Annotated in this window: 49 protein-coding genes and 1 tRNA gene (2 of these 50 only partly in view); 21 read left to right on the top strand and 29 right to left on the bottom strand. The window is 73.9% G+C overall.

Annotated elements, in window-relative coordinates; translation table 11 throughout:
- From AC6CH9_RS15230 to AC6CH9_RS15180, 11 genes are all read left to right on the top strand, one after another.
- Positions 1–1,019, top strand: partial view of a LuxR C-terminal-related transcriptional regulator gene (locus AC6CH9_RS15230; RefSeq protein WP_498155645.1) — the end only. Its footprint begins 1,537 nt before the window's first position; 1,019 of the gene's 2,556 nt are visible here — the last part of the coding sequence; its start codon lies beyond the left edge, outside the window; it ends in the stop codon at positions 1,017–1,019.
- A 209-nt stretch (positions 1,020–1,228) separates the two neighbouring features.
- Complete coding sequence (locus AC6CH9_RS15225; protein ID WP_498155644.1) at positions 1,229–1,903, top strand: hypothetical protein; 675 nt, start codon at positions 1,229–1,231, stop codon at positions 1,901–1,903.
- A 95-nt stretch (positions 1,904–1,998) separates the two neighbouring features.
- Positions 1,999–3,183, top strand: a complete 1,185-nt coding sequence (gene wecB / locus AC6CH9_RS15220) for a non-hydrolyzing UDP-N-acetylglucosamine 2-epimerase (protein ID WP_498155643.1) — start codon at positions 1,999–2,001, stop codon at positions 3,181–3,183.
- Between the two features lie 118 nt (positions 3,184–3,301).
- Positions 3,302–3,988: a hypothetical protein gene (locus AC6CH9_RS15215; protein WP_498155642.1), complete on the top strand. Its 687-nt coding sequence runs from the start codon at positions 3,302–3,304 to the stop codon at positions 3,986–3,988.
- A gap of 117 nt (positions 3,989–4,105) precedes the next feature.
- The gene (locus AC6CH9_RS15210; RefSeq protein ID WP_498155641.1) at positions 4,106–5,083 is read left to right on the top strand and encodes an ABC transporter ATP-binding protein; all 978 of its coding nucleotides are present in this window, start codon (positions 4,106–4,108) and stop codon (positions 5,081–5,083) included.
- Positions 5,080–6,288, top strand: coding sequence for an ABC transporter permease (locus AC6CH9_RS15205; RefSeq protein ID WP_498155640.1), 1,209 nt, complete (start codon positions 5,080–5,082; stop codon positions 6,286–6,288). The genes AC6CH9_RS15210 and AC6CH9_RS15205 overlap by 4 nt, the downstream gene beginning before the upstream one ends.
- A gap of 529 nt (positions 6,289–6,817) precedes the next feature.
- Positions 6,818–7,318: a MarR family winged helix-turn-helix transcriptional regulator gene (locus AC6CH9_RS15200; RefSeq protein ID WP_170227314.1), complete on the top strand. Its 501-nt coding sequence runs from the start codon at positions 6,818–6,820 to the stop codon at positions 7,316–7,318.
- Positions 7,319–7,380: 62 nt separating this feature from the next.
- Positions 7,381–8,748 carry an MFS transporter gene (locus AC6CH9_RS15195; RefSeq protein ID WP_498155639.1) on the top strand — a complete coding sequence of 456 codons (1,368 nt, stop codon included), beginning with the start codon at positions 7,381–7,383 and terminating at the stop codon, positions 8,746–8,748.
- A 239-nt stretch (positions 8,749–8,987) separates the two neighbouring features.
- Positions 8,988–9,935 (top strand): ATP-binding cassette domain-containing protein, encoded by a 948-nt coding sequence (locus tag AC6CH9_RS15190; protein WP_498155638.1) that lies wholly within the window; start codon positions 8,988–8,990, stop codon positions 9,933–9,935.
- Positions 9,932–10,753 carry an ABC transporter permease gene (locus AC6CH9_RS15185; RefSeq protein WP_498155637.1) on the top strand — a complete coding sequence of 274 codons (822 nt, stop codon included), beginning with the start codon at positions 9,932–9,934 and terminating at the stop codon, positions 10,751–10,753. The genes AC6CH9_RS15190 and AC6CH9_RS15185 overlap by 4 nt, the downstream gene beginning before the upstream one ends.
- A gap of 148 nt (positions 10,754–10,901) precedes the next feature.
- Positions 10,902–11,936, top strand: coding sequence for a TetR/AcrR family transcriptional regulator (locus tag AC6CH9_RS15180; RefSeq protein ID WP_498155636.1), 1,035 nt, complete (start codon positions 10,902–10,904; stop codon positions 11,934–11,936).
- Between the two features lie 71 nt (positions 11,937–12,007).
- Here AC6CH9_RS15180 and AC6CH9_RS15175 read toward each other — a convergent pair whose 3' ends face one another.
- Positions 12,008–12,610, bottom strand: a complete 603-nt coding sequence (locus tag AC6CH9_RS15175; protein ID WP_498155635.1) for an NADPH-dependent F420 reductase — start codon at positions 12,608–12,610, stop codon at positions 12,008–12,010.
- A gap of 119 nt (positions 12,611–12,729) precedes the next feature.
- Here AC6CH9_RS15175 and AC6CH9_RS15170 point away from each other — a divergent pair, with 119 nt between their 5' ends.
- Positions 12,730–13,215, top strand: a complete 486-nt coding sequence (locus AC6CH9_RS15170) for a MarR family winged helix-turn-helix transcriptional regulator (protein WP_498155634.1) — start codon at positions 12,730–12,732, stop codon at positions 13,213–13,215.
- A gap of 22 nt (positions 13,216–13,237) precedes the next feature.
- Here the strand turns inward: AC6CH9_RS15170 and AC6CH9_RS15165 are convergent, their stop codons facing one another.
- The 7 genes from AC6CH9_RS15165 to AC6CH9_RS15135 form a co-directional block, all read right to left on the bottom strand.
- On the bottom strand, positions 13,238–15,112 hold the full coding sequence (locus AC6CH9_RS15165; RefSeq protein ID WP_498155633.1) for an ABC-F family ATP-binding cassette domain-containing protein: 1,875 nt from the start codon (positions 15,110–15,112) through the stop codon (positions 13,238–13,240).
- A gap of 151 nt (positions 15,113–15,263) precedes the next feature.
- Positions 15,264–16,235, bottom strand: a complete 972-nt coding sequence (locus tag AC6CH9_RS15160) for a carbohydrate ABC transporter permease (RefSeq protein ID WP_498155632.1) — start codon at positions 16,233–16,235, stop codon at positions 15,264–15,266.
- On the bottom strand, positions 16,225–17,112 hold the full coding sequence (locus tag AC6CH9_RS15155; protein WP_498155631.1) for a carbohydrate ABC transporter permease: 888 nt from the start codon (positions 17,110–17,112) through the stop codon (positions 16,225–16,227). Before AC6CH9_RS15155 ends, AC6CH9_RS15160 begins: the two co-directional genes overlap by 11 nt.
- 2 nt (positions 17,113–17,114) lie before the next feature.
- Positions 17,115–18,440: an ABC transporter substrate-binding protein gene (locus AC6CH9_RS15150; protein ID WP_498155630.1), complete on the bottom strand. Its 1,326-nt coding sequence runs from the start codon at positions 18,438–18,440 to the stop codon at positions 17,115–17,117.
- A 53-nt stretch (positions 18,441–18,493) separates the two neighbouring features.
- Positions 18,494–20,125, bottom strand: coding sequence for an FAD-dependent oxidoreductase (locus tag AC6CH9_RS15145; protein ID WP_498155629.1), 1,632 nt, complete (start codon positions 20,123–20,125; stop codon positions 18,494–18,496).
- Positions 20,122–21,264 (bottom strand): LacI family DNA-binding transcriptional regulator, encoded by a 1,143-nt coding sequence (locus tag AC6CH9_RS15140; RefSeq protein WP_498155628.1) that lies wholly within the window; start codon positions 21,262–21,264, stop codon positions 20,122–20,124. The genes AC6CH9_RS15145 and AC6CH9_RS15140 overlap by 4 nt, the downstream gene beginning before the upstream one ends.
- A gap of 260 nt (positions 21,265–21,524) precedes the next feature.
- Positions 21,525–23,540: a beta-xylosidase family glycoside hydrolase gene (locus AC6CH9_RS15135; RefSeq protein WP_498155627.1), complete on the bottom strand. Its 2,016-nt coding sequence runs from the start codon at positions 23,538–23,540 to the stop codon at positions 21,525–21,527.
- Between the two features lie 223 nt (positions 23,541–23,763).
- On the opposite strand from AC6CH9_RS15135, the gene AC6CH9_RS15130 reads away from it, so the two are divergent.
- On the top strand, positions 23,764–24,789 hold the full coding sequence (locus AC6CH9_RS15130; RefSeq protein ID WP_498155626.1) for an acetylxylan esterase: 1,026 nt from the start codon (positions 23,764–23,766) through the stop codon (positions 24,787–24,789).
- 686 nt (positions 24,790–25,475) lie between these two features.
- On the opposite strand, the gene AC6CH9_RS15125 is transcribed toward AC6CH9_RS15130, so the two are convergent.
- The 4 genes from AC6CH9_RS15125 to AC6CH9_RS15110 form a co-directional block, all read right to left on the bottom strand.
- Positions 25,476–26,426 (bottom strand): 4-(cytidine 5'-diphospho)-2-C-methyl-D-erythritol kinase, encoded by a 951-nt coding sequence (locus AC6CH9_RS15125; protein WP_498155625.1) that lies wholly within the window; start codon positions 26,424–26,426, stop codon positions 25,476–25,478.
- Positions 26,423–27,361, bottom strand: coding sequence for a 16S rRNA (adenine(1518)-N(6)/adenine(1519)-N(6))-dimethyltransferase RsmA (rsmA, locus tag AC6CH9_RS15120; protein WP_498155624.1), 939 nt, complete (start codon positions 27,359–27,361; stop codon positions 26,423–26,425). The genes AC6CH9_RS15125 and rsmA overlap by 4 nt, the downstream gene beginning before the upstream one ends.
- Before the next feature lie 126 nt (positions 27,362–27,487).
- Positions 27,488–28,903 (bottom strand): resuscitation-promoting factor, encoded by a 1,416-nt coding sequence (locus AC6CH9_RS15115; protein WP_498155623.1) that lies wholly within the window; start codon positions 28,901–28,903, stop codon positions 27,488–27,490.
- Positions 28,904–29,207: 304 nt separating this feature from the next.
- Complete coding sequence (locus AC6CH9_RS15110; protein ID WP_498155622.1) at positions 29,208–30,245, bottom strand: helix-turn-helix transcriptional regulator; 1,038 nt, start codon at positions 30,243–30,245, stop codon at positions 29,208–29,210.
- Positions 30,246–30,377: 132 nt separating this feature from the next.
- On the opposite strand from AC6CH9_RS15110, the gene AC6CH9_RS15105 reads away from it, so the two are divergent.
- A complete protein-coding gene (locus AC6CH9_RS15105; RefSeq protein WP_498155621.1) occupies positions 30,378–30,776 on the top strand; it encodes a VOC family protein in 399 nt (132 codons plus the stop codon).
- A 64-nt stretch (positions 30,777–30,840) separates the two neighbouring features.
- Here the strand turns inward: AC6CH9_RS15105 and AC6CH9_RS15100 are convergent, their stop codons facing one another.
- From AC6CH9_RS15100 to AC6CH9_RS15080, 5 genes are all read right to left on the bottom strand, one after another.
- Positions 30,841–32,007 (bottom strand): resuscitation-promoting factor, encoded by a 1,167-nt coding sequence (locus tag AC6CH9_RS15100; protein WP_498155620.1) that lies wholly within the window; start codon positions 32,005–32,007, stop codon positions 30,841–30,843.
- A gap of 177 nt (positions 32,008–32,184) precedes the next feature.
- Positions 32,185–33,189, bottom strand: coding sequence for a TatD family hydrolase (locus AC6CH9_RS15095; RefSeq protein ID WP_498155619.1), 1,005 nt, complete (start codon positions 33,187–33,189; stop codon positions 32,185–32,187).
- Positions 33,190–33,191: 2 nt separating this feature from the next.
- Positions 33,192–34,985, bottom strand: a complete 1,794-nt coding sequence (gene metG, locus AC6CH9_RS15090; protein WP_498155618.1) for a methionine--tRNA ligase — start codon at positions 34,983–34,985, stop codon at positions 33,192–33,194.
- A gap of 127 nt (positions 34,986–35,112) precedes the next feature.
- Complete coding sequence (locus AC6CH9_RS15085) at positions 35,113–36,390, bottom strand: resuscitation-promoting factor (protein ID WP_498155617.1); 1,278 nt, start codon at positions 36,388–36,390, stop codon at positions 35,113–35,115.
- A 249-nt stretch (positions 36,391–36,639) separates the two neighbouring features.
- Entirely contained in the window at positions 36,640–37,893 is a 1,254-nt protein-coding gene (locus tag AC6CH9_RS15080; protein ID WP_498155616.1) for a PQQ-dependent sugar dehydrogenase, read from the bottom strand.
- Between the two features lie 250 nt (positions 37,894–38,143).
- Between AC6CH9_RS15080 and AC6CH9_RS15075 the strand changes: the two genes are divergently transcribed.
- On the top strand, positions 38,144–38,953 hold the full coding sequence (locus AC6CH9_RS15075; RefSeq protein ID WP_498155615.1) for an SDR family oxidoreductase: 810 nt from the start codon (positions 38,144–38,146) through the stop codon (positions 38,951–38,953).
- Here the strand turns inward: AC6CH9_RS15075 and AC6CH9_RS15070 are convergent.
- Together AC6CH9_RS15070 and AC6CH9_RS15065 are read right to left on the bottom strand one after the other, a co-directional pair.
- Positions 38,937–40,121, bottom strand: coding sequence for an aminotransferase class I/II-fold pyridoxal phosphate-dependent enzyme (locus AC6CH9_RS15070; protein ID WP_498155614.1), 1,185 nt, complete (start codon positions 40,119–40,121; stop codon positions 38,937–38,939). The genes AC6CH9_RS15075 and AC6CH9_RS15070 overlap by 17 nt on opposite strands.
- A gap of 127 nt (positions 40,122–40,248) precedes the next feature.
- Positions 40,249–40,725, bottom strand: coding sequence for a MarR family winged helix-turn-helix transcriptional regulator (locus AC6CH9_RS15065; protein ID WP_498155613.1), 477 nt, complete (start codon positions 40,723–40,725; stop codon positions 40,249–40,251).
- A 138-nt stretch (positions 40,726–40,863) separates the two neighbouring features.
- On the opposite strand from AC6CH9_RS15065, the gene AC6CH9_RS15060 reads away from it, so the two are divergent.
- Positions 40,864–41,463, top strand: a complete 600-nt coding sequence (locus tag AC6CH9_RS15060) for an isochorismatase family protein (protein ID WP_498155612.1) — start codon at positions 40,864–40,866, stop codon at positions 41,461–41,463.
- A 19-nt stretch (positions 41,464–41,482) separates the two neighbouring features.
- On the opposite strand, the gene rsmI is transcribed toward AC6CH9_RS15060, so the two are convergent.
- Positions 41,483–42,436, bottom strand: a complete 954-nt coding sequence (rsmI, locus tag AC6CH9_RS15055) for a 16S rRNA (cytidine(1402)-2'-O)-methyltransferase (protein ID WP_498155611.1) — start codon at positions 42,434–42,436, stop codon at positions 41,483–41,485.
- Between the two features lie 34 nt (positions 42,437–42,470).
- Here rsmI and AC6CH9_RS15050 point away from each other — a divergent pair, with 34 nt between their 5' ends.
- On the top strand, positions 42,471–44,225 hold the full coding sequence (locus tag AC6CH9_RS15050; protein ID WP_498155610.1) for a dolichyl-phosphate-mannose--protein mannosyltransferase: 1,755 nt from the start codon (positions 42,471–42,473) through the stop codon (positions 44,223–44,225).
- Between the two features lie 4 nt (positions 44,226–44,229).
- Here AC6CH9_RS15050 and AC6CH9_RS15045 read toward each other — a convergent pair whose 3' ends face one another.
- Both AC6CH9_RS15045 and AC6CH9_RS15040 read right to left on the bottom strand, forming a co-directional pair.
- Positions 44,230–45,732 (bottom strand): beta-N-acetylhexosaminidase, encoded by a 1,503-nt coding sequence (locus tag AC6CH9_RS15045; protein WP_498155609.1) that lies wholly within the window; start codon positions 45,730–45,732, stop codon positions 44,230–44,232.
- Between the two features lie 96 nt (positions 45,733–45,828).
- Positions 45,829–47,457 (bottom strand): hypothetical protein, encoded by a 1,629-nt coding sequence (locus AC6CH9_RS15040; protein ID WP_498155608.1) that lies wholly within the window; start codon positions 47,455–47,457, stop codon positions 45,829–45,831.
- Between the two features lie 189 nt (positions 47,458–47,646).
- Here AC6CH9_RS15040 and AC6CH9_RS15035 point away from each other — a divergent pair, with 189 nt between their 5' ends.
- Entirely contained in the window at positions 47,647–48,120 is a 474-nt protein-coding gene (locus tag AC6CH9_RS15035; protein ID WP_498155607.1) for a DUF4190 domain-containing protein, read from the top strand.
- Between the two features lie 83 nt (positions 48,121–48,203).
- Here the strand turns inward: AC6CH9_RS15035 and AC6CH9_RS15030 are convergent, their stop codons facing one another.
- Together AC6CH9_RS15030 and AC6CH9_RS15025 are read right to left on the bottom strand one after the other, a co-directional pair.
- On the bottom strand, positions 48,204–49,061 hold the full coding sequence (locus AC6CH9_RS15030; RefSeq protein ID WP_498155711.1) for a formylglycine-generating enzyme family protein: 858 nt from the start codon (positions 49,059–49,061) through the stop codon (positions 48,204–48,206).
- Between the two features lie 113 nt (positions 49,062–49,174).
- On the bottom strand, positions 49,175–49,393 hold the full coding sequence (locus AC6CH9_RS15025; protein WP_498155606.1) for an ABC-2 family transporter protein: 219 nt from the start codon (positions 49,391–49,393) through the stop codon (positions 49,175–49,177).
- 69 nt (positions 49,394–49,462) lie between these two features.
- Here AC6CH9_RS15025 and AC6CH9_RS15020 point away from each other — a divergent pair, with 69 nt between their 5' ends.
- Positions 49,463–50,002: an ATP-binding protein gene (locus AC6CH9_RS15020; protein ID WP_498155605.1), complete on the top strand. Its 540-nt coding sequence runs from the start codon at positions 49,463–49,465 to the stop codon at positions 50,000–50,002.
- Here AC6CH9_RS15020 and AC6CH9_RS15015 read toward each other — a convergent pair.
- Positions 49,999–50,733: a 4'-phosphopantetheinyl transferase family protein gene (locus tag AC6CH9_RS15015; RefSeq protein WP_498155604.1), complete on the bottom strand. Its 735-nt coding sequence runs from the start codon at positions 50,731–50,733 to the stop codon at positions 49,999–50,001. The two genes, AC6CH9_RS15020 and AC6CH9_RS15015, sit on opposite strands and share 4 nt — an antisense overlap.
- Positions 50,734–50,895: 162 nt before the next feature.
- On the opposite strand from AC6CH9_RS15015, the gene AC6CH9_RS15010 reads away from it, so the two are divergent.
- Both AC6CH9_RS15010 and AC6CH9_RS15005 read left to right on the top strand, forming a co-directional pair.
- Positions 50,896–51,594, top strand: coding sequence for a tRNA ligase subunit PheS family protein (locus tag AC6CH9_RS15010; protein ID WP_498155603.1), 699 nt, complete (start codon positions 50,896–50,898; stop codon positions 51,592–51,594).
- Between the two features lie 7 nt (positions 51,595–51,601).
- On the top strand, positions 51,602–53,800 hold the full coding sequence (locus tag AC6CH9_RS15005) for a phenylalanine--tRNA ligase subunit beta-related protein (RefSeq protein WP_498155602.1): 2,199 nt from the start codon (positions 51,602–51,604) through the stop codon (positions 53,798–53,800).
- A gap of 214 nt (positions 53,801–54,014) precedes the next feature.
- Here AC6CH9_RS15005 and AC6CH9_RS15000 read toward each other — a convergent pair.
- From AC6CH9_RS15000 to AC6CH9_RS14985, 4 genes are all read right to left on the bottom strand, one after another.
- Positions 54,015–54,087 (bottom strand) — tRNA-Ala (locus tag AC6CH9_RS15000).
- Positions 54,088–54,161: 74 nt separating this feature from the next.
- A complete protein-coding gene (locus tag AC6CH9_RS14995; RefSeq protein WP_498155601.1) occupies positions 54,162–55,430 on the bottom strand; it encodes a hypothetical protein in 1,269 nt (422 codons plus the stop codon).
- Between the two features lie 61 nt (positions 55,431–55,491).
- Positions 55,492–56,142: a GNAT family N-acetyltransferase gene (locus AC6CH9_RS14990; protein WP_047232450.1), complete on the bottom strand. Its 651-nt coding sequence runs from the start codon at positions 56,140–56,142 to the stop codon at positions 55,492–55,494.
- 144 nt (positions 56,143–56,286) lie between these two features.
- On the bottom strand, positions 56,287–56,668 hold the 3' end of the coding sequence (locus AC6CH9_RS14985) for a glycoside hydrolase family 94 protein (protein WP_498155600.1). 2,075 nt of this gene lie beyond the right edge of the window; 382 of the gene's 2,457 nt are visible here — the last part of the coding sequence; the start codon falls outside the window, past its right edge — the gene reads right to left on this strand; it ends in the stop codon at positions 56,287–56,289.

Here is a 56,668-nt window from a genome sequence, read left to right as displayed (position 1 = left end):
TGGCCACGCTCGCACTCCCGCGCGACGACACGCGCACCCTCCAGGCCCGCGTCCATCTCGCCGGAATCCTCGCCACCGCAGGTGAGATCGACCGCGCCGCGGAGATCGTCGACACCCTGCCGCCCGACCCGGAGCTCGCCCGTGCATTCGGCGTCTACTACGCGGCCATGGCCACGGTCGCCCGCACGTACGTCGCCCTCGAGCGAGGCCACCTGGGCGCGGCACGCGACTTCCTGCGAGACGCCGAGCAGGAGATGCGCACGAACGAGTACTGGCCCCTGCACGCGCTGGCCAGGTTCGACCTCGATCTGGTGAGCGGTCGAGCCGGGGCTCCCGTCGCCCAGGACCGTCTCGACCCGGCACGGTTGCGTGCACCGGCCTCGGCGTTCTGGAAGGGCCGCCTCGCGATCGCACGCTCCCATCTCGCCCTGACGCAGGGCCGGGGCGACGAGGTGACAGGTGAGCTGCGCCGGCTGCGGCCGAGCGACCCGGCGGTCCGGACCGCCCGTGCCCGCGTGCACCACGCGCGCGGGGACGACGTGCTCGCGCTGAAAGAGCTCGGTGAGCCGCCAGGCCCCACCTTCGGGACACGGACCGAGATCGAGCATCACGTCGTCAGGGGTCTGTGCCTCGTGGGAACGGGCGACCTAGCGGCCGCCGCGCGAGAGCTCGAGCGCGCGCTCGCGCTGTCGCACGCCACGGGATGCCGATTGCCATGGCTGCTGACGAGCGAAGCGGACCGAGCGCTCGTCGAGGAAGTCACGAGAGACGTCGGCGACGTGTTCCGCGGGCTACCCCTCGTCGTCCCGTCGAGGCTCGGAGTCACGACCCTCTCCGAACGTGAGCTCGTCGTGCTCGAGCAGCTCGCGAGCGGGCAGGGGATCACCGAGGTCGCCCGCTCGCTCCACGTCTCGCCGAACACCGTCAAGACCCAGCTACGAAACGTGTATCGCAAGCTCGGCGTCGGGGGACGGCATGACGCCGTGCTCGAGGCTCGGCGGCGCGGGATCCTGCGGTGAGCTCTCTCGCGGTGCCCTGATCGCGCCGCCGTCGTCCACCCGAGCGCTTCCGGCCGCCGCGCTTCCTCGGCCGCACTGCTGCGGCTGTCGCCGGGCGGGAGGGTGGTGCACGTTCCTGTCTGCGGCAGTGGGGATCGCGCGTGGTCTGCGCCCGTCATCGGCTCCGACGTGCGACGTCTGTCACCTCACGACGACTCACGGAGGTCACCATGCGCACGGACCTGCTGTCTCGACGCCGCGCCCGGGCCGACGTGCGCCCGACCGTCTGGGGGTATGCCACGTCCCGCTCCACGAGCTGCCTGATCGGCCAGGTCCCCGGCCTGCCGTCCCGCCGCGCGAGCTGGACCGACGTCGTCGTTCCCGGACTCACCCCACAGGAGCTCGAGCGCGCCCAGCGGTACGTCCGGTGGCGCGCGACGGCGCGACCCGTCCGTCTCGTCGTCACGGCCTCGCTGGTGTCCGCGCTCGCGGCGCTCGCCGGGACCTCGCTGGCGGCAGGCCGGCCACTGCCGCTCGCCGCTCTCGTCGCCGGGGTCGTGGTGGGGGCAGGCGTCCTCGCCCTCCTGCGGCTCCTGGGTCCCCGACCGAGTGCGCCGGAGCGCCATGCCCTGCGCCGCGCGGTCGAGATCCGTCGTTCGCGCACCGTGGACGGGTCGTCGGCGGGCGTGCCCGTGCTCATCGCGATGAGCGCGGTGGAGGGGGCCGCGGACGCCCTGGCGGTGACCGACCGCGCGCTCGCGCGCGAGTTGCTGTGGTCGGCGCTCGACGCAGTCCGGCGCCAGGACCACGACGGCGCCCGCCACGCGACGACGGCGATGCTCCGGCTCGCGGTCCGGGCCGCCCAGAGCGCGCGTCCCGGCGTCACCGAGGAGCCCCTCGCCTGACGGCGATCCTCACCCGTCATCGCCCCGTGCGACCGACGTCCGTCCGGGTGTCATCGCGCTCGACGAGCGCACCGGCATCGAACGAAGGACTTCCCATGGAGCTGGACGACCGTCGCCGTCGCGTCGCCGTGCTGTACGGCACGCGGCCCGAGGCAGTGAAGCTCGCCCCCGTCGTGCACGCGCTGGACCGCCGGGACGGCGTGGTGCCGGTCGTCGTGTCGTCCGGCCAGCACCGCGAGATGCTCGACCAGGTCAACTCCCTGTTCGGCATCATCCCCGACCACGACCTCGACCTCCTGCGCCAGGGCCAGTCGCTCGACGACGTGCTCGCCGGGGCACTGCGCGGGTTCGGCGCGTTCCTCGACGAGCACCCCGTCGACGCCGTCGTCGTCCAGGGCGACACGACGAGCGCGTTCGCGGGCGCGCTCGCGGCGTTCCACCGGCGCGTGCCGGTCGTGCACGTCGAGGCGGGCCTGCGCACGGGCGACCTCTACTCGCCCTTCCCCGAGGAGGCCAACCGGCGCTTCGTCTCCGCGGTCGCCGCGCGCCACTGCGCCCCGACCGACGCCGCCGCGCGCAACCTCTACGTGGAGAACGTGCCGCGCGCCGACGTCGTCGTCACGGGCAACACGGTTATCGACGCACTCCTGCACGTCGCGCCGCTGCGCACCGAGACGGGCGACCCCGTGCTCGACGAGGCGATGCGCTCGGGCCGCCGGATCATCCTCGCCACGGCGCACCGCCGCGAGTCGTGGGACACGGGGATCGCCGACGTCGCGTCCGCGCTCGTACGCGTCGCGAACCTCTTCCCGGACGTCCTCGTCGTCCTCCCGATGCACCGCAACCCGCTCGTGCGCGCCACGATCCTGCCCGCGGTGCGCGGGGTCCCGAACATCCACCTCACCGAGCCGCTCGACTACGGCGCGTTCTCGCACGTGCTGTCGTGTGCGACCGTCGCGCTCACCGACTCGGGCGGCGTCCAGGAGGAGGCGCCCGCGCTCGACGTCCCCGTCGTGGTGACCCGGGACACCACGGAGCGGCCCGAGGTCGTCGCGGCGGGCGGCGCCGTCCTGGTCGGGACCGACCCGTCGCGCATCGTCCGGACGCTGCGCGAGCTCCTGACCGACGAGGAGTTCCACCGCCGGATGGCGAAGGCGCGCAACCCGTTCGGAGACGGGCACGCCGCCGCGCGCGTGGTGGATGCCGTCGAGGACGTGCTCGGTGGCGCGGGTACTGCGCGCCACGACGACGCGCGGCGCATGCCCGTCGCCGTGCCCTGACGACCGTGGGAGGCTGGGTCGAGCACGCGAGAGAACTCCGACGAAGTCGCGTCATGGCAGGCGCCCGGGACCGTCTCTCTCCCGGGAAGCACCGGACCGACGAAGATGGGGCACGTCAATGCACGCGCGCGACCAGCGGGACAACGGCACGCACGAGGAATGCCGGGACGAGATCCGTCCCACGGTCTGGGGGTACTCGACCTGGACGACGGCGCGCTGCCTCCAGGGCGCCGTCGCCGGAGCGCAGGACCGCATCGTCCAGCGCACCGACGTGCTGGTCCCCGGCCTGACGCCGCGCGAGCTGGACCGGGTGCAGCGGCACGCCGAGTGGCGCGCGTCGGTCGACGGCGTGCGGCTGGGGATCGTCGCGGGCGCGGCGACCGTGATCGCCGCGGTCCTCGTCGGCCGCGACCTGGCCCCCGTCGTCCTCGTCCTCGTCGCCGCGCTCCTGGGCGTCGCGGCCGCGCTCCTCACCCCGACGCTCCTGCGGGTGGCCGGCCCCCGGCTCTCGCGCGTCGAGCGCCGGGCCCTGCGCGACGCCGTCGAGATCCGGCGTGTGCGCCTCGCGCCCCCGACGTCCGCAGGCATGCGCGTGCTCGTCGCGATGAGCGCCGTCGAGTCGATCGCCAGCCGCCTCGACGAGCAGGATGCGGCTCTCGCGCGCGAGCTCCTGTGGGTCGCGCTCGACGCGGTCCGGCGCGACGACGTCGCGGGCGTCGACGACGCGACCGCCGCGATGCTGCGCCTCACGGTGCGCGCCGCGCGCTCGCCGCTGCCGCCCGTGCGTGACGAGCACCGGGGCTGAGCCCTCGGTCGGACGTCGGCCCCCGACCCGGGCGACGCCCCCTCCCCCGTCGCCGGGGGGGCAGGACGTGACATCTGTCCCGTGCCCTGCGCACCCACGCGTGGTTGTCTGGGGCGCATGGCGACACTCGAGATCGACGCGCTGACCAAGTCCTACGGCGACGTGCGCGCCCTGCGCGGGACGTCGTTCGACGTGCGCGCCGGGGAGATCTTCGGCTTCGTCGGGTCCAACGGGGCCGGCAAGACCACGACCATGCGCATCGTCCTCGGCGTGCTCGCCGCCGAAGGCGGCGAGGTGCGCTGGGACGGGCGTCCGATCGACCTCGCGGCGCGGCGGCGCATCGGCTACATGCCCGAGGAGCGCGGGCTGTACCCCCGCATGAAGGTGGGCGAGCAGCTCGTCTACCTCGCCCGGCTGCACGGGCTGTCCGCCGCCGACGCGAAGGACGCGATGGAGCGCTGGACCACGACCCTCGGCGTCGACGCCCGCCGCGGCGACGAGGTGCAGAAGCTCTCGCTCGGCAACCAGCAGCGTGTCCAGCTCGCGGCGGCGCTCACGCACGACCCCGAGCTGCTCGTCCTCGACGAGCCGTTCAGCGGCCTCGACCCCGTCGCCGTCGACGTCATGAGCGGTGTCCTGCGCGACCGCGCCGAGGCGGGCGTCCCCGTCGTCTTCTCCTCGCACCAGCTCGACCTCGTGGAGCGCCTGTGCGACCGGGTCGGGATCATCAAGGACGGCGCGATGGTCGAGGTCGGCACGATCGACGAGCTCCGCCGGACCGAGACGGAGCGATGGGTCGTGGACGGGCCACCCGGAGCGGGCTGGATCGGCGCCGTGCCCGACGCGCGGGCCGTCAGCCTCGAGGGGTCGCGCACGGTCGTGGAGCTCACGCCGGGCGCCGGGACCACCGGTGACGGAGCCGTCGACGGGACCGGCGGGCGCGAGCAGGCCGTGCTGCGCGCCGCGCTCGCCGCGGGGCCGGTGCACGAGTTCTCGCTCGTGCGGCCGTCGCTCACCGAGCTGTACCGCGACGTCGTGAGCGCCGAGGAGAGGCCCGCCGCCGCGGCCGCCGAGACCGTGGAGGTGGGGGCATGAGCACGGGGACCTCGTTGACGTCCTGGGGCGCGATCCGACTCGTCGCGAGCCGCGAGATCATGACGCGGCTCCGCTCGAAGTCGTTCGTCTGGCTGACCGTGATCCTCGTCGGCGCGGTCGTGCTCGGCGGGTTCGTGCTCAACGCCGCGAGCTCGTCCGGCCCGACCGCCGAGCGCGTCGGCGTCACGCCGCAGACCGCGGCGCTCGCCGAGTCGATCGAGGCCACCGGCAGGACGCTCGGGACCGAGGTCGAGACCGTCGACGTCGCGGACGACGCCACGGGCGAGGGCCAGGTGCGCGACGGCGACCTCGACGCCGTCGTCACCGGGACGGCCGACTCGCCCACCGTCGTCGTGGACACCGAGCTCTCCCCCGGCCTCACGGCCGTCTTCACGACCCTCGCCCAGCAGACCGCGCTGTCCGACGCCGTCGCGGACCTCGGCGGCGACCCCGCGCAGGTCGCGGGCGACATCGCGACCGCCGAGCCGACCGTCCGCACGATCGGCGAGCCCAGCGAGTTCGACCCGACGCGCTACGTCACCGGCCTCGTCACCGGGATCCTGCTCTTCATGGCCATCATGATCAGCGGCCAGCTCATCGCGCAGGGCGTCGTCGAGGAGAAGACGAGCCGCGTCGTCGAGCTCCTGCTCTCGACCGTCCGCCCGTGGCAGCTCATGGCGGGCAAGGTGCTCGGCATCGGCCTCGTCGGGCTGGGACAGGTCGCGCTCGTCGTGCTCGCCGGCGTCGGGACCGCGCTCGGCCTCGGCCTGGTCGACACGTCGACGATCGACCTCGGCACCGCGGCCGTCTGGGCCCTCGTCTGGTTCGTCGTCGGGTTCGTCAGCTATGCCCTGCTCATGGCGGGGCTCGGAGCGCTCGTCTCGCGCCAGGAGGACGTCGGCGCCGTCACGACCCCCGTCACGTTCCTCATGATCGTGCCGTACATCGTGGGCGTCTCCGTCGCGCCGTGGGCCCCGGACAACCCGCTCGTCGTGTGGCTGTCGTACGTCCCGCTGTGCTCGCCGCTCCTCATGCCCGTGCGTATCGCGCTCGGCAGCGCCGAGACCTGGGAGGCGCTCCTCGCTCTCGGCCTCTCGCTCGCCGTCATCCCGGTGCTCGTCTGGCTCGCGGCGAAGATCTACTCCAACGCGGTCCTGCGCACCGGCGCCCGCGTCAAGCTCAAGGACGCCCTGCGCACCGCCTGACCGAGGCCCCGCGCGGCAGAGCCGTGGTCACGCGAGGTAGAGCCCTGGTCGGCCGAGGTAGAGCCGTGGTCACGCGAGGTAGAGCCCTGGTCGGCCGAGGTAGAGCCGTGGTCACGCGAGGTAGAGCCGTGGTCACGCGAGGTAGAGCCGTAGTTGCGTGAGGTAGAGCCGTGGTTCTTGTGCCCGACGGCGCGTGGTTGCGTTGGGTGGTCGGGGTGGGTGGTGGTGCCGCGTCTACCATCCGCCGCTCGTTCCTCGCGGCTCCCGCCAAGCCCGCCACGACGCGGCACCACCACCCACCCCGCCCTACGTCGTCTCGCCCTGGTCGGCGCTGACCCGGGCAACCCCGCGGTGACAGGTTCGCGACGATGGTCCACCCGCAGCGACCACCATGTGGTTCTGCCTCGGCCGACCAGGGCTCTACCTCGGCCGACCAGGGCTCTACCTCGGCCGACCGTGGTTGTCTCGGCCGGATGTGCGGCGGGCGTCAAGAGTCTTGATGTCGAGACACGTCGAGTACCCTCGCGTCATGGACCAGCAGCACGAGGACGAGGTCGACCGCATCGTCGCGGCGTGGCAGCGCGAGCGGCCCGACCTCGACGTCGAGCCGCTCACCGTCTTCTCGCGCGTCGACCGCCTGGCGCGGCACCTCGACCGCGCACGCCGCACGGCGTTCGCGCGGGGGCACCTCGAGACGTGGGAGTTCGACGTCCTGTCCGCGCTGCGGCGAGCCGGCGAGCCGTACCGCCTCTCCCCCGGTGCGCTCGTGACGCAGACGCTCGTGACGAGCGGGACCATGACGAACCGCATCGACCGGCTGGAGGAGCGGGGGCTCGTCGTGCGCCGGCGATCCCCCGACGACCGTCGCGGCGTGCTCGTCGAGCTCACGGCCGAGGGCCTGGAGCGCGTCGACACGGCGATGACCGACCTGCTCGCGGTGGAGGCCCGCATCCTCGACGCGCTGGAGCCGGGCGGCCGACCTGCGCTCGCAGCGCTCCTGCGTACAGTCGTAGGACAGTTCGACGACTGACCGACGGCCCGGCTGACCGGGCTGCGGCGTCGCACGCGCCCGCACCCGGAGGTCACCACCCGATGCCGCCGCCCCGGCCGCCCCGCCCGAGCACCTTTCGGGGCGGGATCGACGGCGTGCTGCTCGTCGCGGTGCTGCTCGTCGCGGTCAACCTGCGCGCGCCGCTCACGGCGCTGCCGCCGGTCGTCGCGGACGTCGCGGCGGACCTGCACCTCACCGCGGCGGCCGCGGGCCTGCTCACGGGCATCCCCGTGCTCTGCTTCGCCGTGGCGACGCCCGCGGTCGCGGGGCTGCTGGGGCGGTCGTCGCTGCGCACGGCGATCGCCGTCGCCCTCGCGCTGATCCTCGCCGGCACCCTGCTGCGCTCGGCCGACGTCGCCGCCCTCGGCGCCGCGGGCACGTTCGCCGGCACGGTGCTGCTCGGGCTCGGCATCACGACCGCCAACCTCGCGGTCCCGATGATCGCGCAGCGCGACTTCCCCGGGCACGTGGCGACGGTGACCGGCCTGTACACGGCCGCGATCAACGTGGGAACCGTCGCGACCACGGCGCTCACCGCGCCCCTGGCCGACGCCGTCGGATGGCGCTGGGCGCTCGCGTCCTGGTCCGTCCTCGCCGTGGTCGCGCTCGTGTGGTGGCTCCGCGCCGTCCCGCGCGACGCGAGCGGACCGGCACGGGCGGTGACCGACCGGAAGGGCGGGACGACGTCGGACACGACGGCGCCCACCGACGGGCCAGGGCACGCGCCGGCCGACGCCGGCGGCTCGGACGAGGACGCCTCCCCCGTCCCCGGCGACCTCGCCGCCGCGGCGGCGGAGGGCGTCACGGGCACCGACCCCGCCGCCGCCCGCGAGCGCCACGTGCTCGCCACGCCGTTCACGTGGTGGCTGTGCGCGATGTTCGCGCTCCAGTCGTCGAGCTTCTACGCGCTCACGGCGTGGCTGCCGCTCATCCTCGAGGACCTGGCCGGGATCCCGCGGTCCGCGTCGGGCGGGGCGGCGTCGCTGTTCCAGGGCTTCGCGATCGTCGGCGGGCTCGCGGTGCCGCTCGCTGCGCGCCGGTTCTCGATGCGCCAGAGCTTCGTGGGCATCGCCGTCCTGTGGCTCACGCTGCCCGTCGGGCTGCTCGTCGCGCCTGACCTGTGGGCGGTCTGGGCATCGGCGGCCGGCATCGCGCAGGCGGCGAACTTCGTCGTCATCTTCACGCTCGTCGCGCAGCGCTTCCCGACCGTCCGCCGCGGCCGCCAGGCGTCGGCGACCGTGCAGTCCGTGGGGTACTGCCTCGCGGCGGTCGCACCGACCGTCGCCGGCGCGCTCCAGACGGCGACGGGCACGTGGACGACACCGGTCGCCGTCGTGCTCGGGGCCCTCGTCGTGATGACCGCGATCGGGCTCGCTCTCACCGGCCCTGCCCGCCACCGCACGGGATAGCGGACCCGGCCTCGACCACGCCTCTACCTCGCGGGACCACGGCTCTACCTCGCGGGACCACGCCTCTACCTCGCGGGACCTCGGCTCTACCTCGCGGGACCACGCCTCTACCTCGCGGGACCTCGGCTCTACCTCGACCCTTGACCGCCCTCGCCTGGCTGTTTATGGTGTACACATCGTTTACGTCATACACGCTCGTGTGCGCCGCACACGGCACGGAACCCACGAAGGAGAAGGCGATGACCGAACCGATGATCGCCGTGCAGGGGCTCGAGAAGTCCTACGGCGACCACGCCGTGCTGCGCGGCGTCGACCTGACCGTGCGCCGCGGCGAGATCTTCGCGCTGCTCGGGCCCAACGGCGCCGGCAAGACCACGACCGTCAACATCCTCACGACGCTCGTGCGGCCCGACGGCGGCACGGCCCGCGTCGCGGGGGCCGACGTCGTGCACGACGCGGCGCGGGTGCGCGAGACGATCGCGCTCACGGGCCAGTACGCGTCGGTGGACGAGTTCCAGTCGGGGCGCGAGAACCTCGTCATGATGGGCGAGCTCGCCCACCTGCCCCGGCGCGCAGTACGTCGACGCGCGGACGAGCTCCTCGCGCGCTTCGACCTCACCGACGCCGCCGACCGCCGCGTCGGGACCTACTCGGGCGGCATGCGCCGCCGCCTCGACCTCGCGATCAGCCTCGTCGCCGACCCTGAGGTCCTCGTCCTCGACGAGCCGACGACGGGGCTCGACCCGGCGTCACGCGCCCAGCTCTGGGACGTGGTGCGGGGCCTGGCCGCCGACGGGACGACGGTCCTGCTGACGACCCAGTACCTGGAGGAGGCCGACCGCCTCGCCGACACGATCGCCGTCCTGCACGACGGCCGCGTCGCCGCGCGCGGCACGGCCGCCGAGCTCAAGGCGCTCGTCGCGGGCGACCACGTGCGCGTCGCGTTCGACGACCCCGCGAGCCTCGCGGCCGCCGTCGGGCTCGCGCCGACGCTGGGGCTCGCCCGTACGACCACGGACGAGAAGGACCTGTCCCTCACCGCGCCGAGCGACGACCCCGTCCGCACGATCCGCGACGTGCTCGCAGCCGCCGACTCCCACGACCTCGCCGTCGTCGGGGTCAGCGTCGTCAAGCCCACGCTCGACGACGTCTTCCTCGCGCTGACCCGGAAGGAGGGCGCCCGATGAGCGCCACCACGCCCACGCTCACCCCGGCGCTGCCACCGCGCACCGCCGTGCGGGCCCGGCAGACGCCCGCGACGGCTGCGCGCGACGTGCGCACGATGGTCGCGCGCGAGACGCGCCGCCAGCTCCGCAGCGTCGACGGGCTCATCACCGCGTTCGTGCTGCCCGTGATGATCATGCTCGTGTTCGTCGTCATCTTCGGCGGCGCGATCGGCGGGGACGACTACATCGACTACGTCGTGCCGGGCGTGCTCGTCATGTGCCTCGGGTTCGGCTCGGCCACGGCCGCGGTGGGGGTCGCGCAGGACATGACGTCGGGGACGATCGACCGGTTCAAGACGCTGCCGATCTTCGGCCCGTCCGCCCTGTGGGGCCACGTCGTGGCGAGCGTGGTGCGCAACCTCGCGTCTGCGGTCGTCGTCGTGGCCGTCGCGCTCGCGCTGGGCTTCCGTCCCGACGCGGGTCTGGGCGACTGGCTGGGCCTCGTCGCGTTCGCCGTGCTCGCGGTGCTCACGTTCACCTGGCTCAGCGTCGCGCTCGGGCTGGTGCTGAGTGTCGAGGCGTCGCAGTCGGTGAACTTCCTCTTCCTGTTCGTGCCCTACCTCAGCTCGGGGTTCGTCGAGATCGACACGATGCCGTCGTGGCTGCACGGGTTCGCCGAGAACCAGCCGTTCACGCCGATCATCGAGACGTTCCGCGGCCTCCTCGCGGGGACGCCCGACGCGACGACGGTCCTCACGGCCGTCGCGTGGCTCGTGGGCTTCCTGGTCGTGAGCTGCACCGCCGGCTCCGTCCTCTACCGCCGGCGAACGGCCCGCTGACCCCACCCCCACTCCCACCCCGGCCGAGCAGGTGGTCCTGGCGCGTCCTTCCGACCGGACGCGCCAGCCGACCACCTGCTCGCGCCGACGGAAGGGCCCGGTCGGCGCCGGTCCGCCGGGACCGGCGTCGGTCGGGGAGGATGAAGCCATGACGGACGCACCCGACCTCCCGCCCCGGCTCGCGCTCGCGTGGGGCGTCGCCGAACGGCCCGAGCGCGCGCCCAAGCGTGAGCTGAGCATCGAGCGGATCGTCGAGGCCGCCATCGAGATCGCCGACGCCGACGGGCTGGCCGCGGTCTCCATGGCGAAGGTCGCGCAGAGCCTCGGCTTCACGACGATGTCGCTCTACCGGTACGTGACGAGCAAGGACGACCTGCTGCTCCTCATGCAGGAGGCCGCGCTCGACGTCGAGTACCCGCCCGCGCACGACCCCGCGGACTGGCGCGCGGAGCTGCGCGAGTGGGCGCAGTTCACCATGGCGGTGTTCGCGTCCCACCCGTGGTTCCTCGACATCCCGGTGACCGGCGCGCCCCTCACGCCGAACAACCTGCGCGGCGCCGACAGCGGGCTGCGCGCCTTGCGCTCCACGCCGCTCGACGACGAGGAGAAGATGTCGGTCATCCTCCTCGTGAGCGGGTACGCGCGGAACGCCGCCCGGCTCCAGACCGACCTGGCACGCGCGGTCACCGCCGCCGGCGGCGACGAGACCGTCCTGGGCGGCGGCTGGGGCGGTGCGTTGCGCGAGCTCGTCGACGAGGTGCGCTTCCCCTACCTGCGCCCGCTCGTGGAGGCGGGGACGTACGCGCAGGACGGCGAGATCGACGACACCGCCTGGGGTCTCGAGCGCGTCCTCGACGGGATCGCGGTGTACGTCGACGCGCGGGCCGCCGGTGCCCCGGGGGCGGGACGGGACACCTCCGCCTCGGACGGCACGTCCGCGGGCGAGGGCGGCCCTCACAGCACCGGCGCGGAGACCGACCCGCTCGACGCCGTCGCCCCGGTCGAGATGGCCGTGCACGTCAAGGACCCGAAGGTCAAGAAGGCGACGCTCAAGCGCCGCGACGCCGAGCGCCGTGTGCGCGAGGCGCAGAAGAAGGTGCGCGAGCTCGAGAAGGCGCTGCGCGAGGCGGAGAAGGCCGAGCGCGAGACGGCGCGGGCTGCGGTGGAGAAGGCACGCGGCTGACTCCCCGACGCACGACGGCGGCCGGTCACCCCGGGAGGTGGCCGGCCGCCGTCGTGCGCCGTGAGGACGCGTCACTCGGCGAGCGCGAAGCCCGTCGTCCAGGACGTCTTCTCCCCCGCGGCGAGGGTGAGCTGGAGGAAGCCGAGCGCCTCGAGCTCGTGCGCGCGCTTCAGCGAGCCGGCGTCGACGACGCGCACTCCGGACACCGCGCCGGCGAGCGCGGCCTTGGCGTCCGCGTCGTCGCCCGCGACGAGGACCGTCGTCGGGAGCGGACCGACCTGCCCGGAGGCGAGGGTCGCGGCGAAGTTCGTGTTGAACGCCTTGAGCACGCGCGCGCCGGGCACGCGCTGCTGGATCTGCGCCGCAGCCGACGAGCCGTCGGGCACGACGAGGGCGTCGAAGGTCGCGAAGTCGAGCGGGTTGGTGATGTCGACGACGACCTTGCCGTCGAGGCGGTCGGCGTAGAGGTCGACGACCTCCGCCACGGCCCCGTACGGGAGGGCGAGGACGACGACGTCGCCCTTGAGCTCGTCGCCGACGGTCCCGGCCGAGACACGAGGATCGAGGTCGGTCGCCTCGCGCGTGAGGACCTGCACCTCGCTGCCCGCGGCGAGCGCGAGCCCGGCGATCGCGGTGCCCATGTTGCCCGCGCCGATGATGGTGATGCTGCTCATGGTGGCTTCCCTTCCTGCGCCGGCCGCCCGGTCGGCTGTTAGTTGTTGCTACAACCATCACCCTACGACGCTAAACTTGTAGCGTCAACTATTACGATGGTCACACCGGAGGAGGCCCGATGACGACAGAACCCCGCTGGCTCGACGACCAGCAGCTCGACGCGTGGAAGCGGCTCGTGGCGGTCGTGGAGCTGCTACCGGGCGTCCTGGACACCCAGCTCCGGCGCGACGCCGACCTCAGCCACTTCGAGTACTACGTGCTCGCCATGCTCTCCGAGGCCCGCGACCGCACGCTGCGCATGACCGACCTCGCCGGCGCCACCAACGCGACGCTCCCCCGCCTCTCCCACGTCGTGGCCCGGCTCGAGAAGCGGGGGCTCGTCGAGCGCGTCCCCTGCCCCGAGGACCGGCGCGCGACCAACGCGCACCTCACCGACGCCGGGTGGGACAAGGTCGTCGCCACCGCTCCGGGCCACGTCTCGAACGTCCGGGACCACGTGATCGACGCGCTCACCCCCGAGCAGGTCGGCCAGCTCGACGAGATCGCGGGCGCGATCCTCGAACGCGTGGACCCCGACGACCGCATGGGCTTCCTGCGCCGCTGACCGGCTCCTGCACCCGGGCGCGTCAGCCCGCGACCTCGGCCGCCTCGAGCCAGGCCGCCTCCAGCTCGTCCTTCTCTGCCGCGAGCGTGCGCAGCTCGGCGTCGAGCTCCGCGACCGCAGTGAAGTCGGTCGCGTTCGCGGCCATCTTCTCGTGCAGGCGACCCTCCACCTCGGCGATCTTCGACAGCCGGCGCTCGATCCGGTTGATCTCCTTCTTCGCGGCGCGCACCTCGGCGGCGCTCGGCCCGGCCGGGGCGACCGCGTCCGACGCGCCCTCCGCACCGCCGTCGGCCCCCGATCCCGCCGCGGGCGCGAAGCCGCTCGACGACGCTCCCGCTCCCGCGAGCGCCGCGCGCCGGAGCTCCAGGTACTGCTCGACGCCGCCCGGCAGGTCGCGCACCTTGCCGTCCCCGAGCAGGGCGACCTGGCGGTCCGCGACCCGCTCCAGAAGGTAGCGGTCGTGCGACACGACGACGAGCGTCCCAGGCCAGCCGTCGAGCAGGTCCTCGAGCGCGGCGAGCGTGTCGGTGTCGAGGTCGTTCGTCGGCTCGTCGAGCAGCAGCACGTTGGGCTCGGCGACGAGCAGGCGCAGCAGCTGGAGGCGGCGCCGCTCGCCGCCCGAGAGGTCGCGAACGAGGGTCTGCGACCGCTCGCGCGTGAACCCGAGCCGCTCGACGAGCTGGGACGCGGTGAGCTCCTTGCCGTCCACGACCACCGACCGCTTCTCGTCCTCGATCACCTGGATGACGCGCGACCCGGCGATGTCGTCGAGCTCGCCGACGTCCTGGGACAGCTCGGCGACATGGACCGTCTTGCCGCGCTTGACCCGACCCGCGTCGGGCTCGCGACGCCCGGCGAGCAGGGCGAGGAGCGTCGTCTTGCCCGCACCGTTGACGCCGACGACGCCGTACCGGTCGCCGGGCCCGAGGCGCCACGTGACGTCGTCGAGCAGCACGCGCTCGGCCCCGTCCGCACCGCCTGCGCCGCGCGCGGGCACCGCGACCGTCACGTCCTCGAGGTCGAGCACGTCCTTGCCGAGCCGCTTGGTCGCGGTGCGCGTGAGCTCGAGCGTGTCGCGCGGGGGCGGGACGTCGGCGATGAGCGCCGCAGCCGCGTCGAGGCGGAACTTGGGCTTGGACGTGCGCGCGGGCGCCCCGCGGCGCAGCCACGCGAGCTCCTTGCGCAGCAGGTTGTCGCGCTTCTCCGCGGCGACGGCCGCGGTGCGCTGGCGCTCGGCACGCGCGAGCACGTAGGCGGCGTACCCGCCCTCGTACCCCTCGACCGCGCCGGAGCCGTCGCCGCGCACCTCCCACATGCGCGAGCAGACGGCGTCGAGGAACCAGCGGTCGTGGGTCACCACGACGAGCGCGCCCTTCGCGCCCGGGCGCGCGAACCGGTCGCCCAGGTGGGCGGCGAGCCACGCGACGCCCTCGACGTCGAGGTGGTTCGTGGGCTCGTCGAGGAACAGCACGTCGTGGTCGGCGACGAGCAGCGCCGCGAGCGCGACGCGGCGCCGCTGCCCGCCGGACAGCGTGTCCGCGGGGGCGTCGAGGTCGAGGTCGGCCAGCAGACCCGCGTGCACGGTGCGGATGCTCGCGTCCGACGCCCACGCGTGCGTCGCGGCGTCGCCGTGCACGAGGTCGCGGATCGTCGCGCCGGTGCCGACGTCGTCGCGCTGGTCGAGCAGGCCCACCCGCAGGCCGCCCACCCGGGTGACGCGGCCGCCGTCGGGCTGCTGCGTGCCCGCGAGCAGGCGCAGGAGCGTGGACTTGCCGGCCCCGTTGGGGCCGACGATGCCGACGCGGTCGCCGTCGTCGAGGCCGAGCGAGACGTCGTCGAGCAGGGTGCGGGTGCCGACGGTCAGCGAGATGCCGTCGGCGCCGAGAAGGTGAGCCACACGCACGAGCCTAACGAGCGCGCGCACCACCGACCGACACGGGACGATCCGGCCGCACGACGCACGACGCCGAACCCGGGATCGTGCGTCACCACGGACCGCGGGTGACGCGCGAACCCGGGTTCGGCAGCGCGAGGGCAGCGGTTCCTCGTCAGCCCTTGAGGCCCGAGTGGGCCAGGCCCTGGACGAACTGCTTCTGGGCGACGAGGAACACCGCGAGGACCGGCAGGACCGTGAGCGTCGTCGCGGCGAGCTGGACGTTCCACATCGGCCCGCCGTAGGCGTCGACGTACTGCGTGAGCGCCTGCGGGAGCGTGAAGCGGTCCTTGCTGGACAGGTACACGATCGGCTCGAGGTACAGGTTCCACGACTTGAGGAACGTGAAGATCGCGACGGCCGAGATCGCCGAGCGCGACAGCGGGAACGCGATGCGCCAGAAGATCCCCCACCGCCCGAGGCCGTCCATGCGCCCCGCCTCCTCGAGCTCGCCCGGGAGGCCGAGGAAGAACTGGCGCATGATGAACGTCGCGAGCACGCTCGGCGCGCCGAGGATCGGGATGACCACGAGCGGCCAGTGCGTGTCGATGAGCCCGAGCGAGTTGACCATCCGGAACAGCGGGACGATCGTCACCTCCGACGGCACGAGCAGCCCCACGAGCACGAGCAGGAACAGCGCGTTCGCCCCGGGGAACCGGATGCGCGCGAACGCGTACCCGGCCATGGACGACACGAGGATCGTCCCGACGGTCACCAGCGCGGCGATGTAGAGGCTGTTCCAGTACTGCTGCGCGAACGGCTGCAGCCGGAACACGTCCCCGTACGCCGCGAACGACGGGTCCTGCGGCCACAGGGTCGGCACGGCCCGCAGGATCTCGCTCATCGGCTTGAGGCTCGACGTCGCCATCCACCACGTGGGGAACACGAAGGGAACGCTCAGCACGACCAGCAGCGCCACGAGCGCCCAGCGTCCCCACCGGCGCCGGGACCGCGCGGCCCGGTCCCGACGGGCGGGCGCGTGCCGTGGGCGGTCCGCGCCGTCGCCCGTGCCCGACGCCGCGGGCCGGGCCGGGTCGCCGTCCGCGCCCGGGAGCGTGGCCGGGCCGGGCATCACGTCAGACTTCATGGAAGACCCACCTCTTGCGCGTCTGCCACTGCACGAGTGTCAGGACGAGGACGATGACGAACAGCAGGACGGAGATCGCGCTCGCGTAGCCGAAGTCGTTGAACCGGAACGCCTGCTGGTACAGGTAGTAGACGAGCACCGTGGTCGAGTTCCCCGGCCCCCCGCCCGTGAGCACCGCGATCTGGGCGAACACCTCGAGCGAGCCGACGATCGTGAGGATCGAGACGAGCAGCACGGTCGGGCTGATGAGCGGGAGCGTGATCGACCGGAAGCGCCGCCACGCGCCCGCGCCGTCGATGCGCGCGGCCTCCTGGACCTCCTCCGGCACCCCCTGCAGCGCCGCGAGGAACAGGATCATGTTGAGGCCGACGTTCTTGAACACCTGCACGACGATCACCGAGATCATGGCCGTCGTCTCGCCGCGCAGCCAGTTGGGTCCCTCGATGCCGAGCAGCGACAGGAACCCGTTGATGCCGCCGTCCGCCTGGAGCAGGAAGCTCCACACGATCGTCCACGCGACGAGCGACACGACCACGGGCGAGAAGAAGAAGGTGCGGAACGTCGTCGTGCCCGGGAGCCTCTGGTTGAGCAGCACCGCGAGGAGCAGCGCGAGCGAGATGTTGAGGACCACGAGCCCGACCGAGAACCACAGGCTCGCGAGGAGCGAGTCGCGCAGGCCGGGGTCGGTGAGCATGCGCTCGTAGTTGTCGGCGCCCGCGAACGTGAACGTGTTCGCGAGGACGTTCCACTCGTGCAGCGAGTACCAGACGACGGCGACCAGCGGCGCGACGACGAACGCGAGCGCGCCGAGCACGGCGGGCGCGACCATGGTGTACCCCACGGCCGCGTCCCGTCGTGCGAGTGCGGAGGACGCCACGCTCAGTCCCCGAGCAGGGGCTGGATCGCCGCGCACGTGTCGGCGAGCACGCCCTCGACGTCGGCGTCCGCGGTCCACAGCGCGTCGAGCTGGGCCCGCACCGTGTCCTGCAGCTTGGCGAAGTTCTGGTGCGACGGCTTGGTCACCGCGCCCTGGATGCCGTCGACCACGACCGCCTGGAGCTGGGTCTCGCTGAGCTTCGGGTTCGCCGCGCCGAGCGTCTCCGCGTTCAGGAGCGACTCGCGCGGGGGCGGGAAGTACGCGGCGAGCGTCTCGGCGTTCTCGGGGTTGGTGAACCACGCGAGGAAGTCGGCGGCGACGTCCGGGTGCTCGCCCGCCGCGAAGACGCCGATGCCCGCCTGGCCGATGACGTTCTGCTGGCCCGCGGGACCGGCCGGGAGCGGCACGACGTCCCACGCGAACGAGTCGTCGAGCGCGGACGCGCGGCTGATCTGCGTGATCGTCATCGCAGCGTCACCCGCGAAGAAGTCGGCCGTCGTGCCCGGGCCGGGCATCGCCTTGTCGACGAACGTCGCGTCGTGGACCCACGTGAGCGCGTCGACCATCTCGGGGTCGGTGAACGTGCACTGCGTGCCGTCCTCGCTCCACGGCGCCGCGTCCCAGCCGTCCCAGATCGTCGACAGGTTCTCCCACACCTTGAAGTCGAAGTCGCGCACGACGAGACCCTGCTTGCCCGACGTCGCGGCGGCGGCCGCCGAGATGTCGCGCGCCTGGTCGTAGGTCCACTCGCCCGACGCGACGAGGTCGGCCGGGTTCGGCTGGCCCGCGGCGGCGACCTGGTCGGTGTTGACGAACATCGCGAACGGCGAGTTGGAGAACGGGTAGGCGTAGAGGCCGCCGTCCTTCTCCCACAGCGCGAGCGAGGAGTCCAGGAGGTCGTCGAACTCGTACCCCTCGGTCTCCTGGAGCTTCGGCGCGACGTCCACGAGCGCGCCGCTCGCGACGAACTCGGGCGCGTAGCTCTCGAGGATCCACGCGAGGTCGGGGGCGTTGCCGCCCGCGAGCTGCGTCGTGAGGGACGTCGTGTAGTCCTCGAACGGGATCGTCTCGAACGTCACGCCCGAGACGAGGTCGGGGTTCTCGGCGACGTACGCGTCGGCGATCTCCTGGAACTGCGCGAGCTGCGTCTCGTCGGCCGTCCAGACGGTCATGCGCAGCTCGACGGGCTCGCTCGGCGTGCTCGGCTCGCCGGCGACGTCGTCGCCGCCGCCGGAGCACGCGGTGAGGACGAGGGCGAGCGCGACGCCGCCGGCAGCCAGGGGTGCACCGACGAGGCGGCGTCGGGTACGCGGGGTGAGGGGGTTCATCAGTTCTCCTTCGGACTGAGGGTGGGCGGGGTGCCGGGCGCGGGGAGCCCGGGTCAGTAGGGGTGCGCCTCGGCGGGCCAGCGCAGCTCGACGCCGGCCCGGACGAGCTCGTCCTGGTAGTCGGCGAGCAGGTCGGCCTTGGACTGGACGGCGTGCGGCGTGCGCCCGGTCGCGAGGCAGTGGGCCGCGAGGTGGCCGGCGGCCTCGCCGATGTTCCACTCGACAGGGTGCAGGCGGTAGCAGCCGTTGGTGATGTGCGTCGTACCGATGTTCTTGTTGGCCGCGAGCAGGTTGGTCACGCGCTGCGGGAGGAGCGCGCCGAGCGGGATCTCGAACGGGGTCGACGCGACGTCGATGTACGTGTCGCCGCCCGTCGAGGGGTGCAGGTCGATGCGGTACATGCCCACGCCGACCGAGTCGTCGTAGCGCGTCGCGCCGCGGTCCCCGCGCACGGCGTACGAGACGTCGTTCTCCGTCACCGTCGTCACCGCGCGCAGGCGGCGCGACTCGCGGTGGTAGGCCGCCTGGGCGAGGCCGTCGGCCGAGCCCATGACGTCGGGTCGCAGGCGCAGGCCGGGGAACCCGGTCCCGCCGTCGGGGCGCGGCGCCTCGGTCTGCATCCAGTAGAGCATCGAGAGGCTGAGCTGCCGGGCGTCCGCGATCCGAGCCTCCTCGACGTCGCGCGGGACGTCGAGCACGGGTGCGAGGAAGTAGTCGATGCTCGGCCAGTTCACGAGGCACAGGTCGCTCGCGTAGTGGCCGGGCGCGAACAGGTCGCGCGCCGCGATGCGCCGGAACGTCCACAGGTTCCCGTCGCCCGGGTTCTTCGACTGGTCGGCGTCCACGGCGCGCGCGTCGTCGCCCGGGTTCGGCGTGAACGACCGCACGTCCATCGCGAGCGTGCGCGGGTTGGGCGCCTCCCACGACAGCATGCGCCGCCCGTTCCACGGGCCGGGGGTGTAGGTGCTCCAGAAGTCGTAGCGCTCGGGTCGGTCGATCGTGTGGTCGCCGTCCACGTGCTCGACGGCGAAGCACACGCTCAGCGCCTGCACGTTGTCCGGCTGCGCCTCGTCCGGCGCGCTCGGCTCCCCGGTCTCGCGGTTCGACTCGAACCCGGTGACGTACTCCGTGCCCGTCAGGGGCAGGAGCTCGCCCGTCTCGGTCGCGTCGACGACGAACGCCGCGTGCACCGTCACGGCCGCGCCCGTGGCGTCGGCGGTGACCGGGGTGAGCGTCACGGAGGTGACGCGGTCGCCGTCGGTGGTGGCCGCCGTCGGGCGCACGCGCTCCAGCAGGCGGATGCGGCCCGCGGACCGCCACGGGGCGAGCATCTCCTCGAGCACGCCCACCGCGACGCGCGGCTCGTGGCACAGCTTGGAGACCCAGCCCGCGCCGGGGTTGAGGGCGTCCCACGAGCGCGCGGCGTCCGTGAGCGGGTACGAGCGGCGGTACACGTCCCGGATGCCGTCGCGCAGCGCGCGGTAGCGCGCGGTGACGCCGAACCGCTCGACCCACGCGCTCTCGTCCGGCGGCACCGCCTGGGACGTGAGCTGCCCGCCGATCCACGGGTGCTCCTCGGTGAGGACGACGCGGGCGCCCCGCTCCGCGGCCGCGAGCGCGGCGGCGACGCCGCCGAGCCCGCCGCCGACGACGAGGACGTCTGCCTGGAGGTCTGGATGGGTCACGCTGGTTCCGTTTCTCTGGTGCTCTGGTGCTCTGAGGTCTGAAGGGGCGCGCCGGCGCCGGGGGGTGGCGCGGGCGGTGGCGCGGCGACGGTCTCGCCGTCGACGTCGACGCACTCGAGGAGCTGGTGCAGCTCGTCCTCGGGGACCCGGGCGGCGCGCGCGGTCTTGCGGTCGGAGCGGCCCGAGCCGGACTCGGCGACGAGACGCGAGAGCAGGACGAGGGCGCGCGCGCCCATCTCCTCGCGCGGGATCGAGAACCCGGACCACCGGCGCCCGCCCGGACGCCCGTGGTGGGGCTGGCCCAGGAGGAGGAAGGAGACGTCGTCGGGCACGCGGACCCCGCGCCCCTCGAGCTCGTCGACGAGCTCCTCGGGGTAGTTCTCGGGGGCGACGACGACGGCCGTGAGGCGCTGGTCGACGATCTCCGCGGCCGTGGCCGGGACGTCGTCGAGCTCGACGAAGCGCACGGTGAGCCCGTGCGCCTTCATCGTGGCGCGGTAGGCGTCGACGCGGTCGAGGGTCGGCTGGTCGGTGCCGCGCGGCCCGACGTAGCCGATGCGCTCGTGGCCGAGCGTGACGAGGCGCTCGACCTGGCGCGCCGTCGCCGCGACGTAGTCGGCGCCGACGTAGGGCAGGCGCCCGCCGTCGCTGCCGCGCTTGCCGATGAAGACGAACGGGTAGTTCGTGTCGAGCAGGTGCTGGAGCTCGCCCCGGTCCTCGTGCTGGCCGAGCAGCAGGCAGCCGTCGGCGATCCCGAGGCGCTGCCAGCCGTCGCGCGTGAGCCGGCGCCGGCCGTCGACGACGCGCGCGCTCGTGAACAGCAGGATGTCGATCCCCAGCTTCTCGGCCGCGTGCTCGATGCCGACCAGGAACGGCCCGTAGAAGTCCCGGCCGGCGCGCGGGAACGTCGCCTCGTAGGTGAAGACGCCCAGGATCTGGTTGTGCCCGCCCGCGAGGCGCTGCGCCACGGGGTTCGCCGAGTAGCCGGTGATGCGGATCGCGTCGAGCACGCGCTGCCGGGTCTCCTCGCTGATCCGCACCCCGGCGGGCGTGCTGTCGTTCAGCACGAACGAGACCGTCGCCTGGCTGACGCCGGCCATGGCGGCGACGTCGGCCTGGGTGATGCGGTGCCTCGGCATGGATCCTCCTCGATCACGTCGTCGATGACGTGCGAGGAGTCTCGCCAGAGCGGCGCGTGCGGGTCAACGCGGTAATACGCATTATTACGTCGCGAACGCTGGCACTCCGGGCCTCGGTCCGTCGCCGGTGATCCGCATAATCGGCGACGCGTCGGTCGCCGCCGTCCCGGTGGAAGACCGCCGGAGGATGCACTGCGGGCCCAGGGACGCACCTCCGAGGTGCATCCCTGGGCCCGCAGTGCGGTGCTCGTCGGGCCGCGCTACCCGCAGGTCAGCGCGTCGTAGGTCGCCGAGATCGAGCCGCGCCCGACGCCGTCCGGCCCGGCGACGTCGACCCTCGCCTCCCCGGCCTCGACCGACGCCGACCGCGTCGCGAAGGACTGGTAGGCGTTGCGCCCGGGGGCGACGTCGGCCACGGTGCGCTCACCGAACGGCGTCACGAGGCGGACCGTCGCCGCGGCGTCCCCCTCGTTGCGCGCGGTCACCGCGACGTACGCGCGGCCCGCGAGGCAGCGCGTCACGGTCTGCACCTCGACGGAGGGCGCGTCGTCGTCGCACGCGGCCGCCTCCTCGGTGGTCGGGGTCCACCGGAACCAGTCGAACGACGCGACGATCTCCGGCGGCGTCGCGGAGCCGCGCATCGCGAACGGCCCGACGCCCGTCGCACCGAGCGCCGCGACGTCCACGGTGCGGCCCCAGGGCGCGAACTCGACGCCGTCGACCGACACCGACGCCTGCACGACGCTCCCGTCGCTCGCGAGGCGCAGCCAGAAGGTCTCACCGAGCCCTGCCGGCGGGACGACCGAGTCGAACCCCGTGTTGCGGTCGGTGCCGTTCTGGCGCCAGATGAACTCGAGGCGCGGCCCGAGCGAGCCGTGCACGAGGTCGAGCTTCGCGTAGTTCGCGTCGTCGCGGTACAGGAGCAGCCCGCCCTGCTGGAAGCGCTCGGTCGGGGAGACGGAGACGGCCGTCGTGACCTCCCACGGCCCGTCGGGGACCGTCTGGAGCGGCAGCGAGGCGCCTGCGACGCCGGTCGGGTACGCCGGGACGCGCAGCGCGCCGTCGACGAGCTCGTGGCGAGCGGAGCCCGCGCGGACGACGGACCACCGCGCCGGGTCGAGCGTCGAGCCGTCGAACTCGTCGGACGCGGCGCCGCTGCACTGCTCGCGCAGCGGGTCGGGGTCCTGGCCCGGCTCCGGCGGCCGGACCGCGTCGGGATCGCGCTGCGCCCACGCGATCGTCGCGCCCAGCCGGTCGCCGGACTCGTAGAAGAGGTAGGTCTCGTCGCCGTCGGTCACGATCTCGGGCGCGGCCACCCGGCCGGTGTCCTCACCGACACCGCTGGCCTTGTGGAGCTCCCACCGCGGCCCGACCTGCGTCATCGTCGGGTCGAGCGTGCGGGCGAACGTGATGCCCGTGGACCCGTGGTAGACCACGTAGAGCTGGCCCTCCCACTCCCACAGGTTGCCGCCGGACACGTTGGTCCCGGTCGCGGCGTCGGGCACGACGAGCGGGTCGGGCCGCACGTCCCACGCCTTGCCGTCGACCGACTCGGCCACCTTGATGCGCCGGATGTTGTCGGTCCGGTTCTGCATGTACGTCATCGCGAAGCGGTACCCGGACGAGGGGTCGGGGTGCTCGACGACGCGCGCGTACGACGTCTCGGTGGTCCCGGCACCGCCGTCGGCGTTGGTGACCGCGACCCCGGAGTCGTCGAACGTCACACCGTCGGGCGACGTCGCCCATCGGGTCGTCGAGTTCTCGCCGTGGAAGTACAGCAGCACCTCGTCCGCCGCGTCGTCCCACAGGACGTCGGGCGACGAGACGTGCGAGACGCGCTCGTAGAAGGGCAGCCACTCGTTCGCGACGATCGGGTTGTGCGCGTACTCCGTCCACGGGCCCTCGAGCGAGTCGGCGTACATGAGCGAGATCCCGCCCGGGGAGTCGTGCGGGGCGTAGTAGAGGTACCACTCCCCCAACGGGTCGTCGAGGTAGGCGCCCGCGTGGAAGACGCTCGGGAAGATGAACTCGTCCGTCGGGTTGTAGGTCATCGACTCCTTGTCGGTGATCACGCCGCGGTACTCGAAGACCGGGAGGTCGGACGCGGACGGGGCGTCGACCGCTGCCTCGCTCACCGCTGCGGGGACGACGGCTGCCGGCGACGGCACGGCCACGGCCGGGGCGACCGCGCCGGCGGCCACCAGCGCCGCCAGGGCGGCGACCGCCGTCGTCGTGACGCCGCGTCTACGGCGGGGTGCTGCTGCTCGGGTTCTCACAGGGGGACCTCCATCGGTTCCTCACCGGCGGCCTCGTCGCCGACCGGGCGCCGCGCGCGCGGCGGCGGCTGGTGGCAGTCTCGCTGCACGGGCCCCGCGCGGGTCAAAGGGATGATGCGCATTATTAGCGTGGCCCGGCGGTCCTCGCGGCGGCGCTAGAGTCGTCCCGACCCGACGTCGATGTCCGACATCAGACTTATGCGCACCCCGGAGGATCGCCACCGTGCCGCTCTTCGACCTGCCCCTCGCCGAGCTCGAGGCCTACGCGCCCGCGCTCGACGAGCCCGCTGACCTCGACGCGTTCTGGGCGCGCACCCTGGACGGGTCCCGCGCGGCCGGCGGCGACCTCGCCGAGACCGTCCGGCTCGAGCGCGTCGACGCCGGGCTGGAGACGGTCGTGGTCGACGACGTCACGTTCCCGGGTTTCGACGGCCAGCCGGTCAAGGCCTGGCTCGTGCGGCCCGCCGCAGCCGCGCGCGCCGCGGCCGCCGGGGACGGCCCACCGCTCACCGCCGTGGTCGAGTACCTGGGTTACGGGGGCGGCCGTGGCCTGCCCCACGAGCACCTGCTGTGGGCGAGCGCGGGCTACGCGCACCTCGTCGTCGACACGCGCGGTCAGGGCAGCGGCTGGGGTGCCGGGGGTGACACGCCCGACCCGGTCGGATCGGGCCCGGCCACGCCCGGCTTCCTGACGCGCGGCATCCTCGACCCGCACGAGCACTACTACCGCCGCGTCATCACCGACGCCGTGCGGGCGGTCGACGCCGTGCGGACGGTCGACGGCATCGACGCCGCCCGCGTCGCCGTGACCGGGGTGAGCCAGGGCGGCGGCCTGACCATCGCCGTCGCCGGCCTCACCGAGGGCCTCGTCGCCGCGATGCCCGACGTCCCGTTCCTCACCCACTACCGGCGCGCCGTCGAGATCACGGACCGTCCGCCATACTCGGAGATCACGCGCTACCTCGCCGTCCACCGCGAGCACGAGGACGCCGTCTTCCGCACCCTCTCCTACCTCGACGGCGCGAGCCTCGCCCGCCGCGCGACCGCCCCCGCCCTGTTCTCGGTCGCCCTGATGGACCCGGTCTGCCCGCCGTCCACGGTGTACGCGGCCTACAACGGCTGGGCCGCCGGCGCGGGTGCCGGGGACGTCGCGCGCGCGATCGACGTCTACCGTTTCAACGAGCACGAGGGCGGCCAGGCCTACCGCTTCGCCCGCCAGCTCGCCTGGATCCGAGAGCACGCCCGATGACCCGGCCCGCCGGAGCGCACACCTGATCACGCGAGGTAGAGCCATGGTCACGCGAGGTAGAGCCATGGTCACGCGAGGTAGAGCCGCAGTCCTGCCCGACGGCGGCTGGTCGCCTGCCGCCGCGGTCGGGTCGCCCGGGTCGCGCGGCCTTGTGTCGGATCAAGCGACCCGGAGTCGGCCAGGCAGGCCGTGGCGACAGACCCGCCCGCTCGGCACCGTCCCGACGCGGCCCGGCACCAAGGGCGGTGCTGGCGGCGCGGTGCGGAGCGGTGCGGAGCGGGACGACCCGACCCCGTGAGCGGCCGCCCGGGTGAGCAACGACCAGGGCGAGACGACGTCGGGCAGGGCGGGTGGTGGTGCCGCGCCGTGGCGGGCCTGAAACGAGGGATCGTCCGGAGTGAGCTGACCAACGCAGGACGATCCCGACCGAGAACACGGGAGCCGCGAGGAACGAGCGGCGGATGGTCGACGCGGCACCACCACCCACCCCGACCACCCAGGGCGACCACACGCCGTCGGGCAGGGTGACGACGGCTCTACCTCGCGTGACCACGGCTCTACCTCGCGTGACCACGGCTCTACCTCGCGTGACCACGGCTCTACCTCGCGTGACCACGGCTCTACCTCGCGTGACCACGGCTCTACCTCGCGCGATCAGGCGTGCACTCGGGCGGGGGCCGGGCTCGTCAGTGGGCGACGACGCGCGCGCCGGCGGCGGGGGCGGTGGTGCACCAGACGGTGTCGCACGCGTCGTTCGCGGTCCACGACGCGGCGATCGCGAGCGCGTGCTGCCTGCTGCGCGCGAGGGCGGCGACTGTCGGCCCGGAGCCGGAGACGATCGCGCCGAGCGCGCCGGCCTCGGTCGCGACGTCGATCGTCCGCTGGAGCTCGGGGCGCAGGGCAAGGGCGGGGCCCTGGAGGTCGTTGCGGAGCACCTGCCCGAGCCCGACGGCGTCGCCCGCGCGCAGCGCCTGCATGAGCGCGGTGTCGTCGGCGAGGTCGAGCTCGGCCGGGCCGCCGACGGTCTCGTCGAACGTGCGGTAGACCTCGGGCGTGGAGAGCCCCTCCGCCTGGACGGCGAAGACCCAGTGGAACTCGCCGCGCGTCATCGCGGGCGTGAGCACGTCGCCCCGCCCCGTCCCGACGGCGGTGTGCCCCACGAGCCCGAACGCGACGTCGGCCCCGAGCCCCGCGGCGAGGCGGACCAGGTCGGCGCGGGGCACCCCGGCGTCCCACAGCGCGTCGCACGCGACGAGCGCGGCGGCGGCGTCGGCGGACCCGCCCGCCATGCCGCCCGCGACGGGGACCTCCTTGTGGACCTCGAGCCGCACGTCGGGGTCGACGCCCACGTGCTCGGCGAGCGCGACGGCGGCCCGCCACGCGAGGTTCGTCTCGTCGGTCGGCACCACGTCGGCCTGGAGGCCGGTCACGCTGAGCGAGACGCCCGATCCCGGCGGCACCTGGTGGGCGACGACGTCCTCGCTGAGCCCGACGGCCTGGAAGATCGTCACGAGCGGGTGGTAGCCGTCGTCCTGGAGCGCTCCGACCCGCAACGAGAGGTTGACCTTGCCGGGTGCGCGCACGCGGACGGACGGGGGTGGCGCGAGGGCGATGCGCGGCGGTCGCGGGGGTGTCACGCGTCCACTGTGCCAGGTCGTCCGGTACGACGCTCCACGGGTGCCGCGCCGCGGGCGGGGTGCTTGTCCAGGCCGCCCCGCAGGACGAGCTGCTCGGCGACGCGCGCGAAGGCGGCGACGTCCAGCACCTCGCCGCGCGCCTGCGGGTCGACGTCGGCGGCCTCGAGCACCTCGGCGGCCACGCTCGCGGAGCCGGCGAGACCGGACAGCGCGGAGCGCAGCATCTTGCGCCGCTGCGCGAAGGCCGCGTCGACGACGGCGAACACCTGCTCGCGCGTCGCGGTCGTGGTCGGCGGCTCGCGACGGTCGAGCGCGACGAGCGCGGAGTCGACGTTCGGCACGGGCCAGAACACGCTGCGGCCGATCGTCCCCGCGCGGCGGGCGTCGGCGTACCAGGCGGCCTTGACCGACGGCACGCCGTACGTGCGCGACCCGGGCGGGGCCGCGAGCCGGTCCGCGACCTCGGCCTGCACCATGACGAGCACGCGCTCGAGCGAGTCGAACCGCTCGAGGAACGTGAGCAGCACGGGCACCGCGACGTTGTACGGGAGGTTGGCGACGAGCGCCGTCGGCGGCTCACCGGGCAGGGTCGTGACCTCCAGCGCGTCCGCGCCGACGACCTCGAGCCGGTCCCCGAGGTCGGGGACGTGCGCCGCGACCGTCGTGGGGAGCTGCTTCGCGAGGACCGGGTCGATCTCGACCGCGACGACGCTCGCCCCGGCCTCCAGGAGTCCCAGAGTGAGCGAGCCGAGCCCCGGCCCCACCTCGACGACGCGCTCCCCCGGGCGCACGTCCGCGGCCCGCACGATCTTGCGGACCGTGCCGCCGTCGTGGACGAAGTTCTGACCGAGGGTCTTGGTGGGGCGGACGCCGAGGCTGCCCGCCAGGTCACGGATCTCGGCCGGACCCAGCAGGGCACCGCGGGTGTCGCTCATGACACGAAGCCTACCGACCGGGGCGGGCCCGGTCCGGACACCCCGGGGGACGGCGGGAGGGCGGGGCGCCGTGCGCCCCGCCCTCCGCGATGCGGCCGTCGGGCGGCCGCGGGTCCTGCTAGCGGGTCAGAGGAGACCCAGCTTGGCCGCGCACGCGGGCCACTGGCCCCAGCCCGAGCGGGCCTGGAGCGCCTGGGCGCGCTGCGTCTGCTCGGCGGCCGAGGCCTCCGACGGGAGGCCGGAGCCACCCATCGCCTGCCACGTGGAGAGCGAGAACTGGTAGAGGCCGTAGTAGCCGTTGCCCGTGTTCGTCGCGGGGTTGCCACCCGACTCGCACTGCGCGAGCGCACCCCAGACGCCGCCGGGGGCGGAGCCGAGGTTCGCAGCCGGCGCGGACGACCCGCCCGACGACGAGGAGGAGGAAGACGACGACGAGCGCTGCTGCGTCTCGACCTTCGGCTGCGGCTTGGGGCGCTCCTTGGTGCCCTGCACGAGGATCTTGTTCACCGGGGGCGTGGTGACGCCTTCGGAGACGAGCTCGCGCGACTCCTCGGCGCCGTCGACCGTCGTGACACGGTGCACGGTCGTGTGGACGCCCTCGACGCCCTCCTGCTTCACGACGGGGTCGAGGTCCTTGAAGCGGTTGGCGTCCTCCTCGGTGACCGTCTCGAACGGGACGGCCTTCTCGGTGGGCACCTCCTCGACCTTCACACGCTGCACGACGAGCGAGACCGGAGCGTCCGCCGCGGCCTCGGCGTCCTCGGCGGCGGCGGTGGCGTCGGCGTCCGCGGCGGGTGCCGCCTCGGCAGCGGCGTCGGCCTGGGCCGCGGCGAGCTGGTCGGACTTCTCCACGTGGACACGGTCGAGCTCGCCGAGCTGGACGCCCTGCTGGTCGAGGATCGCGTCGATGCCGATGCTGCCGTCGGGCGCGACCTTCGTCTCGCCGTCCGCGACGACGTTCACGGGGCCGTCCGCGTCGAGGCGGATCGGGAGGGACGCGCGCTCACCGGAGCGCGACGCCACGAGGCGCACGTCGCTGCCGCGCGAGGCGAGGGTCGTCAGGGCCTCGTCCGCGTCGAGCGCGGTCAGCCAGACGGAGGACTGGGAGCCGTCGACCTGGACGGGCACCTCGCGCCCGTAGCGCACGACGACGTCGCCGCCGCCGCGCAGGGCCGAGTCGACGTCGGGGACGACGAGGTCGCGGTCGCCCACGGCGACGTCCTGCTCGGCGAGCAGGCCCTCGACCGACCCGGCGAAGGTCGTGACGGTGGTGATCTGGCCGTCGACGTCGAGCTCGACGGTCTTGCGCGCCTGGCCGTAGGCGACGGCACCGGTCGCGAGGAGCACGACGGTGGTCGCGCCGGCGACGAGCGGCCAGCGGCGGCGACGGTGCGCGGTGGTGGTCGCGGGGCTCTGGGGGCTCTCCGCGAGGGTCTCGGTGGTGTCGGGGGTGATGTCGGCGCCCTCGGGGGCGCCGGCCGCGTCAGCGGTCCGGTGGAAGGGGTTCTTCACTCGGGTCCAGTCGTCGGGGGTCCCGGGCACGGGTGCTCGACGGCGCGTACGCACCACCCGCGGCCCGCGGCGGACGTGCGTCCTCCGCGGCGGGCGCACACGTGCGTCCGCGGGTCTCGAGCGGCCGATCCGGCTGCCGGCGCCACCCCGGCGCCCCTTCCCCAGGGCCCGACGACGGCGCACCGCCCGCGTGGTCCGGGCACCTCTCCCGCGGTCCGGAAGGACCGTGGCAGCGTGCCGTTCACGCGCGAGCGACGTTCGACCGTAACCGATCCGTTATCGAAGTCCAACCCCCAGGCCGCTAAACTGGGAGGTTCTGTCCGGATTTCGACGCCTATGTCAGGGGCGCCTCCACGCGCTTCTCACCCGACGTCACCGTCGGCGTCACGCGCGATGGCACCTCCGCCGCGGCCGATCTCGCACGCCCCGACCGTGCAGCGCGTGCCCCGACCCGCGCCAGCGTCTCTGCGAGCTCGGGCGGGTCGAGCACCGTGAGGTCGACGTCGAGGCCCAGCAGGAACCCCGCGAGCTGGGCGAGCGACGTCCCCCCGGTCTCGAGCACGCACGCGTCCGGGCCGTCGTCGACGAGCACGCCCGTGCCCGGTCCGACCCGGTCCGCCACGACGCTCGCCGGCGCGTGCAGGCGCACGCGGGCGGGGTGTGCCCACGCGATCGACCCCACGCCGCGGACCACGTACGCGACGGCGTCACCACCCGGCACGGGGCGCGGCACGAAGCGCGGGCCGCCCGGTGTGCGCAGGCGCAGCCGGTCCACCCGGAACGTCCGCCAGTCGTCCCGGTCGAGGTCGAACGCCAGCAGGTACCACCGCCGACCGACGTGGACGAGCCGGTACGGCTCGACCGCGCGGTGCGTCACCGTGCCGTCGTGCGCCTCGTACTCGAGCCGCAGACCGGTCCGGGCAGCGACGGCCGCCGCGACGTCGGCGAGCAACCGCGCGTCGACGGCGGGACCGCCCACCGGCGCGCTCGCGACTGCGGCGCGCAGCGCGTCCGCCCGGGCGCGCAGCCGGGCGGGCAGCACGGTGTCGAGCTTGACGAGCGCGCGGCGGGCGGCGTCCTCGACCCCCGTGATCGACCCCGTGGCGGCGGCCCGCAGCGACACCGCGACGACGGCCGCCTCCTCGTCGTCCAGCAGGAGCGGCGGGAGCGCGGCCCCCGACCCGAGCCGGTAGCCGCCCGCGGTCCCCGGCGCCGAGCGCACCTCGTACCCCAGGAGCCGCAGCCGCTCGACGTCGTTGCGGACCGTGCGGGTCGTGACGCCGAGCCGCTCCGCCAGGTCGGGGCCCGACCACGTGGGCCGCGACGGCAGGAGCGCGAGCAGGCGCAGGAGGCGGACCGAGGTGTCGAGCACGGATCCCATCCTGCCCCAGCATGCGGAACCGAACGTTCCGCATGGCGTCCTACGGTCGTGGTGTCGGTCCCGCCGGGTCGACGACCGCGGTCCCTGGGCAGCGCCCCCGGGACGACGACGAGGGAGACGAGCATGCTGCGTGGGATGGCGACGCTGAACCTGTGGGCCGACGACCTGGAGGCCGCGTCCGCGTGGTACGCGGAGGTCCTCGGGACGGACCCGTACTACGTGGTGCCGGGTGGGTACGTGGAGTTCCGGGTCGGTGACCGCCAGGACGAGCTCGGCATCATCGCCCGCTCGTGGTCCCCGCGCCCGCAGCCGGAGACCTCGGGGGGCGCGATCGTCAACTGGCACGTCGACGACGTACGCGACGCGTTCGCCCGGCTGCTCGCGCTCGGCGCGACCGAGTACGAGGGCGTCGTCGAGCGCGGGGAGGGCACGGGCTTCGTCACCGCGTCCGTGGTCGACCCGTTCGGCAACGTGCTGGGGATCATGCAGAACCCGCACTACCTGGAGATGCTCGAGTCCTAGCGCGCCGCGGCGGCACGAGGACCGCGGGCGCCGCGCCGCATCGGCACGAGGAGCGGGACCGGACTCAGTACCAGCCCTTGGCCACCGAGTGGGACCACGCCGAGCACGGCGTGCCGTACCGACCCTCGATGTACCCGAGGCCCCAGGTGATCTGGGTCGCCGGGTTGGTGCGCCAGTCGGCCCCCGCGCTCGACATCTTGGACCCGGGCAGCGCCTGCGGGATCCCGTACGCGCTCGAGCTCGGGTTGTCGGCGTCGACGCGCCAGTTGCTCTCCTTGGTCCAGAGCTTGTCGAGGCAGACGAACTGGTCGTCGCCCCAGCCGCGCTGGGCCGCGAGCGAACGGCCGATCGCGCGGGCCGAGCCCGGGTCCACCGAGACGGAGATGTCCATCGTCCCGATCTTGATGATCTCGTCGCGCGGTTCCGTCGTGACCGTGCGCGTGAGGACCGTGCGCGAGACCTCGGCGCCGCCGAGCGTCTGGACGGCGTACGTCGTGGTCGCCTCGCCCACGCGGCCGGACTGGACGACGACCCGGTGCCCCCTCGGCAGGTTCGGGTCCTCGACCTCCTCCGTGGCGAAGGGCAGCACCTCGGTGACGGTCGTCGCGGACGCGGCGGCCCGGCTCACGAGGACGAGCATGCCGTCGACCGCGGCCGCGTCGAGCGGCGCGGACGTGCTGTCGCCCTCGGCGAGCACGATGCCCGCCGTCGCGAGGACGCCGCGCACCGTGGGCTCCGCGGTCGTGATGGGCATGACGGCGCCGTCGACGGCGACGTGCACGGTCTTGAGCGTGGAGACCCGGATCGGGTCGCGGCCGAGCGCCTGCGTGCGCGAGACCTCGGTGACGGCGCCCTCGGCGCGCGGCCCGAGGTACGTGAGGAGCTCCCCGACGGTGCGCGCGGTCGTCGAGATCGTCTGGACCTGGCCGTCGATCTCGATCGTCACGTCGTGGCTCGACCGGACGACGATCGTGCTGCCGTCGCGCGCGGGGTCCGACAGGCCCGGCTCGACGAGGTCCTCCGCGCCGATCGCGACGTCCTGGTAGTCGAGCACCTCGGCGACCGTGCGCCCGTACGCGGAGACGTCGTGCAGCTCGCCGTCCACGTCGAGCGTGACGCTCTTCTGGAGCGAGGCGAACGCACCCGTGACGACCACCAGGCTCGCGACGACGACGCCCTGGGCCGCCAGCCGTTGCAGGCGGCGGCGACCGGTTCCGTCAGGTGCGAGCACGCGCGCGGTCCCTTCTGCGGGGAAGCGGCCCTCGGCGACCGCCGGGGGCGAGGTGGGGCACGTCGTCGGCGCACGGCGCGCGACGCACGGACCCGACCGTAGCCGAAACGTGACCCAGGACGAAACCTCCGGTTCGCCCGGAACGGGCGGAGACGGGTAGCGCTCCTCCGGCCCGCGTCACCAGGTCCCGTAGACCGCGACCGACGTCGCGGCGAGGCGCTCGCACACGTCCGCGAGCGGCAGGTCGACGACCTCGGCGACCGTACGCACGGTCGTCGGCAGCACGTACGGGGCGTTGGGACGGCCGCGGTACGGGTGCGGCGTGAGGTAGGGCGCGTCGGTCTCCACCAGCACCTGCCCGAGCGGCACCTCCCGCAGGGCGGCACGCAGCTCGTCGTTCGCGCGGAACGTCACCGGGCCGGCGAAGGACAGGTACCAGCCCTGGTCCGCGCAGAACCGGGCCATCGCGGCGTCACCCGAGTAGCAGTGGAAGACCGTCCGCTCCGGAGCACCGTCGCGCGCGAGCACGTCGAGCACCTCGGCGTGGGCGTCACGGTCGTGGATCTGCAGCGCGAGGCCCAGCTCCTTCGCGAGCGCCACGTGCGCGCGGAACGCCTCGCGCTGTACTGCCTCGCCCTGCGGACCTGTACGGAACAGGTCCATCCCCGTCTCGCCGATCGCCCGCACGCGGTCGTTGCCACGCGCGATCGCGGCGATCTCGGCGACCGCGTCGTCGAGCCCCACGTCGTGGTGCGCCTGCGGGTCGGGCTCGAGCCCGTCCGGCCCGATCTCCCGCACCCCGCCGTGCAGCACCGCCTCGTTGGGATGGATCGCGACGGCCCCGAGCAGCCGCCGCACCCCCGTCCCCGCGCGGCCGACCAGGTGATCTTGGCTCGTCCCCGCCTCGGGACGCGCCGGATCCGCCTGCTCGACCCCCCAGATCGCCTGGTCGCCGCGCAGCAGGGCGTCGGTCCAGCGGGCCGACGGCAGGTCGCAGCCGACCTGCACGATCCGGTCCACCCCGACGGCCGCCGCCCGCGCGAGGTGGTCCGCGACGCTCGGGGCGGGGACGTCGTCGGGCAGGACCTGCGCGATCGAGTCGAGGTGCGTGTGGTTGTCCACTACGGGGACGGGCAGGTGCTCCGGGTCGGGCGGCCACCCGCGCTCGCGCTGCTTCGCCACGGTCAGGCGGTCTCGCGCAGGCGGTCGAGCTCCTCCTCGACGATCGAGTCGTCGAGCTTGGTGAACACCGGCGTCGGCTTGCCCACCGGGGTGCCCGGCACGACGGCCTTCGGCTCCCACGTCGCCAGGCCCTCGGCACGGTAGTCGCCCGTGATGATCGGGTAGCGGCGCGAGTCGTCGTCGAGGTCGGTCACCTCGTCGATGCGCGGCTGGGCGGCGAACGTGCCCGTGCCGCCGAACGCCTCGTGCACCTGCTGCGCCGAGTGCGGCAGGAACGGCGACAGGATCGTGTTGAGGTCGCTCACCGCCTGGGTCACGGTGTGCAGCACGGTCGCGAGGCGGTCCGGGTCGGTCTTGAGCTTCCAGGGCTCGGTGTCCGACACGTACTTGTTCACCTCGCCGACCGTCTTCATGGCCTCGGCGACGGCGGCGCGCTGGCGGTGCGTCGCGATGAGCTCGCCCACGCGGCCGAACGCGGTCGTCGTCGTCGCGAGGACGCCCTCGTCGATCGGCTGGCGCTGCCCCGGCTCCGGGATGGCGCCGAAGTTCTTGTGCACGAGGTTCGCCGTGCGGTTCACGAGATTGCCCCAGCCGGCCACGAGCTCGTCGTTCGTGCGGCGCTGGAAGTCCGCCCACGTGAAGTCGACGTCCTGCGTCTCCGGCCCGGCCGACGCCACGTAGTACCGGAACGCGTCCGGCTGGTAACGGGCCAGCATGTCGCGCACGTAGATGACGACGCCGCGCGAGGACGAGAACTTCTGGCCCTCGACGTTGAGGAACTCGCTCGACACGACCTCCGTCGGGAGCTGGAGGTTCCCGTACGGGCCCGGCGCCCCGCCCTTGCTCCCGCGGCCGTCGTAGCCGAGCAGCTCGGCCGGCCAGATCTGGGAGTGGAACGTGATGTTGTCCTTGCCCATGAAGTAGTACGAGCGCGCCTCGGGGTCGTTCCAGAACGCGCGCCACGCGTCGGGGTCGCCGCTGCGCCGCGCCCACTCGATCGACGCCGAGAGGTACCCGATCACCGCGTCGAACCACACGTACAGGCGCTTGCTCGAGTTCTCCTCCCACCCGGGCAGCGGGACCGGGATGCCCCAGTCGATGTCGCGCGTCATGGCGCGCGGGCGCACGTCGTCGAGCAGGTTGAGCGAGAACTTCAGGACGTTCGGGCGCCACGCGGTGCGCGTGCGCAGCCAGTCCCCCAGCGCGTCGACGAACGCGGGCAGGTCGAGGAAGAAGTGGTTCGACTCGACGAACTTCGGCGTCTCGCCGTTGATGCGGCTGTGCGGGTTGATGAGGTCGATCGCGTCGAGCTGGTTGCCGCAGTTGTCGCACTGGTCGCCGCGCGCGCCGTCGTACCCGCAGATGGGGCAGGTGCCCTCGATGTAGCGGTCCGGCAGCGTGCGGCCCGTCGACGGCGAGATCGCGCCCATGGTCGTCTGCTCGACCATGTACCCGTTCTTGTGGACCGTGCGGAACATCTCCTGCACGACGGCGTAGTGGTTGCGCGTCGTGGTCCGCGTGAAGAGGTCGTACGACAGCCCGAGCTGGTGCAGGTCCTCGACGATGACGCGGTTGTACCGGTCCGCGAGCTCCTGGGGGGTCACGCCCTCCTTGTCGGCCTGGACGAGGATCGGCGTGCCGTGCTCGTCGGTGCCCGAGACCATGAGGACGTCGTGACCCGCCATGCGCATGTGCCGGCTGAAGACGTCCGACGGGACACCGAAACCTGCGACGTGGCCGATGTGGCGCGGCCCGTTGGCATACGGCCACGCCACGGCCGAGAGGATGTGGGTCATGCGGGCGATCTTAGTCGGCCCGCGCAACGCGCCGCGGGGCGGTCTCGGGGCCGCCGGACGTCGACGGGCCCGCGACCTCGGAGGTCACGGGCCCGTCGGGAGCCGGGTCGGCTCGGGAGGTCTGCGCTCAGTACCAGTTGGTGGCCTGCGAGTGGGACCACGCGCCGCACGGCGAGCCGTACGAGCCGGCGATGTAGTCCAGGCCCCACGCGATCTGCGTCGCGGGGTTGGTCGCCCAGTCGGCGCCCTTGCTCGCCATCTTCGAGCCGGGCAGCGACTGCGGGATGCCGTAGGCGCTCGACGTCGGGTTGTCCGCCCTGGGGTTCCAGTTGGACTCCTTGGTCCACAGCTTCTCGAGGCACGTCCACTGCGACCCGGTCCAGCCGCGCTCGGCGGCCATGAGCTGCCCGAGCGCACGAGGGTCCTTCGGCCGCTCCTTGGTCCCCTTGACGACGACCTGGTCGACCGGGGCGGTCGTGACCTCCTGGGTGAGCTGCTCGCGCGACTCCTCGACGCCGTCCACGAGGGTCACCTCGAAGGTCGTCGTCGTGACGCCGTCGGCCCCCTTCTGCGAGACGACGGCCGGGTCGTCGCTGTAGCGCGACGCGTCTTCCTTCTGGACGGTCTCGTGGGGCACGGGGGTCGTCGTCTGCTGCTGCTCGACGACGACGCGCTGGACGACGAGCGAGACCGTCGGGGCGCCCGGCTCGGGTGCCTCGACGCGCTGGACGCTCACCCGGTCGAGCTCGCCGAGCTCGATGCCCTGCTGGTCGAGGATCGCGGGGATGCCGATGCTGCCGTCGGGCGCGACCGTCGTCTCGCCGTCGGCCACGACGTTCACCGGACCGTCGGTGTCGAGGCGCAGGTCGAGCGACGCGCGCTCTCCCGACCGCGACGCGACGAGGCGCACGTCGCCCCCGCGCTCGGCGAGGGTCTCCAGCGCCTCGTCCGCGTCGAGCGCGGTGAGCCAGACGTCGGACTGCTCGCCGTCGGCCTGGACGGTGACCTGCTTGCCGAGGCGCACCACGACCTCGTCGCCGTCGTCGAGGGCCGACGCGGGGTCGGGCGCGACCTGGTCGCGCGCGCCGACCTCGATCCCGGCGGCGTCGAGCGCGCCGGACACCGAGCCGGCGAGCGTGCTGACGGTGGTCAGCTCGCCGTCGACGTCGATCGTCACGGTCTTGTTGGCCTCGCCGTACGCGACGGCGCCGGAGCCGACGAGCGCGACGGCGGTGGCCGCCGTGACGATCGACCAGCGGCGGCGGCGCGTCGTGCGCAGGGTCCGCGCGGAGCGGGCGGCGCGGCGGCTCGGGGTCTCGGGCGTGGTGTCGTCGAGGGTGACGTCCGAGGCCGTCGTCTCGGTGTCACGGTTCTTGGGCGCGCGGAAGCGGAAGGGGTTGTGCACTCTGGTCCAGTCGTCGGGGGTCCCGGGCACGGGGGTCGACGGCGCACGCGCGCCCCGGGGCCGTCCCGCGCCACGGCGCGGGCGTCACCCGGTTCGACCAGCCGATCCGGCCGTCCTGCGGACCCCTGGCACCCTGGGTGCTCTCCTGGAGACCGCGTCCCACGGCCGGCCAATACACCTGTCCCCGGTGAGCGGCAACGCGAGACACTCGACCGTAACCGATTCGTTATCCCACTCCAAACCGACTGGTCAGCCCGCCGGGGTCACCGCCACCCGGAGCAGCCGGTCGTCGCCGTCACGCGGGTCTCCTCGCCCGTCGGTGTTGTTCGTCAGCACGTACAGCACGGAGCTCCCGTCGTCGCCGGGCGGCGACGACGGGTCCACGAGGACGGCGCGCAGCCGACCCCGGTCCGTGAGCACCGCCTGGGGCGCGCCGAACGCGTCGGCCGACGTCCCGCCGTCGGGCGTCGCGAACGGCACGCGCCACAAGGTCTGGCCCCGCAGCCCCGCCAGGTACGCGCCCTCGCGGGTCACGGCCAGCCCGCTCGGGGAGGCGTCCGACGTCGACCACGTCGCCACCGGGTCGACGAAACCCGCCGCCTCGCCACCGACCCCCTCGACCTCCGGCCAGCCGTAGTTCCCGCCCGGCACGACGACGTTGAGCTCGTCGAACGTGTCCTGCCCGAACTCCGACGCGAGCATGCGGCCCGTCACGTCCCACGCCACGCCCTGGACGTTGCGGTGGCCGAGGCTCCACACCGGCGAGTCCGGGTCCGGGTTCCCCGGCGCGGGCTCGCCGTCGACCGTCAGGCGCAGGATCTTGCCGTTGAGCGCACCCGCGACCTGCGCCGCACCGCGCTGCTGCGCGTCTCCCGTCGTCACGTACAGGAAGCCGTCCGGCCCGAACGCGAGCCGGCCGCCGTCGTGCGTGGAGGCTGCGGGGACGCCTCGGAGGACTGGGATGAGGGCCGACAGCTCGCGACCGGCGAGCGTCCCCCGCAGGACCTCGTTGCCGCCGTCCGCGGTCCGGTAGACGAACACCTCCCCCGGCGCCGAGCCGCCCTCGGGCCCGACCGCGACCCCGAGCAGACCCGACTCGCCCGTCGCGACCGTGCCGTCGCGCAGGTCGTCCGCACCCGGTCCCGTGACCGGCTCGACGGCGCCCGTCGCCGGGTCCACGACGACGAGCCGGCGCTCGTCGCGCAGCGACACGAGCAGCGTCCCGTCCGCGAGCGCCGCGAGCGCCCATGGGGCGGGCAGCCCGGTCGCCACCTCGGTCACGTCCACCCGCACCTCGGGCACGATGACGAGCCCAGGCTCCGGCGCGGGCGCCGGGGTGCTCGGCTCCGCGGGTTCGCTCGGCTCGGCGGTGGCCGTCGTGACCGACGGGCCCGGGGCGGGTTCCGGACCGTCGTCGGGCGTGCACGCTGCCAGCAGCACCACGACGGCCCCCACCACGGGCGCGGGCCAGGCCCGACGCGCGACCGTCCGGTTCGTGGGCATGCGCCCATCGTCGCGCGCCGCGGGCGCCGTCGCACGGGCCGCGCTCGCCGCGGCGGGGCGCCAGGTCGACAGGTACCTGGGGCGGCACGGTCGGACGCCACCGACGGCGGCGCCGGCCTGGCCCTGGCCCCTCAGGACCTCTGGCACGCCGCCCCGGTCCTTCGGCGACCACGCGCCCGCCCGCGGCGAGGCACGCTGGTACCGGAAGCTCCTCCGAGGGCCGGAGGGGCCGGCGAGGAGGTCGGTACGCATGTCGCGGACGTACGTGGTCACGGGTTCGGCGTCGGGAGTCGGTGCGTCCACCGCGGCGCTGCTGCGCGACCGAGGAGACCGCGTGGTGGGTGTCGACCTGCGCGACGCCGAGGTCGAGGCCGACCTGAGCACCCCCGACGGCCGGGCACGCGCCGTCGACCGCGTCACGACGCTCACCGACGGGCGCGTCGACGCGGCCATCGCGTGCGCGGGCATCTCCGCCCCGGTGCCGAAGACCGTCGCCGTGAACTTCTTCGGCGTCACGCGGCTCCTCACGGCGCTGCTCCCGGCGCTCGACCGGTCGGACGCGCCCCGCGTCGCCGTCGTCTCGTCCATGGCGACCCTCCAGCCGGTGTCCGACGAGCTCGTCGCCGCGTGCCTCGCGGACGACGAGGGCACGGCGTTGCGCGTCGCCGCGACGCTCGCGGACCAGGGGCCTGCGGTCGGCTACCTCAGCTACCCGTCGTCCAAGCGGGCGCTCTCGCGGTGGGTACGGCGCGAGTGCGTCACCCCGGCGTGGGCGGGTCGAGGGATCCCGCTCAACGCCGTCGCCCCGGGGACGGTGCTCACGCCCATGACGTCCGAGCTGCTCGCGACCCCGGAGTCCGCCGCCATGGTCGACGCCGCCGTCCCGATGCCCCTGCACGGGCACCAGTCGCCCGAGTCGGTCGCGAGCCTGCTGCTGTGGCTCACCGACCCCGCGAACACCCACGTCACCGGGCAGACGATCTACGACGACGGCGGTGCCGACGCCGTGCTGCGCGGGGACGACGTGTGGACGGGGACGACGCCTACGCCAGCCGGGTGAGGCCGCGCTTGAGACCGCGGATCGCCTGACCGATGCGGTGCTCGTTCTCGATGAGCGCGAACCGCACGAACTCGTCACCGCCGGGACCGAACCCGACGCCCGGGGACACGGCGACGTCGCACTCCTCGACGAGGTGCGTCGCGAACTCGATCGAGCCCATGTCGCGGTAGGGCTCGGGGATGCGGGCCCACGCGAACATCGTGCCGCCGGGCTTGTGGATCTCCCAGCCGATGCGCTGGAGGCCGTCGTACAGGGCGTCACGGCGTGACTCGTAGACGGACGAGATCTCCTGCGGGAACTCGGTCGCCTCGTTGAGCGTCACGGTCGCGGCGATCTGGATCGGCTGGAACGTGCCGTAGTCGAGGTAGCTCTTGAGCTTGGCGAGCGCCCCGACGACGTCGCGGCGGCCCACGAGGAACGCGACGCGCCAGCCCGCCATGGAGAACGACTTCGTCATGGAGTACAGCTCGACCGCGACCTCGCGCGCGCCCTCGCACTCCATGATCGACGGAGGCTCGAACCCGTCGAACGTCATGTCCGCGTACGCGAGGTCGTGCACGAGCACGACGTCCTTGTCCCGCGCCCAGTCGACGAGCCGCTGGAGGTCCTCCTTGGTCGCGACCGTCGTCGTCGGGTTGTGCGGGAACGACAGCACGACGACGCGCGGCTTGGGCCAGCCCAGCTCCCACGCCTCGATGATGCGGTCGATGTACCCCGCGGCGTCGGTCCCGTCGCCGATGGGGACCTGGCGCGCGTCGGCGCCCGCGAAGTAAGGGCCCCAGATGTGGATGGGGTAGCTCGGGGTGGGGACGAGCGCGACGTCGCCCGGCTGCAGCAGCACCCACATGAGGTGGCTGAAGCCCTCCTTGGCGCCGATGGTCGAGATGATCTCGGTGTCCGGGTCGAGGCTCACGCCGAACCGGCGCTGGTACAGGCCGGCGACGGCCTCGCGGAGCTTGGGGATGCCGCGCGACGCGGAGTAGCGGTGGTTGCGCGAGTTCTGCGCGGCCTCGGCGAGCTTGTCGACCGCGACCTGCGGGCTGGGCAGGTCGGGGTTGCCGAACCCGAGGTCGACGACGTCGCGCCCCGCTCGGCGTGCCTCGATCTTGAGCCCGTCGATGATGGTGAAGACGTAGGGCGGCAGACCGGGGATCCGGCGGAACTCCATCGCAGTGCTCCAGCTCTGTGCGGCGCTCCCGGGCGCGGGGTGCGCGCGGGTCGCGGGTCTCGCAGGGTACGCCTGCTGCCCGACGCCGCGTGGCCGCGTCTCGCGACGTGCTCGCCGCGGGCGGCGGTCAGCCCGTCCAGCCGAGGTTGCGCGCCATGCGCTCGAGCGTCGCGACCGTCTGGGCGTACTCCGCGCGGCTGATGCCGTCCGCGACCCGCTCGCGCGAGACCGACACCGCGTCGAGCAGGTCGTGGTAGGCGTGGTTGCCCGCGACGGTCACGGACAGGCTGCCCGAGCCGTCGCGCACGACCCAGCCGCGGCGGACGAGGTCGTCGATCTCCGCCGTCACGGCGCTCGCCCCGTGCCCGGGCCCGGGCGCCGCCCCCGTGAACGGCGAGAGGACGCCGTCGACGCTCGTCTCCTCGCTCACGCCGTCCCGGATGGTGTTGAGCACCTGCCAGTGCCGGCGCGTGAGCCCCGAGTGCTGGAACACGCCGTCGAAGCTCTCGTCGATGAGTCGGTCCACGAGCTTGAGCCAGTAGCCGATCGGGCGTTCCGGCGCGCCGGCCGGAGGGGTCGCGGCGGGCGTCAGGTCGTCGCTCATCGGGTCCTCCCGGGTGCTCGGGTACGGCTGCTCCCACTCTCGCACCCGCGCGCGGGACGCGCCCGGTGTCCCCGACGTTCCCGGCGTTCCCGCGAGCGCGCTCCCCCGCGCCCCCGGGGCGGGTGGCAGAGTGGGCGCATGAGCGAGAACACTCCCGCGGTGCGCCGCGCGCTGATCGTCGTCGACGTCCAGCCCACGTTCTGCGAGGGCGGGGAGCTGGGGGTCGAGGGCGGGAACGCCGTCGCGCAGCGGATCGCCGACCATGCGCGCGACCACCGCGACGCCTACGACCTCGTCGTCACGACCCAGGACTGGCACGTCGACCCGGGCGAGCACTGGAGCCCGGAGCCGGACTTCGTCGACACGTGGCCCCCGCACGGGATCGCGGGCACCCCGAACGCCGAGCTGCACCCCGCGCTGGCCGACCTCGCGCCCGACGCCGGGGTGAAGAAGGGCGAGTACCAGGCCGCGTACTCCGGGTTCGAGGGTGTCGACGTCGGGGGCCGGCCGCTCGCGGACGTCCTGAGCGACGCCGGGATCGAGGCGGTCGACGTCGTCGGCATCGCCGAGTCGCACTGCGTGCGCGCGACGGCGCTCGACGCCCACGCGCTCGGCCTCGCCACCCGGGTCCTCACCGACCTCACCGTGCCGGTCACGCCCGAGCTCGGCGCCGCGGCGCGCGAGGAGCTCGCCGCGGCGGGCGTCGCGCTGGAGCCGAGCAGCGCCGTCGGGCGCTGACGGCCCGTCCCGCGCGGGCTCAGCGGCGACGCGCCTCCAGCGCCGCCGCATAGAGGTCGCGCTTCGCGACCCCCGCGTCCTGGGCGACGTCCGCGACGACCTCCTTGAGCCGCTCGCCGCCGTCGACGCGTGCCAGCACGCCCGGCACGAGGTCGACGAGCGGGACCGGCCCGCGCGGCGGCGCGCCACCGACCACGACGCAGATCTCCCCGCGGAGCTGCTCCTCAGCCGCGCGCTCCGCGAGCTCGGCGAGAGGACCGCGCAGCACCTCCTCGTACGTCTTGGTGAGCTCGCGCGCGACGGCGGCCGGCCGGTCCGCGCCGAACGCCTCGGCCATCGCGGCGAGCGTCTCCGCCACGCGGTGCGGCGCCTCGAAGAACACGAGCGTGCGCGGCTCGTCGGCGAGCGCGGCGAGCGCACGCGACCGGTCGCCCGCCTTGCGCGGCAGGAAGCCCTCGAAGCAGAAGCGGTCCGTCGGGAGCCCCGAGAGCGCGAGGGCGGTGAGGACGGCGCTCGGCCCGGGCGCCGTCGTGACCGGGACCCCGCGCTCGACCGCGCGCGCGACGACGCGGAAACCGGGGTCGGACACGCTCGGCATGCCCGCGTCGGACACGACGAGCACCGTCCCGCCGCCGTCGACGACGTCGAGCAGGTCGTCCGCGCGGTCCGACTCGTTGTGCTCGTGGAAGCTGAGGACACGTCCGCCGACCTGCACGCCCAGGCGGGCCGCGAGCGCGTGCAGGCGGCGCGTGTCCTCCGCCGCGACGACGTCCGCCTCGGCGAGCAGCCGCCGCAGCCGCGGGCTCGCGTCCTCCGCGTTGCCGATCGGGGTGCCGCCGAGCACCAGGTGCCCGGCCTCCCGCGGGGTCGTGGGCCGGTCGGCGTCGGGCACGTCGGGCACGTCGGGCGCGTCGGGCGCGTCGGGCGCGTCGGGCGCGTCGGGCGCGTCGGGCGCGTCGGGCGAGGAAGACATGGTTCCCAGGGTTCCACACCCCTGTGCCCCTACGATGGCCAGCGTGTCCCAGCCGCCCGCCGACGCGCACCCCGGACCCCGGCACGCGACCGACGTCCCCGACGAGCCCGCCGACGCGTCGGGCCAGGCGTCCGGCGTCGAGCCCGACGGTGTCGCTGCAGACGCCGACGGATCGCCGGTGCGCCTCGAGCAGGCCGCCGACGACGCGCCCGACCTGACCCACCGCGAGCGCCTCCTGCTCGCCCTGCTCGGGCCTCGCCGTCTGGCGCTCGGGGCGACCGCGCACGACCGGCTGTGGGGGTGGCTCGGGGTCGCGATCGTCGCGGCGGTCGCCGCGGTGCTGCGGCTGTGGAACCTCGGCCGTCCGGGCACGCTCGTGTTCGACGAGACGTACTACGTCAAGCAGGCGTGGACGCTGCTCCAGGTCGGGTACGAGGCCGACTGGCCCGAGGAGCCGAACCCGGCGTTCGAGGCCGGGGACGTGAGCTCGTTCCTCCCGACCGCCGACTACGTGGTCCACCCCCCGCTCGGCAAGTGGATGATCGCGCTCGGGATGAGGTTCTTCGGCGGGGCGGAGAACCCGTGGTCGTGGCGCATCGCGTCCGCGGTCGTCGGGGTGGTCGCCGTCGTGCTCGTGGCGCGGATCGCCCGGCGTCTGTTCGCCTCCACCGCGATGGGGATCGTCGCGGGCGCGCTCATGGCCGTGGACGGCGAGGCGATCGTGCACTCCCGCACGGGCCTGCTCGACAACATGCTCATGATCTGGGTGCTCGTCGCGTTCGGGTGCCTGCTGCTCGACCGCGAGCAGGCCCGCCGGCGCCTCGCGGACCGCTGCGCGGCGATCCTCGACGCGGACGGGCGGATAGGGCGCTACGGGCCCGGGCTCGGGTGGCGGTGGTGGCGCTTCGCGGCGGCCGTCGCGCTGGGCCTCGCGTGCGGGGTCAAGTGGTCGGGGCTGTACTTCCTCGCGGTCTTCGCCGTCGTGTCGGTGCTGTGGGACGCGACGGCGCGGCGCACCGCGGGCGTCGGGCGCTGGTGGGAGGACGCGCTCCTGCGCGACGCGATCCCCGCCGCGCTCGTCATGCTCCCGACGGCCGCGCTCGCCTACCTCGGCGCCTGGACGTCGTGGTTCCGCACCCCAGGCGCGTACATGCGCCAGTGGGCCCTCGACCACCCGGGCGAAGGGGTCCAGTGGCTCCCGCCCGCACTGCGGTCGCTGTGGGAGTACCACCTCAAGATGTGGGACTTCCACAACGGGCTCACGTCCGAGCACACGTACGAGGCCCACCCGCTCGGGTGGATCCTCCAGTGGCGGCCGACGTCGTTCTACTGGCGCTCCTACGACCCCGGCGAGGCGGGGTGCGAGGTGGAGCGCTGCGCCCGCGCGATCACGTCGCTCGGCAACCCCGTGCTGTGGTGGACGGCGGCGCTCGCGATCCTCGTCGCGCTCTGGGCGCTCGTCCGGCTCAAGGACTGGCGGGCGCTCGCCGTGCTCAGCGGCATCGTCGCCGGGTGGGCGCCGTGGTTCCTCTACGCCGAGCGGACCATCTTCACGTTCTACTCGATCGTGTTCACGCCGTGGGTCGTCCTCACGCTCGTCTACGCGATGACGCTCGCGCTCGAACGCACCGAGCACAGGCCGGTCGCGCGGGCCCGCGTCAAGGTGGGGCTCACGGTCCTGCTCACGACGATCGGCGCCGTCAGCGTGTTCTTCTACCCGATCTGGACCGCGTGGCAGGTGCCGTACTGGTTCTGGCGCCTGCACATGTGGCTGCCGACCTGGATCTGACGCGTCACCAGTCGACCTGCGCGGACTCGTGGAAGGCGATCCCCGCGCGGCGCCAGACGTGCGCCTCGCGGGCCACCCGACGCCGGAAGCCGTCCCAGTCCTTGCGGTCCGGGGCGGTCCAGCCGACCTCCGCGACGGCGCTCAGGCGCGGCAGGAGCATGGTGAACAGCGCGTCGAGCGTCGGGATGCGCTCGGTCCACACCGCTGCCTCGACGCCCTCGATCGTCTCGACCGGCAGGCCGGGCACGACCTCCTCGGGCTCCCAGTCGTAGGAGTCGCGCACCTCGACGAGGCCCGCCCAGTCCTGCCCCAGGGCGGGGTCGAACTCGGCCGTGTAGCGCATGTCGAGGTAGACGCGGTTCGCCGGCGACAGGATGACGCGCGCCCCTGCCTTCGCGGCGTCGACCAGGTACGTGAGGTCCATGGGGTGCGTGTCCCAGTACTGCACCATCGTGCCCGGGCGCAGCGGCGCCTTCGCGGCCTCCTGCCACGCGACCGGCTTCTTGCCGGCCTCGAGCACCAGGCGCTCGCACAGCTCGACGAACTGCGCGTACTCCGCGGGCTCCATCTTCAGCACCTCGTCGCCGCCGAGGTGCACGTGCTCGCCGTCCGTCGCGTGCGCCAGGTCCGTGAAGACGTCGCGCAGGAACGGCTCGGTGGCGGGCAGGTCGAACGTGAGGCGCGAGAAGCCGACCTCGATGCCGGAGTAGGCGTCGGTCGCGACGCCGTCGGGCATGAGGTCGCCGTACACGTGCGTCGCCGCGTTGATGTGGCCGGGGACGTCGATCTCCGGCACGACCCGCACGAAGCGCCCCGCCGCGTAGTCCTGCAACGCGCGGAAGTCCGCGAGCGACAGGTGCCCGCCCTGACCGCCGGACGTGTCGCTCCCCGAGGAGAGCTTGGCGAGCTCGGGCCGGGAGGGCGACTCGATGCGCCAGCCCTGGTCGTCCGTGAGGTGCAGGTGGAGCACGTTGAGCTTGTACGCCGCCGCGACGTCGATCACGGCGCGCAGCGCGTCGAGACCGAAGAACGTCCGCGCGAGGTCCAGGGACAGGCCGCGCCAGGGGTAGCGGGGCGCGTCGTGCACGACGACGTGGGGCACCCGCGCGGGCTCGCCCGAGCCGGGCGCCTCGACGAGCTGCCGCAGCGTCTGCACCGCGTGGAGCAGCCCGGCGGGCTCGGCGGCGGTCGCGGTGACCCCGGCCTCGTCCACGACGAGGCTGTACCGCTCCGGGCTCGTGGAACCCTCCGGGCCGGCGGGCTCGTCGATCCGGAGCACGAGCGCGGTCGGGGTCGCGGAGCCCGACGCGGCACCCGCCGAGGCGCCGGACGCCGGGTCGTCGTGCGTCGCGGCGACGCCGTCGAGACCGCTCAGGAGCGAGGCGGCCAGGTCACCGAGCCACGGGGCGGTCCGCTCGAGACCGAGCGCGTGGACCTCCAGCGTGGCGACGGGGACGTGGCGCGTCCCGGGCTCGACGTGCAGGGGCTGGGGGATGACCGAGACCATCGGGTACCTCGTCGTCTGGCTGGGATCGAATCGATTCGGCTTTTGCGAGCGACACACCCTAACCCGCCGCTCGGGGCGCGGCCAAGCGCCTCCGGACTAGCGCGAGGGCGCGACGTACCGCGGGCTCGGGTCGAGCGAGAGCACGCCCTCGACGTCACGGGCCGGGTCCGACGAACCTGTCGTCCAACCGCCCGCCACGCCCTGCGGCAGCCCGTCGAGGAGCAGCCCCCAGTCCCGCACCCGCGCACCGTAGCTGTCGCCCGAGGTGGACTGCAGGACCACCGCCGCCTCCCCCGACCCCAGGTCGAGGTCGGACGCCCCCCGGATCGCGTCCTCGTCCGAGCGCTGGAGCACGACCAGCTTCTGCGGGAGCCCCTCCGTCCGCACGACCTCGCCGACCGCGCCGATCGCCGCGCCCAGCTCCGCCGCGTCCACGGTGCCGGTCGGCGAACCGTCACCGACCCGGCGCGCGTCGACGTCGAGCGCCACGCCCACGGTCGGGCGGGCGAGGACGTCCGCGTACTCGGCCACCTGCTCGTCGAACGACGCGCGGCCCGGCTCGAGGCGCAGCACGACCATGACCCCCGCCTCGGCCGCCGCGTCCACGAGCGGCAGCAGCTCCTCGGCCGGGATCTCGGTCGAGTAGTCCCGATCCTCGCCGGCGTTCGACGACGCCCGGGTCGCCGGGACCTCGAGCACCGGGACCACGGTCTCCTCCGGCACCGACTCCGCGTACGCCGCCGCCGCGTCCTGCGCGCGGGAGACGGCGTCGGACACCGCCCACTCCCCCACCGCCTCGAGCCCGGAGGTCACCGCGTCCGCCTCGACCGCGACGTACCGCACGCCGTCGGCGAGCACGAGCTGCGAGCCGCTCGGCAGCAGGTCGCCGACCTCGGCCGCGCGCAGCCGCCACCCCAGGTCCTCCGCGGACCCGAAGCTCGCCCCGATGCCCACGACCGCGAGCGCCTTCGCCGCCGCGAGCGCGTCAATGACCTCCGCCGAGGAGCGCGGGTCGCCCTGCGGCACCTCGAGCGGCACCGCCCCGGCCGCACGGGCGGTCGCGATCGCCGCGGACTGCGGGCCGCCGGGCGCGTCGAGGCCACCCGGCTCCGTGAGGGCGAGCACCTCGGTCAGCGTCTCCGGCTCGCCGCGCTCGGGCAGCGCGGCACGGACGTCGTCGAGGTCGTGCGGATCGAGAGCACCGTCGGTGCCGAGCGCCCCCACGTCGAGCAGGACCCGCTCGACGCCCTCGACGTCGCCCAGCGTCGCGCGCTCCGGGGTCTCACCCGTGTCTTCCTGGCCGGGGGGCGCATCCGCCTCGCCGACCTCGACGACCGCGACTGTGCCGAGCCGGGCGAGCTCCGTGCGCAGCCCCCCGTCGGAGATCGCGCCGCCGACCAGGAGCACGGGCGCGGCGAGCTCGACCGCCGCGGCGGCGGCCGTGGCCCGTGCCGCCTCGTCGTCGGCGACGGCGAGGACGACGACGGGTGCGGACGTGAAGAACGCCTGGCTGCTCGTCAGGGCGAGCTCCGCCGGATCGGTCGAGTCCAGCACGAGGACGCCGTCGCTGGGCTCCGCGGCACGGGCGACGAGCCCGGTCTCGTCTGAGGACGGTCCGTCCGCCTTCGCGGTCTCCGCGGCGCAGCCACCGAGCGCCGCAGCGGCACCGAGACTGAGGACGACGGGGAGGACGACAGGGACGAATCGGACCTTCCGAGAGTTCACGCCCCCATCATCGCGCATGCCCCACGGCTCGCAGACCCACGGATGTGTGGGACTCGTGACGGTCGGCCCGTCGGGTGGACGGCGGACGAACCGCCGACCCGTGTCGGGGACGCGCCGCGGGCGCTCGGGACGGCAGGCGGCCTCGACCGGCATACTGGCCGGGCCCGAACCCACCGCCGAGGAGATCGCATGTCGACCCCCGACCAGCCCGACCAGAACCCGCAGCCCGGCGAGACGCCGTCCGGACCGCCCGCGTACGGCGCTCCGCAGCCCGGCCAGCCCCAGCAGCCGCCGCAGGCACCCCAGTACGGCGCCCCGCAGGCGCCCCAGTACAACGCACCGCAGGGCGGCACGCCCGGGTACTCCGCCCCGGCCCAGGACCCCGGCAAGACGATGGGCATCGTCGGCCTCGTGCTGTCGTTCCTCGGCTGCCTCTCGATCGTGGGCCTGATCCTCAGCATCATCGCCTTCAACAAGTCGAAGAAGGCCGGCTACAAGAACGGCGTCGCCCTCGCGGGCATCATCGTCGGTGCCGTCGTGCTGGTGATCTCGATCGTCGTCGGCATCATCATCGGCGTCACCACCTCCGCGGTCCTCGAGAAGTGCGCCGAGCTCGGCCCGGGTACGCACGTCGAGGACGGCATCACGTACACCTGCGGCTGACGCGCTCACGCTTCTCAGAGCGCTCCGTCCGCTCTCGACGCAGGACGAAGGCCCTCGCCGGTGGCGGGGGCCTTCGTCGTCCGTCAGCCGGCACCGACGTCGGCGGCGCAGCGGAACCCGAGGTGGGTCGTCGCGCTGTCGTCCGACTGCGGGGACCTGGCAGCAGGCCGGTACCGACGGCAGTACTCGGGCGCGCACAGGTGCGACCCGCCCTTGGTGACGCGCATGACCTGCGGCGACGTCGTCGGGGCCAGGAGGTTCGGCCGCGCACCGGCGTCCGGCCCCCGCGTCCCGGGAACGACGTGACGGGGGGTGAACGTGTCGACCGTCCACTCCCACGTGTTCCCGATGAGGTCCACCAGCCCGTACGCGTTCGGCTCGTAGGAGCCGACGGGCGACGTCCCGCCCCACCCCTCGTCGAGGTACGGGAAGCGGCCCTGCCACGTGTTCGCCATCGGCCGCCCGCCCGGCGCGAGCTCGTCGCCCCACGCGAACTCGGCGTCGTCCAGCCCGCCCCGCGCCGCGCGCTCCCACTCGGCCTCCGTCGGCAGGCGACGGCCCGCCCACGCCGCGTAGGCCGACGCGTCCTCGAACGCGACGAGCACCACGGGGTGGTCCGGGCGGTCGTCGACGTCGGAGCCCGGGCCCTGCGGCGTACGCCACGACGCGCCGGGCTGCCACCGCCACCACTGCCGCCAGTCGCGCAGGTCGACCGGACCCGCCGTCGGGGTGAACACGAGGCCCCCGGGCACGAGATCCGCCGGGTCGGCTCCCGGGAAGTCGGCCGGGTCGAGCGCGCGTTCCGCGACGGTCACGTGGCCGGTGTCCGCGACGAACGCCGCGAACTGCGCGTTCGTCACCGCGTGCCGCTCGAGCAGGAACGGCCCGACCTCCCGGTCGTGCGCCGGCCCCTCCTCGGGGTAGTGCCGGTCGGAGCCCATGCGGAACACCCCGCCGGGGACCGGAACGAGCTCGGTGAGGGTCACGCGGCCAGCATAGGGGCGCGCGCTGCGGCGGGTCGGCGCTGCACCCGGCGTCCCGGCTCAGCACACACCTACCCCATCGCTCCTGCATAGCGCCTCAGCTCCCGGTTCCAGAGGAGGACCACGAGGCCCACGACCGCCGCGGTGATCCCCACGGCGATCACGGTCATCCAGACCGGCACCATCCCGAACATGACCTGTGCGGGGACCGTCGTGACGAAGGCGACGGGGACCACCCACGTCAGGAGCAGACTGAGGACCTGCCCGTACAGCGGGACGGGTACGCGCACCGAGCACCTGCACCGACAGCGCCCGGAGCGCTCCGTCGTCGGTCTCGGAGCGCCGCATAGGGTAGGCGCATGGACCAGGTCATCCTCATGTGCGGTCCGGCCGGATCGGGGAAGTCGACCTACGCGCGTGGTCTCGAGGCCCAGGGCTACGTCGTGCTCTCGTTCGACGGCGAGGCATGGGCCCTCGGGCACCGGACCCACCCGATCGACGACGACGCACGCTCCGCCGTCAACCGAGCGCTCCGGGAGGAGCTCGTCGCGGGCGTGAAGCAGGGACAGCACGTCGTCGTCGACTCCTCGTTCTGGTCCCGGGCCTCGCGCGACGAGTTCAGACGGCTCCTCGCTCCCTGCGGCGTCGTGCCGGTCGTCTACTACCTGGACACGCGGCGGTCGACCCTCCTGAGCAGGTTGGCCCAGCGCGAGAACTCCGGCCCGGACGACATCAGCGTGCCGCGCGAGCGAGCGATCGCGTACATCGACGGCTTCGAGACGCCGACACCTGACGAGGGCCCGCTCCGGATCGTCCACGGGGACGGGGCCGACATGACCGACGCTGCGGCCGGACCGGCAGACGACCTCCGGGCCGGGCCGCCGGACCCCGGCTCCTAGCCCTGGCGAGCCCGCGTCGGCGCTCCTCGACCACGCACGACCACGAGCGTCACCAGGACGTCCGTCGTGTCGCGCTCGACCCGGAACCACCTTCCGTCAAGGTGCCAGAGCCGCCCGGCCGGCGTCGTCAGGAACCGTTCGGGCAACCATGCGCTGAACGTTCCCTCCTCCCGAAGGTCGATCTGACACTCCTCGAAGCCGAGCCAGCTCCGCTCCACGAAGAACCATGCCTTGAAGACCGCCTCCTTGGCGCTGAAGAGGAGCCTGTCCCACGCGACACCCGCGCCCGGCGCGAGGCCGGCCACCCGGGTCCGCTCGACCGACAGCGAGACGTGCTCGAGGATCCCGTCCGGAAGCGGCTCGTTGCGCTCCGCGTCGAGCCCCAACGACACGACGTCAGGCCTCCGTCCGGCGACGGCCGCGGCGTACCCGGTCGTGTGGGTCAGGCTGCCGACGACCTGGTCCGGCCAGCGCGGTGCACGGCGCGCCCAGTACGGGCCTGTGCCGACGGGGACGATGGAGACGGGTTCCGCACCGATCCGCCTCAGTGCCGAACGGGCACATGCGCGCCCCGCCGCGAACTCGGCACGCCGCGCCGGAACCGCGTTCGCCACGACGTCGAGCTCTCCCGGCCACAGGTCGGCGACGTCACCGAGGTCGAAGGAGTGCGCCATGGCCACGGGCCCCTCCACGCCGACGAGCTCGGGCCACTCGATGTTCGCCGCCGTCATCCGCGTCCCACTCCGTCCGAGTCGCCGGCACGTTTGTCCCGTCGTTGTCGTGGGCCGAATGATACGGTCGCCTGCGTGCCGAGCGACCCGCCAACCCGGCCCGCAGACGGCTTGCGCCGTGCTCCCGACGCCGGCATCGTCGCCGGCCCCTCTCGACACCCGGTGACCGTCGCCGCCGACGAGGTCGACGCGTTCTTCACGGCTCTGGGGTTCCGTGCACATCAGACGCCGGAGATCGAGGACGCCCTCCACACGTTCGATCTTCTCGGTGTTCCCGCCGACCATCCCACGCGGAGCCCCGCGCACACGTACTACGCCGCGGACGGTCGGCTGCTGCGGACCCACACGACCTCCTCGGTCCTCCGGGTCCTGCGCCGCGAGCCCGGTGCGGCACGTCGGCGCATCCTGGTCGGAGGGCCCTGCTATCGGCGGACCACGCCTGGTCCGCGGTTCGTGACGCAGTTCCACCAGATGGAGGCCGCGGCGGTCGGGCCCGAGGTCGGACTGCCCGACGCGATCGGCACGTCGCTCGCGCTCCTCGACGAGATGTTGGGCGACGACCACGGTGCGCGGCTCCGCTCCCGAGCGCTGCCCTATGTCTCCCCCGGGTTCTGCGTGGACGTGCCGTGTACGCCGTCGGGCTGCGACGGGTGCACGCTGTGCGGTGGGCGTGGCTTCGTCGAGCTGGTGTCCGGCGGTGTCTTCACCGCAGCGGTCGCTCGCGCCGCCGGAGTCCCCGACGGGTCGACCGCCACGTCGGTCGCGGTGTCCCTGGAGCGCCTGCTCGCGATTCGCCACGGTCTCGCCGACATCCGCCCCTTCCTCAGCCCCGACCCGTACGCGCTCGCGGCGCTGGCCTAGGCACGTCGTGCGCGTACCCCTGTCCTGGCTGAACGCGCTCCACCGCGAGCCTCTCTCGCGCGCCACGGTCGACGAGCTTCTCGGCGAGGCCGGTGCCGTCGTGACCTCGGTCGACGCCGTCGGCGCGCTCCACCCCCGCGTCGTGGTCGGCGAGGTGACGGGGGTCCCCAGCGCAGGCACCGTCGAGGTGCTGGTCCCCACGCGAGAGATCGTCAGCCTCGACCCGCACCTCGGCATCCTCCCGGTCGTCGGGGCCAAGGTCGCGGTCGCGCTCCCAGGCGCGCTGCTCTTTCGGCACGCGTCGAGCCAGACGTCGAACGGTCCAGCAGGGACGGCGCGTGTCCCGCAGGGTCGTGGGCCGGGCACCCCGACGGGTCGCGTCTGCCTCGGGCCCGATCTCGGGTTGCCGAGCCACGACATCGTCCGGCTGCCGGAGCACGCACGTCCCGGCCAGCAGGTCGCACCTCTGCTCGGTCCTCTCGCAGGCGACGAGGTCCTCACGGTCCGGGCACCCCAGCACCTCCCGGGGATGCACAGCGTCCGGGGGCTCGCGGCCGAGCTCGCTGCGCGGCTCGACGTCGAGGTCGTCCGGCCCGTCCCTGCCTCGCGGCTCGGCGAGTCGGGCAGACTGCGGGTGAGGGCGCCCGGGATGGCGGCCGTGGCCATGGTCTGCGAACGGCCACCGGAGAACCTCGGTATGGACGACAAGGTCGCGCGATGGCGCGCGCTCGCAGGTCTCGGCGGGGCATCGGTCCAGCAACGCCTCCTCGAGGTCGTCGCCTTCGAGCAGGGCGTCTACCTCTCGACACATCCTCACGACCTCATGGTGCCCGACCTCACGATGCGTCCCGCCGCGCCCGAACCCCGCTCGGGCGAGAGCGACGGTACAGCGCGCCACCCCGGTCTCGTCCTCGACGGTCTCACGACCCCGGTGGACCCGGCCACGGCCAGCGGCGTGCTGATCGTCGCGTCGTCGGTGCACGACGAGGAGCGTTGTCTCGACGCGCTCCACCGGGCCGCGCGGCTTCTCGACGTCAGGCCCGTGAGCGTATCGAGGGGGTCAGGCCCCGCTCGGGTCCTGCGGCACCTCGACCTCGACCTCGAGCTCCTGACCCGCCGCACAGGGCTCTCCCTCGCCGAGCCCGACGTCCGCGGCCTGCTGGCACGCATCGGAGCCCAGGTCCGCGCCGACCGCGACGGGACGGTCGCGGTCATGGTCCCCGACGATCGCGCCGATCTTCACGACGAGCCCGCGCTCGCCGCGGAGATCGTCCGGCTCGCCGGACTCGGCACCATCACGCCGACGCTCCCGGCTGCGTTCCGCGAGGGGGGTGCGTCACCGATGCGTCCCGAGTCCCCGGCCGCCGACGCCGTCCGGGACTCGGGGTTCCGTGAGGTCGTCACTCCGCTCCTCCGACCCAGCGGTTCCGCCGGTCCGGCGTCGGACGAGGACGACGTCGTGCGGATCGCAGACGGGACGGCGTCACCGCTGCGCCAGGAGCTCGCCGAGGGGCTGATCCGGGTAGCGCTGGGCGTCGTCGCGGCGGGCCACGCAGACCAGGGCGTTCGTGTCTTCGAGGTGGGCACGGTCGTGACGGGCGGACCCGAGGCCGTCGAGGAGCGCAGGTTCCTGAGCACGGTCGAGCTGACGCCGGGGACGTCTCCACACCGGCTCGACCCCTCGGAGATCGTCAGGTCCGTCGTCGCCGCCCTCGGGCGCGCCCACCCCGTCGTCCTCGCGCCCGAGGCCGGGACGCCGAGCGGGTTCGCGAACGGGTGGCGGATCGTCGTCGGCGAGGTCGACTGCGGCAGGGTCCGCCGGGGCACGGTCAGCGAGAGCGGCAAGGACGACCACGCCGTGACGGTCGTGGACCTCGATCTGGGTCGCGTCGCCGGTCTCCCGCGTCGTCATGTCAAGGTCCCCTCGACGCCTCGGTTCCCCGTCGCCGTCCGCGACCTGACTTTCGTTCTGTCGAGAGGAACAGACGTGCACGGTCTCACCTCGATGCTCTCGCAGGTGGACCCCCTCGTCACCCGTGTCGAGCTCGTCGACATCTTCTCCCGGACGAGCGACGGGACGACGTCGGCGACCGTGCGCCTGGTCTTCGCATCCCCCTGGCGATCCGTGCCTCGCCCCGAGGTGGCGGAGGTCGTCGCTCGCGCGGTCGAGCGCTGCGAGGGCCAGGGGTTCCGCCTGCGCAGCTGACGGGTCTCGTGGGGGCCGGTCGGCGACTCCGGCGGTCGCCCGGTCGCGCACGTCGCGGCGCCGGAGACGGGTGTCTCACGCACGACCGCGTGGTTGCGGCGCCGCCGTCTGCGTCGTGGGATCACGGTCGTCCTGACCCTCTCGGTCGAGGACCTCGGGGAACGACGAAGGCCGTTGACCAGGACTCTCATCCTGGCCAACGGCCTTCACCCGGTGGAGCTAGGGGGATTCGAACCCCCGACCTTCTCATTGCGAACGAGACGCGCTACCAACTGCGCCATAGCCCCTTGAGCGAGGTACAGACTAGCACCCCGGGGGCGGGGTCCCGCAAACCGGCTCCCCGTCCTCCGGCCCGTCAGGGCTACTGCCCCGCCGCCCGACGACGAGCGAGGATCTCGTTGAGATCGAGGCCCAGCGTCTCGGTCGACGGCTTGCGCTCGTCGCCCGCGGCAGGCTCGGGAGCGCCGGACGGCACGTCCACGACGACCTCGACCGCGGCGGCCGGAACGGTTGCAGCGCTCGCCCGCGCGGGCGAGACGACGTCGTCGTCCGTGAGCGGCGCAGGCTCGCGGCGCGGCGCCGTCGGCTTCATCGTGTACGTCGGAGGCGGCACCGGCACCGGGTCCCAGGCGCGCCCCGAGGGCACGTGCTCCTCGTCGACGACCTCGACCTCGACGACCTCCGTCGCCTCGACCGACACCTCCGTGACGCCCACGGCGGTCGCGCCCGCAGCACCACGCGCAGAGGCGGGCTCCTCGGAGCCGGAGCCCTCGGCCGTCGTCGTGCTCGACGCGGTCGTGCGCTCACGCGCTGAGGAGGCGGAAGCGCCGGACGCCCCGGGAAGCGTCTCCGCGGTGGCGTTCGCCCGCGCGAGGTCCTGGGGCGTGACGCGCGGGATCATCTGCGTGCTCACCTGCGACCCGTGCACGGCACGGCCGGTGACGCGCGGACGGGCGCCCCGGGGCGCGGGCGGCGCCCCCAGGACCGTCCCGCGCGCGGCGCGGGCGGCGGCACGCCGCTCGGCCAGCCACGCGGCGTCGGACCGCTGCGCGGCGAGCACCGCACGACGGCCCAGCACGAGCACGAGGCCGAGGACCGCCGTCGGGACCACGCCGGCCCACCACGGGAGGTACCCGAGCGCGACGACGACCCACACCACGACGCTCGCGAGCAGCAGCACGACCGTGAGCGCGAGACGACGGCGCGCCGCGGCGGCGCGCCGCTCGAGGAGGGCGAGGCGGGACTGCTCGGACGCCGGCTGACGGCGCGGCGGTGCCCCGCGCGAGGGTGACGCGCTGACGGTGCTCCCCATGGCGTGCGTTCCCTCCTCCTCGTGCGTCCGGTCCTCGGACCGGGCCTGCGACCCCGCTCCCCCGAGCAAGGGGCGACCACCGCCGGCGGGACCGGAGGCGATCGCGGCGACGGTCGTGACGCCGTCGAGCCGCGCGTCCCACCGGTCCATCCCTCCGCCGCCCGGGCCGGCGACGGCCAGGACGCGCAGGGAACCGGAGAAGCGGTCGTCCGTGCGCGCCTCCAGCAGCTGCTGCCGGTGGCGCACCCGGTGCGGGACGTAGAACCCGACCCACAGCAGGAACACCGCGAGCGCGACGATCCCCGAGGCCGATTCCACATCACGACCGTAGGCGAGGCGCGCGGTCACGCTCCGCACGCGCTCCGGCGTGTCGGTCGGCTCAGATGGTCTCGCGGCGCGTCGCCTGCCAGCGCGCGAGGAGCCCGTCGGGGACCTCCTCGCTCGTGATCGCGAACGTCCGGTGGTCGCGCCAGGCCCCCTGGATGTGCAGGAAGCGCTCGCGCACGCCCTCGTCGCGCAGGCCCAGCTTCTCCACGACGCGCAGGCTCGGGCCGTTCTCCGGGCGGATGTTGATCTCGATGCGGTGCAGGCCGAGGACCGCGAAGCAGTAGTCCGTCGCCATCGCGACGGACGTCGGGATGACGCCGCGGCCCGCGACGTGCTCGCTCACCCAGTAGCCGATGCTCGCGCCGCACAGGGACCCGTAGGTGATCGAGGAGACCGTGAGCTGGCCGACGAGCTCGCCGTCCAGCTCGACGGCGAAGGGCAGCGACGACCCGGCCCGCGCCTGGGCGGACAGCACGCGGACGTACTCGGCGAACGTCGGTGGCCCTCCCCCGCTGCCGGGCCGCGGCGACGTGCCCTCCCAGCGCTCGAGCCAGTCCGCGTTGTGCGCGCGCAGGCGCATCCAGGCGTTCGCGTCCCGACGGCGCAGCGGGCGCAGCACGATCGACCCGCCCAGCGTGTCGTCCCGCAGGGTCACGGGCCACGGCTTGGTGACGGTCCAGCCGCGCGTGATCTTGTGCGTCATCCGGCGGTGACCGTCCTCGGGGAGCTGTCGGCGGGCACGGGCGGGCGCCCGGTCCTCGGTGCACAGGGTGACACCACCGACGGCCCGTGCGCCACCGCGTGGTGGCGCACGGACCGTCGGGTCGTGCCGCGGTCGACGCGCGCGTCAGCCCAGCGTGACGACGACCTTCGCCTCGGTGCCCTCCGGCAGCGCGGGGATCGGGACCGTCGGGTCGTGCTCGACGCCGTCGACCGTCACGGAGCGCACGCCCTTGGACACGTGGTCGGGGTTGCGGACCTCGATGTCGTAGACGGCGCCGCGCCACTCGCGGCGCACCTCGAACCCGTCCCAGTCCTTCGGGATCGACGGGTCGACGACGAGGCCGTCGAGCGCGAGGCGCACGCCGAGCACGTACTTGGTCACCGCGGTGTACATCCAGCCGGCCGTGCCCGTGAGCCACGGGTTCTGCGCCTTGCCGAACCACTCGTGGTCGCGGCCGTAGAGGAACTGGACGTAGGCGTACGGCTCCGCGCCGCGGACCTCGATG

This window comes from Cellulosimicrobium sp. GQ32, from assembly GCF_059758455.1.
The sequence above is the reverse complement of the archived record's forward strand: the minus strand, read 5'-3'. Positions and strand labels throughout refer to the sequence as shown.

What these genes read in the sequence shown, in the direction of transcription:
- AC6CH9_RS15225 (WP_498155644.1), top strand. Translation starts at nt 1,229, where the DNA reads ATGCGCACGGACCTGCTGTCTCGACGCCGCGCCCGGGCCGACGTGCGC.
- wecB (WP_498155643.1), top strand. Translation starts at nt 1,999, where the DNA reads ATGGAGCTGGACGACCGTCGCCGTCGCGTCGCCGTGCTGTACGGCACG.
- AC6CH9_RS15215 (WP_498155642.1), top strand. Translation starts at nt 3,302, where the DNA reads ATGCACGCGCGCGACCAGCGGGACAACGGCACGCACGAGGAATGCCGG.
- AC6CH9_RS15210 (WP_498155641.1), top strand. Translation starts at nt 4,106, where the DNA reads ATGGCGACACTCGAGATCGACGCGCTGACCAAGTCCTACGGCGACGTG.
- AC6CH9_RS15205 (WP_498155640.1), top strand. Translation starts at nt 5,080, where the DNA reads ATGAGCACGGGGACCTCGTTGACGTCCTGGGGCGCGATCCGACTCGTC.
- AC6CH9_RS15200 (WP_170227314.1), top strand. Translation starts at nt 6,818, where the DNA reads ATGGACCAGCAGCACGAGGACGAGGTCGACCGCATCGTCGCGGCGTGG.
- AC6CH9_RS15195 (WP_498155639.1), top strand. Translation starts at nt 7,381, where the DNA reads ATGCCGCCGCCCCGGCCGCCCCGCCCGAGCACCTTTCGGGGCGGGATC.
- AC6CH9_RS15190 (WP_498155638.1), top strand. Translation starts at nt 8,988, where the DNA reads ATGACCGAACCGATGATCGCCGTGCAGGGGCTCGAGAAGTCCTACGGC.
- AC6CH9_RS15185 (WP_498155637.1), top strand. Translation starts at nt 9,932, where the DNA reads ATGAGCGCCACCACGCCCACGCTCACCCCGGCGCTGCCACCGCGCACC.
- AC6CH9_RS15180 (WP_498155636.1), top strand. Translation starts at nt 10,902, where the DNA reads ATGACGGACGCACCCGACCTCCCGCCCCGGCTCGCGCTCGCGTGGGGC.
- AC6CH9_RS15175 (WP_498155635.1), bottom strand. Translation starts at nt 12,610, where the DNA reads ATGAGCAGCATCACCATCATCGGCGCGGGCAACATGGGCACCGCGATC.
- AC6CH9_RS15170 (WP_498155634.1), top strand. Translation starts at nt 12,730, where the DNA reads ATGACGACAGAACCCCGCTGGCTCGACGACCAGCAGCTCGACGCGTGG.
- AC6CH9_RS15160 (WP_498155632.1), bottom strand. Translation starts at nt 16,235, where the DNA reads ATGAAGTCTGACGTGATGCCCGGCCCGGCCACGCTCCCGGGCGCGGAC.
- AC6CH9_RS15150 (WP_498155630.1), bottom strand. Translation starts at nt 18,440, where the DNA reads ATGAACCCCCTCACCCCGCGTACCCGACGCCGCCTCGTCGGTGCACCC.
- AC6CH9_RS15140 (WP_498155628.1), bottom strand. Translation starts at nt 21,264, where the DNA reads ATGCCGAGGCACCGCATCACCCAGGCCGACGTCGCCGCCATGGCCGGC.
- rsmA (WP_498155624.1), bottom strand. Translation starts at nt 27,361, where the DNA reads ATGAGCGACACCCGCGGTGCCCTGCTGGGTCCGGCCGAGATCCGTGAC.
- AC6CH9_RS15105 (WP_498155621.1), top strand. Translation starts at nt 30,378, where the DNA reads ATGCTGCGTGGGATGGCGACGCTGAACCTGTGGGCCGACGACCTGGAG.
- metG (WP_498155618.1), bottom strand. Translation starts at nt 34,985, where the DNA reads ATGACCCACATCCTCTCGGCCGTGGCGTGGCCGTATGCCAACGGGCCG.
- AC6CH9_RS15080 (WP_498155616.1), bottom strand. Translation starts at nt 37,893, where the DNA reads ATGCCCACGAACCGGACGGTCGCGCGTCGGGCCTGGCCCGCGCCCGTG.
- AC6CH9_RS15075 (WP_498155615.1), top strand. Translation starts at nt 38,144, where the DNA reads ATGTCGCGGACGTACGTGGTCACGGGTTCGGCGTCGGGAGTCGGTGCG.
- AC6CH9_RS15070 (WP_498155614.1), bottom strand. Translation starts at nt 40,121, where the DNA reads ATGGAGTTCCGCCGGATCCCCGGTCTGCCGCCCTACGTCTTCACCATC.
- AC6CH9_RS15065 (WP_498155613.1), bottom strand. Translation starts at nt 40,725, where the DNA reads ATGAGCGACGACCTGACGCCCGCCGCGACCCCTCCGGCCGGCGCGCCG.
- AC6CH9_RS15060 (WP_498155612.1), top strand. Translation starts at nt 40,864, where the DNA reads ATGAGCGAGAACACTCCCGCGGTGCGCCGCGCGCTGATCGTCGTCGAC.
- rsmI (WP_498155611.1), bottom strand. Translation starts at nt 42,436, where the DNA reads ATGTCTTCCTCGCCCGACGCGCCCGACGCGCCCGACGCGCCCGACGCG.
- AC6CH9_RS15050 (WP_498155610.1), top strand. Translation starts at nt 42,471, where the DNA reads ATGGCCAGCGTGTCCCAGCCGCCCGCCGACGCGCACCCCGGACCCCGG.
- AC6CH9_RS15045 (WP_498155609.1), bottom strand. Translation starts at nt 45,732, where the DNA reads ATGGTCTCGGTCATCCCCCAGCCCCTGCACGTCGAGCCCGGGACGCGC.
- AC6CH9_RS15035 (WP_498155607.1), top strand. Translation starts at nt 47,647, where the DNA reads ATGTCGACCCCCGACCAGCCCGACCAGAACCCGCAGCCCGGCGAGACG.
- AC6CH9_RS15030 (WP_498155711.1), bottom strand. Translation starts at nt 49,061, where the DNA reads ATGGGCTCCGACCGGCACTACCCCGAGGAGGGGCCGGCGCACGACCGG.
- AC6CH9_RS15020 (WP_498155605.1), top strand. Translation starts at nt 49,463, where the DNA reads ATGGACCAGGTCATCCTCATGTGCGGTCCGGCCGGATCGGGGAAGTCG.
- AC6CH9_RS15015 (WP_498155604.1), bottom strand. Translation starts at nt 50,733, where the DNA reads ATGACGGCGGCGAACATCGAGTGGCCCGAGCTCGTCGGCGTGGAGGGG.
- AC6CH9_RS14990 (WP_047232450.1), bottom strand. Translation starts at nt 56,142, where the DNA reads ATGACGCACAAGATCACGCGCGGCTGGACCGTCACCAAGCCGTGGCCC.